The sequence below is a fragment of the Ensifer sp. Root954 genome (assembly GCF_001429005.1).
Lineage (GTDB): Bacteria > Pseudomonadota > Alphaproteobacteria > Rhizobiales > Rhizobiaceae > Ensifer > Ensifer adhaerens.
In genome coordinates this window covers 283,799-329,192 of record NZ_LMJM01000045.1, presented here as the reverse complement: position 1 = coordinate 329,192, position 45,394 = coordinate 283,799, and the positions used below count along the sequence as shown (strand labels likewise).

Genomic DNA, 45,394 nt, shown 5'->3' with positions numbered 1-45,394 from the left:
CGAGAGGCGAGACTGTCGCATCTCTAACTGGCCCAACTGTCGCATTACTAAATAGCCACTACACAGATTTTGTGGCATAACATACATTATGGAACTAACTTGCAAACACCCATTCGGGCCGCTTTAGCGGTTCCGTGCCGTGTCATCGAGGTCGATCCCGGCAAGACGCTGGTCTACACGTTTGCTGATTTCGAGCTGCACTGGACAATCCAGCCGGACGGTGACTGCTGCATTCTTGGGCTGGAGCATCGGGGCTTCGACCTTGAAAACCCGCAACACCGTTTCGCCGAAGAAAACATGCCGACTGTTGGCGCACACTCGTCTTGCCGCGCTTGGCAACTCGAGGCCGCTCACATGACACCTTCGGCTTCTTGATCCGAGGCGCGGCAAACTAAATCTGCTGCGATCAAACTCCGAAGGCCCGGCGCCGATCACGTTGATCGTATTCTGGAAGACTGGCTATCGACCAGGCTGGCGCAAATCGGGCTCCCGCTACTCAGCGCCGGATAGCTCTCGCCGATCTTTAAGGGTGGGCAGGAAGTTCCGCCGGAACCCTTCCCCTGACCTTCCGGCTATCATCCATGCCGGTTCCCACTGCCATCAAACATGTGGAGCGCTTCGGTGCTCGCCCCGACCTTCACCTCGTCACCGATCTCGTTGCGCGCGCGCCCGGAAACGCGAAAGACCAACTCGTCGCCGTTCTGGAGGCGACCGTGTATGAGGCTTTCGGCGCCGACCAACTCGATGCCGTCGATGCGCACCGTCGCTTCGAAGGCTCGCGCTGGAGCATCGGCTGACATCGGCGAAATATCTTCCGGACGGACGCCTAGCGTGTAATCGCCAGTCGGCCTGGTCACATCCGCGGCAAGCGACCAGCCCGCCGACATGTCCTTGCCGTGCAGCAGGTTCATCGAGGGCGAGCCGATAAAGGTGGCGACGAAGGTGGTCGCGGGCTTCTCGTAAAGCTCCAGTGGCGTGCCGACCTGCTCTATGCGGCCGGCGCTGACGACGACAAGCCGGTCGGCAAGCGTCATCGCTTCCATCTGATCATGCGTGACATAGACGCTCGTCGTTGCGAGCGAGCGCTGCAACCGCTTGATTTCGATGCGCATCTGCCCGCGCAGCTTGGCATCGAGGTTCGAGAGCGGTTCGTCGAACAGAAACGCGGCGGGTTGGCGAACGATTGCCCGCCCCATGGCAACGCGCTGGCGCTGGCCGCCCGAAAGCTGCCGTGGTTTGCGGTCGAGATAGGGCTCGATCTCAAGCGTCCTTGCGGCCGTGGCAATGCGCTGGTCGATCTCGGCCGGCGGTGTCTTTCGGTTCTTGAGCCCATAGGCAAGATTCTGGCGCACCGTCATGTGCGGATAAAGCGCGTAGTTCTGGAAGACCATCGCAATGTCGCGCTCCGCCGGCTCGACGTCGTTGACCCGACGCCCGCCAATCAGGATATCTCCGCCGCTGATGTTCTCGAGCCCGGCGATCATGCGCAACAGCGTGGACTTGCCGCAGCCGGACGGCCCGACAAGAACGACAAACTCTCCGTCCTTGATCTCGAGCGAAACGCCCTTGATCGCTTCCACCGTGCCATAGGTCTTGCGGACGTCATTCAGGGTAATTTCAGCCATTACTTTTCTGTCTCCACAAGACCTTTGACAAACCAGCGCTGCATCAGCACGACCACGAGGATCGGCGGGATGATCGCAAGGATCGCCGTCACCATCACATAGTTCCAAGGCGTCGAGGCGTCGGTAAAATCGATCATCCGCCGGAGCCCGATGATGATCGTGTTCATCTTCGCGTCATTGGTGACGAGCAGCGGCCAGAGATACTGGGTCCAGCCATAGATGAAGAGGATAACGAAGAGCGCCGCGATGTTCGTTGCCGAGAGCGGCAGCAGGATATCCTTCATGAAGCGAAACGGACCGGCATTGTCGATGCGCGCGGCCTCCACCAGCTCCCCTGGTATCGTCAGGAAGAACTGGCGAAAGAGGAACGTCGCCGTTGCCGACGCCATCAGCGGCAGCGTCAGCCCCGCATAGGTGTCGATCAAGCCGAGATCGACGATCACCTTGTAGGTCGGCAGGATGCGCACCTCGACCGGCAGCATCAGGGTGATGAAGATCATCCAGAAGAACAGCATCTTCAGCGGAAAGCGGAAGAACACGATCGCAAAGGCCGACAGGAAGGAGATAACGATCTTGCCGACAGCGATCGCGATCGCCACGACCGTCGAATTGAACAACAGCCGCTCGAGGCTGACGCCGACGACACGCTCGACGCCGCCGCCGATCGCCTCCCGATAGTTCTCGACGAGGTGGTCTCCGACCACCAGCGACATGGGCGGCCGCACGATTTCGATCGAGCTATGGCTCGAGGCGACGAAGGTATAGTAGATCGGCAGCGCGACGATGATGATCCCGATGACGAGTATCAGGTGGCTGATCGCAGTTGATATGGGACGGTTCTCGATCATCTGCGCCTCACGAATAGTGGACCCGCTTCTCGACGAAGCGGAACTGGAACGCCGTCAGCGCAATGACGATGATCATCAGGATCACCGACTGGGCTGCCGAACTGCCGAGGTCGAGATTGACGAAGCCGTCGTTATAGACCTTGTAAACGAGCGTCTCCGTGGCCTTGGCGGGGCCTCCGCCTGTGACCGCGTGAATGATGCCGAAGGTGTCGAAGAAGGCGTAGACGGTGTTGACGACGAGCAGGAAGAACGTCGTCGGCGCAAGCAACGGGAAGACGATGGTCCAGAACCGTTTGGTGCCACGGGCACCATCGATGGCTGCCGCTTCGATCAGCGACTTCGGGATCGCCTGCAGGCCGGCGACGAAGAAGAGGAAGTTGTAGCTGATCTGCTTCCAGGCTGCCGCCACGATCACCAGAAACATCGCCTGGTTGCCGTTGAGCAGCGGATCCCAAGCGAAGCCATTGCGGCGCAGAATGTAAGAGAAGGTGCCCATTGCAGGGTTGAACATGAACAGCCACAGCATGCCGGCAACAGCCGGGGCAACCGCATAGGGCCAGATTAGCAGCGTGCGATAGACGTTGCGCCCGCGCACCACCCGGTCGGCCGCCGTGGCGAGCAGCAGCGCGAGCGCCATCGACAGCAGCGCGGTCGCAAGGCTGAAGGCCACGGTGACCTTTAGCGAATGCAGATAGTCCGGGTTGGCAAGGATTGCCCGGAAGTTGGCGAGACCGACGAAGCCGGATTTAAGGCCGAACGGATCCTCGCGCAGCACCGATTGGTAGAGCGCCTGGCTGGCGGGCCAAAAAAAGAAGATGACCGTCAAGACGATCTGAGGTGCCAGCAGAAGATACGGCAGCACCTTGTTTGGAAACACGACGGACTGCATGGACTCCCCTCCCCATCAAAGACCGGTCCGCACCGCCTTTCGGCGATGCGGACATTTCGTTTTGGAGGTCAGTTTCCGACTGCAGTCTTGATCGCTGCGTTTGCTTTCACGACACCTTCGCTGAGCGCGGTCTTGGCATCCTTCTGGCCGGCAAGCATCGCTTCGAACTCTTCGTTGAGGATGTCGCGAACCTGCGGAAGGTTGACGAGGCGAACGCCCTTGGAGTTTTCGGTCGGCGCCTTGCCCATCATCTGCTTGATCGGCGTCTCGCGGCCCGGGTTCTTTTCATAGAAGCCGGACTTCTTGGTTTCCTCATAGGCTGCAAGTGTGACCGGCAGGTAGCCCGAAACCTGGTGAAGCTGGGCCTGAGTTTCCGTTTTCGAGAGGAAATGGAAGAACTCGGCCACGCCCTTGTATTCGCCATCGCTCTTGCCGGCGAAGACCCAGAGGCTTGCGCCACCCGGGATGGTGTTCTGCGGGCCATGGCCCTCATAGTAGGGAAGCTCGCCGACACCATAGTTGATGCCCGACTTGACGATGTCGCCGAGGCCACCGGAGGATTCCGTCAGGATCGCGCACTCGCCCGACATGAACAGCTGCTTGGCTTCCGAGGTGCGACCGCCGTAACGGAAAGTGCCGTCCTTGGCGAGGTCGGCGATCGACTGGAAGTGGTCGACGAAGAGCGGCGCGTCGATCTTCAGTTCCACTTCGAGCCCGGCAAGCCCGTTTTCGTTCGTGCCGTAGGGCACATTGTTCCAGGCCGAGAAGTTTTCGGTCTGGATCCAGGTCAGCCAGGTCGAGGTGAAGCCGCAATTTGCCGCGCCGCTCGCCTTGATCTTCTTTGCCGCTTCGAAGACCTCGGGCCAGGTGGCCGGCGGCTTGGCCGTATCGATACCAGCCTTCGTAAAGGCGTCCTTGTTGAAATAGAGAATCGGGGACGACGAGTTGAAGGGGAAGGACAACATAGTCCCGTCAGCCTTGGAATAGTAGGCGACGATGCCCGGCAGATACTGGTCCTTATTGAACTCGTAGCCGCCCTTCTTAAGCACCTCCGCCACGGGGACCACGGCACCTTCCGCGCCCAGCATCACGCCACTGCCGGCGTCGAACACCTGCAGGATGGCGGGAGCCTGCTTGGAGCGGAACGCGGCGATACCCGCGTTCAGGGTCTCGCCATAGGTGCCCTTGAACACGGGGACAATCTTGTACTCCGACTGGCTTTCATTGAATTCCTTGGCAAGCCTTTCAACGGTTTCGTTGTTGGCGCCCGTCATCGCGTGCCACCAGGCAAGCTCCGTTGCCGCGAAGGCGTTCGAGGCGGCGAAGATCGAGATTGCAGATGTGGCCGCAAGCGTCCATTTCAAAACTCTCATGGCGGTTCCTCCCAATATTGAGACGACAAGTCTCGGTGCTCAGTCGCGTTGATCCTCCTCAATCAGTCGCGCCTGACTTTCGCAGCGAAAGTGCGCTGATTAAAAACGAACGATAACGAACCTGCAAGAGAAAATAGAATGCAGAATTCGCAAATTTCCGCCTTCGGAATATTCGTTCTGTTTCATATATGAACGCTGGATGTACAATTGTCCCGGGCGAGATACAAATCGCCAACCACCCACAGCGTGCGCGACCGACTTGCGGCCGATGGACTTGCCCGCCTCCTCGCCTTGATGCCTGTCGCCCTCCTGCTCTGCTAGGGGCGGCCGCCGGGGTTCTGACACTGCAGCCTATCGACGCGCCTTGGGACGTGTCGCGAGCACGTTGCGGATCGCAAAGCTCGAATGGATCCGGGAGACCCCCGGTAAAGCCGAGAGAATCTCCTTGTGGATGCGTTCGAACTCGCCGGCATTGGCGACTTCGACGCGCAGGAGATAGTCCGATCCACCGGTCATCAAAAAACACTCCCGCAACTCGGGATGTCTTCGTACAGCCGCCTCGAACCGGTCGAGATAGTCCTCCGTCTGGCGGTCCAGCGTGATGTTGATGATAACGGCAATGCTGGCCTCGACGTTCGAGGTGTCCACTAGGGCGGTATAGCCGCGGATGACGCCGGACTGTTCCATCAATTTTATCCGCCTTAGACAAGCGGATGGCGAGAGCCCGACCTCGGTCGCGAGGCTGGCATTGCTCCGGCGCGCGTCCAGGCGCAGCAGCCGAAGGATATTGCGGTCTATGGTGTCGAGCGCGGGCATTGCAGATTATTCCAATTCTTCGCTGTTTCATTCAAAGATCACGAATCCGCGCAACGATCAATCGACAATTCGTCGACAATTCTGCGATCGTTTCACTACCCTCCGGACAAGTTGGGAGGCTCGGCCATGGACGGCGCAGTCAGGGAAAATACGCAGCAGAAAGCGATCAAGGGCGGCGCCTCAGGCTACCTCACGATCGATCTTGTGGCGCTGGTTCGCAACTACGACCGGCTTGTGTCTGAAATTGCGCCGGCGCGGGCCGCAGCAGTCGTCAAGGCGGATGCCTATGGGCTTGGCGCGGACCGGGTCGCAGCGCGCCTCTATGACCATGGCTGCCGGCACTTCTTCGTGGCCCATTTCGTGGAAGCTCGGCGCCTGCGACCTCAGCTTGCCCGCGATGCGATGATCTTCGTTCTGAATGGCCTGCAGCCGGGCAATGAGCTCGCCTGCGCCGACGATGGCATCGTTCCAGTCATCAATTCCCTCGAACAATTGCGGCAATGGGCCGGTGCGGCTGTAAACCTCAACCGTCGCCTTCCCGCGGCGCTGCAGTTCGACACAGGCATGTCGCGGCTCGGTGTCCCGCCGCAGGAACGACCGGCGATCGCATCGATGCTGCGGACCTGCGGCATGATCGACATCCAGTTTGTCATGAGCCACCTGGCCTCTGCCGACGATGTCTTGAGCGAGCAGAACGGCAACCAGCTTGCCGAACTCCGACGCATCGCCACGGAGTTTCCGGAATACGAACTGTGCTTCGCCAACTCGGGCGGCATTTTCCTCGGCGAAGCCTATCACGGCGTGCTCGTTCGGCCAGGGATTGCACTCTATGGCGGTGCTCCGACGGATGGTCATCCAAACCCGATGGAGCCGGTCATCAAGCTCGATGTTGCGGTCGTACAGACGCGTGAAGTGCCGACCGGAGCGCGCGTCGGTTATGGCGGCAGCCATGTCGCCGCAAGCCCGACCCGGCTTGCCACCATTGCTGCCGGCTATGCCGACGGCCTGCCGCGCAGCCTGAGCGATCGGGGTGCGGTCTATTGCGACGGTGTTCGCTTGCCGATCGTCGGCCGGGTGTCGATGGACAGCATCACCATCGACATCTCCGCCTTGCCGGAGGGGCGCCTGCAACTCGGCAGCCTGGTGGAGGTCCTCGGCCCCAACCAGACACTCGAAGACATCGCACGCGATGCCGGCACCATCTCCTACGAAATCCTGACCGGTCTCGGGCATCGCTACGAACGGCAGTATCGCTGAGCTTCCTTTCCTTTTGAGGACATCATGAAAGTTATCGTTCTCGGCGCCGGCATCGTCGGCGTCACCTCGGCCTACCAGCTTGCCAAGAGCGGACATGAGGTCACCGTCATCGATCGCCAGCCCGGACCGGCGCTGGAGACGAGCTTTGCCAATGCCGGCGAGGTTTCCTTCGGCTACTGTTCGCCCTGGGCAGCACCCGGGATTCCGATGAAGGCGATGAAATGGCTGTTCATGGAGCACGCGCCGCTCATCCTTCGACCCAAGGTCGATGCCGCCATGATCTCCTGGATGATCAAGATGCTCTCGAACTGCACGTCCGGGCGCTACGCGATCAACAAGAGCCGCATGCTCAGGCTTGCCGACTACAGCCGCATCTCGCTCGGCGCGCTGCGCGCTGAAACCGGCATCGCCTATGACGAGCGCATGCAGGGAACGCTGCAGCTCTTCCGCACCCAAGCCCAGCTCGACGCCTCCGGCAAAGACGTCAAGGCGCTCGCCGCCGACGGTATTCCCTACGAAGTTCTGGACCGCGACGGCTGCATTCGCGTCGAGCCGGCGCTAAAACATGTGCGCGAAAAGATCGTCGGCGGCCTGCTGACGCCGAAGGACGAGACCGGCGACTGCTTCAAGTTCAGCAACGAACTTGCGAAAAAAGCGGAAGCGCTCGGCGTGCGCTTCAACTACGGCAGCATCATCCGCAGCCTCGACGTGGAAGGCGGCCGGATCAAGGGCGTCGTCACGGCGCATGGCACGCTCAAGGCCGACGCCGTCGTCGTGGCGCTCGGCAGCTTCTCCCCTCTCCTCGTCAGGCCGCATGACATCCGTCTGCCGGTCTATCCGGTCAAGGGCTACTCATTGACGATCCCGATCACCGACGCTTCGCGCGCGCCGGAATCGACCGTTATGGACGAAACCTTCAAGATCGCCATCACCAGGCTTGGCGATCGCATCCGCGTCGGCGGCATGGCGGAAATCTCCGGTTATACCAACGATCTCGGCGAGCCTCGCCGCCTGACGCTCCAGCACTCCGTCACCGATCTCTTCCCGGGTGGCGACGTGTCGAAGGCAAGCTTCTGGTCGGGGCTTCGCCCAATGACGCCGGATGGCACGCCTGTGATCGGCCCGACGAAGGTCGCCGGCCTCTATCTCAACACCGGCCACGGTACGCTCGGCTGGACGATGAGTTCCGGTTCGGCCCGCGTCATCGCTGATCTCGTCAGCGGACGCCAGCCGGAAATCGACGCCACCGATCTCGCGATCGCCCGCTACGCATAAGCGTGTTCCAATCAACCACGAATCTCGGAGACGGATCATGATCCAGGAAATCCACACCACCGACGCGCCGGGTGCCGTCGGTCCCTTCTCACAGGCAATCAAGGTCGGCAACCTCCTGTTCGTTTCCGGTCAGCTTCCGATCGATCCGGCCACCGGAGAGTTCAACTCGGACGACGCGATCGCGCAGGCCGAGCAGTGCCTCAAGAACCTTGGGGCTATTGCGACCGCAGCGGGCACGACCCTTTCCAACACCGTCAAGACCACGGTTCTGCTCACCGACCTCGGACAGTTCGCGGAGATCAACAAGGTTTATGCGGGCTTCTTCACCAAGCCGTTCCCGGCACGCGCCTGCTACGAGGTCAGCGCTCTGCCGAAGGGCGCGAAGGTGGAGATCGAAGCGGTCATCGCCATCCCGTAAAGTTTGCTGGCGCCGACGCTATTTCGGGAACTGCGGGCGAAGCCGGCCGGCGGTCGACAGCCTCGCCGGCCAGGTTTCCGCGTCCGAGTTCGGATTCGTCATTTGGACGACGAGGAAGACCTGATCATCCCGCTCATCTATTACCCAGCCCGGTTCCGCGCTTGCCTAGGTCTGTCGCTTGGCCTTGCCTCCTCCCCTCGCCCACGCAAACAATGAGTTGACCGTTTTAAGCGCCGAGGCGACACTTGCGAGGTGCAGCAAGGCAGGAGGTAAATGATGGCTGAGGCGGACCACTGGCGTCATATGGCAAGCGCGCCGAAAAACGGGAGCCGGATCCTCGTCACGATCCGCCCGTCCGAACAAGGCGCCGCGGAAGTCGATCTCGCCTATTGGTCGAAGGGTGATCAGTTTGGGTCCGAAGGCTGGCGCGCCTCCGATTCCTCGCCCGGTCGCATCATCGAGTATGCCGAGCCTGAGCTGAAGTGTTGGATGCCGATGCCCATGGCAAATCTCGATCGCGCCGCGATGCCCCTGCCCTGGGAAGGCGAGGACGAACAGGAACTGGACGGCTCCGGGATCTAGGAGCCCAGGCGCCAGCTCGTCAGGTAGACCTTCGCTGTCCGTTGGCTTAGGCCGTCGCGTTGTCGAACTTTCTTCGCCACGGCGACACAATCGGCAGGTCGAGCCGATGCTCTTCATATCGCAGGGCACGGCCGCGGTGGTGCTCACCGCGGCCGCACAATCTGGCTATCGCATCATCGCCGCGACATTGCCGCCGTCGACGGTGATGACCGCGCCTGTGCTCGTGCGTGCCTTGGCGAGGTGCACGAAGGCTTCGGCCACATCCTTGGCTGCGACTTCGCGATGAACGAGATTGCCGCGCATGTAGGCTTCCGGTGTGATGCCGCGGGCGCGGCTGCGCTCCTCGACCATCTGGTCGGTCATGAGACCGGTGCGGATGCGATCGGCGTTGACGGCGTTCGAAGTGATGCCGTCCGCGCCATGCTCGACGGCGTATTGCCGCATCAGCGCCATCAGCGCCGCCTTCGAGGTGCCATAGGGACCGAAGTTGGGGCCGGGATTGACCGCCTGCTTGGAGACATTGAACACCAGCGCGCCGCCGGTGCGTTGCGCCTTCATGATCCTGGTCGCAGTCCGGGCAATGTAGTGATGCCCCCAGAAATTGAGCGCGAAGGCTTTCTCGAAGAGTTCGTCGGAGACCTCGATCATGGCGCCCTGGAAGGCAGCGCCGGCGTTCGAAATGACGATGTCGACACCGCCGAAATGTTCGGTAACGCCGGCGAGAGCGGCTTCAACGGCCTTGGGGTTGGTCACGTCGCAGGCGACGCCAAGGCCGCCAAGCCGGGCGGCCTCCTTCTTGACCGCCGCTTCGGCAAGATCGACGAGGGCGATTTCGGCGCCTTCCGCACGCAGCGCCTCGGCAATCGCAAGGCCAAGGCCGCCGGCGCCACCGGTCACCACCGCGACCTGTCGGCTGAGCGGCTTTTCCACCTGCTTCGCCAGTTTCACCTGCTCAAGCGACCAGTATTCGATGTCGAAGAGATCCTGTTCCGACAGCGCCTCGAAGCTCTCGATGCCCTCGGCGTTGCGGATGACGTTGATCGTGGCTTCCGCGACATCGGCGCCGACGCGTGCCGCCTTCTTGCTGGGACCTGCTGCGAAGAGGCCGACGCCGGCGACGTAGAAGACGCGGGGCATCGGGTCGAGCATCTTCTTGTTGCCGCCAACACGCGCGTTGTTGCGCTCGAAGTAGGCGCGGTATTCGGCGATGTAATCCGCCACCGCCGTGCGCACCGTCTCTGCCCAGGTGGCCATTTCTCCGGTAACCGGCGCCGGCAGGGCCAGTCCGAAGCGCTTGATGTGGATGACATGTTCCGGCGTCGCATTGCCGCGGCGCGCGAGATCGGCAGCGTTTTCTGCGTTGCAGAACGCGAGCACGGTCTCGCTCGCGCGGTGTTCGAGCACGAAGCGCTTCGGAGAGCCTTCGACACCGGTGTCGATGGCGACGGCGCCCCGCAGGATCGGGGCGATTTCGGCGGCCGACGCAATCGCTGCCGGTTGCTTTGCCTGAACGAACGGGCGCGGATTGCCTTTGGCAATGCGGCGCTCGGCCATGTCGATCGCCGCGATCATCTTTTCATAGGCTTCGCGCGGATCCTCCGACCAGGTGAAGATGCCGTGCTTCAGCAGGATCATGCCGTCGGCGGTCGGATCGGCGCGGAAGGCCTCGTCGCAGGCTTTTGCGAGATCGAAGCCGGGCATGACATAGGGAACGATGATCGCCTTGGGGAAGAGTTCGCGAACGATATCTTCCCCGTGCGGCTGGTTGGTCAGCGACACGATCGCGTTGGCATGGGTGTGGTCGATGTGCTTGAACGGCAGGTTGGCGTGCAGGATCGCTTCGACAGAAGGATTGGGCGCCGCTGGATCGAGCAGCAACCGGCGCTGCAGCATGACCATGTCGTCGTCGCTAAGCGTCTGGAAACCGACCATCGCCTGCAGCGGCTGCAGGCGGACGGCCGGCAGTCCTGCCGGTTCGATCGTGCCCATGTCCCAGCCGCTTCCCTTGACGCAAAGAACCGGAATTTCCGAACCGTCGAGATCGGTAAAGGTGGTCTTCACCGACGTGTTTCCGCCGCCGTGCAGCACCAGTTCCGGATCGGATCCGAGCAGGCGCGTGGTGTAGGTGCGGATCGCCAGGTCGCGGTTGACGCCGTTGCGGACGTAGGCGTCGACGACACTGGCATATTCGGTTTCAGACCATCTCGATTTCATGCAAAGGCTCCTCAGCTTCCGGCAGACATCACCTGCGACGGCTCCGGACAAAAATGACATGGCGGGACCATGCCCACCGAGCCACAGGAGGCTGACGGGAAAGGCCGCTTGGGAAATTTGGGATCGGCGTCTGGCGCGGGCCGCGTCGAAGAGGCGCGGGTCCGATCCTGTCTGCCGCGGTCTCGCCTGCCCATGCGGCCACATCCGCGGCCGCGTGCTCAAGCGCGATTCCGTTCTCGATCGTCCGTCACAACGGAACATAAACAAATGACAGCATAGTGTGTCAAATGTCAATTGAGCGTTCGAATTTGTTTGACGGCAGCCGCTTTTCCGGTTTGAGGTGGCGCAAACGGTATCAAGCGGAGTGACGGATGACGGAGAGCGCGCGGGCGAGTTGGATGATCGGCGAAGGCAAGTCGTTGCCGCCCGAGTTCGATGACGGGGTCGTTTGGGCCGCCTGGCTCTACTACGTCGATCAACTGACCCAGAGCGACATCGCCAAGATCCTCGGCATGTCGCGCGCGACCATCGTCAACTACCTTCAGGAGGCCCGCGAGCGCGGCCTCGTCACCATCCGCGTCAACACCGATGTCGGCGGACGCGTCGCCGTGGCTCGCAAGCTCAAGGGGAAGTTCGGGCTCGAAGGAGCGCTGGTCATTCCCGCGGGAGAGCCTGCGTCGCTGGTGACGCGGCTCGGTGAGGCGGGCGCCCGCCTGCTTGCCGACATGATCAAGCAAGGCGACACGATCGGTGTGGCCTGGGGACGGACCGTACTTGCAGTCGCCGATCAGATCTCGCTGGCCGAAGCACTCGATGGGCTGACTGTCGTCCAGGTCTCGGGTAGTTCCATCGCCAATCCCGAATTCTCGCCGGAGTTCTGTACCTCGCTGATGTCCCAGCGCATTCACGCGCGCTGCGTCAACCTTTTGGCGCCGGCGCTGCTGTCGACGCCGGAACTGAAACGCTGGCTTCTCTCCGAACCGGTGCTCGTCAAGCAGTTCGAGCTTATCCATTCGACCAACATCCTGGTCTTCGGCGTCGGCGATATCGGTCCTGACACGCTGATCCGGTCGGCCAATGTCGCAAGCCAGGAGGACTTCGACTCCTACCAGGCGCACGGCGCAGTCGCGGTGCTGATCTGCCGGTTCATCGACGAGGCGGGCCGACAGGTGAGCGGCGAACTCGACGATCGCATGGTGGGCATCGAGCTCGACGAACTCGTGCGCATCCCGAGCCGCGTCTGTGTCGCCGGCGGCGCGAACAAGGTAACGGCAATCCGCGCGACGATGAATGGCGGCTACGCCACTCACCTTGTCACCGACATCGAAACCGCCGAGATGCTGCTGGCCGAAGGGGTCTGAGGCGCTCCGTCAGGAGCGCCCTGCCAGCCCGTCAGTTTGCCTTGACGCGCGCGGTGCGCATGAATGCCTGCGTCCCCTCGAAGGAGGTGATGCCGGCATCAGAACCGAGACCGGTCGCCACCAGCGCGGCCGAGGCCTGCGCGAACTTCAGTGATGTCTCCGTGTCCATTTTGTGGTGCAGGCCGGTGATGAAACCGGCATTGAAGGCGTCGCCGCAGCCGGTCGTATCGACGACGTCGATCTCGAAGGCCGGCAGTTTCACGGTCTTTCGGTCCGGATCCATGAAATAGACGCCGTCGCCGCCGAGTGTGAAAACGCAATGCTTCACACCGAGATCGCAGAAGAAGAGCGACGCATCCTCGGCGGTTTTCCGCCCGGAAATCAGCATGGCCTCCTCCACCGACGGCATGAAGTAGTCGATATAGGGGAAGAGCGGGCGGATGAGGGAAAGCGTCTTCTCACTGGCGCCGAGCAGATCGAAGGTGACGATCCGGCCCTTGGCCTTCGCCGCTTCGAGAAGCACGCGGCTCGGCTCACCGTCGAGGCGGTCGAGCAGGCCCGTGCCGCCAAGGTGGACAATCGGCGCCGCCGTCACGCGATCGAGCGCTTCGGCTGCGATCTCGAAATGACCGGACGCGCCGCGGACGTGAAGAGCAGGCCTTTCGCCGTTGCGGCGGATGTTGAGGATCGTGGCAGACGTCGGAACGCCGGGGATCCGCTGCATCTCGGCCGTGTCGACGCCGAAGCGCTGCAAGGTCGAAAGTACGAAATCGGCCTTCTCGTCGTCACCGACGGCGCCAACCGCGAGGCAGTTGAGACCGAGCTTTGCAAGGTCGACGACGGTGCCTCCGGCGGTACCGGCAACCGTCAAGCGGATCTCGTCGATAAACTCGACATTGCCGCCCTCGGGAATGCGATCGACCGGGCGACCGAGGATGTCCAGAATATAAAGTCCGATGACCGAAACATCGTGCGCCATGCACTCAAACCTTTCTCAAGGAAACAGGGTTGTCGAACGACGCCGGCCCTGACCGCGCTTGGCGGCCTCTGCCGCGGATCGAGAAGATCGCGCCGGCGAGAATGATGAAGATGCCGACAATGACCAGCTGCCAGGTGCTCGGAATGCCGACGAGAATGAGGACGTTACTGACGAGCGTGATCAGCACGACGCCCAGAAGCGTGCCGATGACGCTGCCGGAGCCGCCGGTGATACGCGCGCCGCCGAGGACCACCGCGGCGATGATTTCGAGCTCGGCGCCGGCGAGATCGAACGGGTTCGCCAGCCGGTTGCTGGAGACGTGAATGATCCCGGCGACGCCGGCGAGAAGCCCCGCATAGGCAAAGACAAAGATACGGACCGTGCGCAGGTTGTAGCCGAGCCGCTCGGCCACACCGGCGTTTCCGCCGACGGCGTAGACTGCACGGCCGATGAGGGTTCGCTCAAGGATCCACCAGGTGACGACAGCGGCGACGGCGAGGATGAGCACGAAGGCCGGCAACGTCGAGGTCGAACCGTTGGCGCTGTGATGGGTTAAGAGCGCAAGCTTTCCGAACGCGTCCATTGCCGCAGGAATGTTCATGAACAGCGCCGTGCCGACAAAGGTGAGCAGGAAGCTGCGGATGACATATTGCGTGCCGATCGTCACGATCAGCGATGGCGCTTTCAGGGCATGAACCAGAACGCCGTTGAGCGCGCCGAAACAGGCGCCGCCGATGGCGCCGAGCGCGAGGATCGCGACGATCGGCATGTCGGGCACGATATTCACGACCAGCATGGTGACGGCGTACATGACGAATGCGGCAATCGCCGTGAACGAGACGTCGATGCCACCGGAGGCAAGGACGACGAGCACGCCGAGCGCGAAGAGGCCGCGGACGACGGACGCACGCAGGATGTCGAAAAGGTTCGACACCTGCCAGAAGTCCGTGTTGATCGCACCGACGACGAGCGAAACCGCGACGATCAGGATCAGCGTGAAGGCCGGTGGGTGGCGCATGAGCCACGTCCAGATGCCGGCAACAGCGCCCGCGCTTTCAGACCGGGGTTCTGCCGGGGAGAAGGTGGTTTCGCTCATTGAAGCCTCGCAATGGTATCGTCGGTCAGCGCGCGGGAGAGAACGTCTTCCGCCAGCCCCTCGGCGGCAAAGGTTTTGACGACACGACCCTTGCGCATGACCATGATGCGGTCGCAGTTCTGCAGCAGTTCGGGCAGGTCGTCGCTGATGATGATGACGCCCATGCCGTCGCCGGCGAGCCGCTGGATGATCCGATAGATCGTGTCCTTGGAGCCGACGTCGACGCCGACGGTCGGGCCGTGCAGGATGAGCAGTTTTGGTTCGATCGTCAGCCAGCGCCCGATGAGCACGCGCTGCTGGTTGCCGCCGGACAACGACTGCACCGGCTTGTCGACGCCGGCCGAGACGACCTGAAGGTCGTCGACCGTGCGCTCGGCGAGCGCTCGGCTGCGGCGCCCGTCGACGATGCCGAAGGCATTGCGCAGCCGGTCGAGGACCGGAACCACGATATTGTCCTTGATCGATTGCGAAAGGAACAATCCCTCCGAGAGCCGGTCCTCGGGAACGTAGCCAATCCCGGAAGCGATCGCATCGGCGGGTTTGCCAAGGCGGATCTCGTTGCCTTCGAGAAATACACCGCCGCCGTCGGCCGGCGAAACGCCGGCGAGCGCAAGCGCCAGTTCGTTGCGCCCGGAATCGAGCAGGCCGGTAATGCCGATGATCTCGCCCTTGCGCAGCGACAAGGACACGTCTGCAAAAAATCCGGTTCGTGAGAGCTTTTCGACATTGAGCAGCTTCTCGCCGAGCGTGACGGCGGACCGCTGGCGGGTGTCGTCCAGCACTTTGCCTGTCATCCAGAAGGCTAGATCGGCCTTCGAATGGCCCTCGACGTCGCATTCGGCGACTTTCTGGCCATCGCGCATGATGATCGCGCGCCCGCCGAGCGACTTGCACTCGTCGAGCTTGTGGGTGACGAACAGCACGGCCACGCCCTTGGCGCGCAGGCGGTCGACGACGCCGATGAGATTGTCGACCTCGTGTTTGGTCAGCGCGGTCGTTGGCTCGTCCATGATGACGAGGCGGGCGTCGGAGGCGATTGCGCGGGCAATGGCGATCAGCTGCCGCGTCGCCATCGGCAACTCGTCCGTCCGCGTTGAAAGAAAGGCCCTGCTCGCCGGCAGGCCGACGGCCGCAAGGGCGCGCTCGGCCGTCGCCCGCATCTTCGGTATGTCGAGCCGCCGCGCAAGCTTGCCCGACGAGGACACCAACTGCTGAGTCAGCCCGATGTTCTCGGCGACGGAGAGATTGGGGAGCAGCGAGAAATCCTGATAGACCGTTTCGATGCCGGCAGCGAGGGCTGCGACCGGTGTCAGTCCGGTGACCGTCTTGCCGTCGATCAATAGTTCGCCTGCATCAGCCCCTTGAGCCCCGGAAATGATCTTGATGAGCGTGCTCTTACCGCAGCCATTCTCACCCATCAGGTGATAGATGTTGCCGGCCTCGATCGAAAGGCTCACGCCCTTGAGCGCGCGCACGCCACCGAAGTGCTTCTCGATGTTGCGCACCTCCAGAAAAGGGGTCGCGGGCTTGAGATGCGGTTCACCGCCAGTGGGCTGGGGCTGCATGGCTTTGTCCTGATGGTGCATGAGGGCGTTCGAGGGACACGCCGCCGCGCCGGTTTATGGCGCGACGGCATTAATCGGCAGAACCGATCAGAACGGGTATTTGCCGTAGTTCGACTTGTCGACGTCGACCCAGGCTTCGCCGACGACGATGATACCGTCACCGGCACCCTTCTTGACCGTCACCTTTTCGTAGCCGGGCACGCCGAGATCCATGCCGTCCTTGATCTCTTCGCCCTTGATGACCATGTCGGCCACCTTGTTCATGACGTAGCCGGCATCCTTCGGATCCCAGAAGCTGATGCCATCGACGGCGCCGGATTCAAGATAGGATCCGGTATCCTTCGGCAGGCCGATGCCGAAGACGCAGGTCTTGTCCTGCAGGCCGGCCTCTTCGACGGCGCGGCCGATGCCGATGACGTCGATGGCGGAGCCGCCCTGGAAGCCCTTGATGTCGGGGTACTTGCGCAGGATCTCGCGGGCCTTCTCATAGGCGCGGTTGGCGTCGTTGAAGGATTCGTTCTTCTCCGAGACCAGCTCCATTTCTGGGTACTTCTTGGCGTTCTCAGCGCCGCCGTCAGCCCACTGGACATGCGTCAGGCTGCCGAGCGAACCGACGAAGGACGTCCATTTTCCTGATTTGCCCATGCACTCGGCGATCTTCTCGTTGAAGCGGGCGCCGAAGGCCTTGTTCTCGAAGGCTTCGATGTCGACGAGCGTGTTCTTCATGCTGTCGGCCTCGTGGGTCACCACCTTGATGCCGCGCTGGGCGGCGCGCTTCAGCACGCCTTCGAGCGACGCCGCATCCATCGGCACGACGGCAATCGCGCTGACCTTCTTGGCGACAAGGTCCTCAATCAGGCGTGCCTGCTGGGCGGCATCCGCCTTGCCCGGGCCGATCTGGCTCGTGGCAACCGTATCGTTGTCGTTGCCATAGGCGGCGACGCCCTCGGCCATGCGGGTGAACCAATTCTCGCCGGTGACCTTGACGACGGTCACGATGCTCGGCTTCTCCTCGGCCATGGCAGCCGCGGCACCCCAGATGGTGCTGAGAGCCACGGTGCAGGCGGCAATTTTACGAAAATCAGGCATAGTTCCTCCCATTGCGCCTTCGAAAGGAAAGAGCTGTGGCGCGCGAAGGCTCGCGCCCGGCCCTGGCGGAAACGGGGTTAGCTGCGGGCCGCCCTGAACCAGGCTTTGAAGTCGAAGCCGGAGGTGGCGATGAAAACGAGCAGAAGAACGCCCCAGGCGAGGTCTCGGAAGAAGTTCGAGATGTTCATGAAGTTGAAGAGGCTGGAGAGCATCTGCAGCGACGTTGCCGAAAGCACGACGCAGATGACTCGCCCATAGCCGCCCTCGGGGCGAACCCCGGCCATGACGGCGATCAGGATAGCGATGAGGACATAGGAGGTGCCGTAGTCCCACTTCACGCTCGAGGTGCGCGCGGCAATGACGATGCCGGCAACCGACGCCAATAGCCCGCAAACCGTATAGGTCAGGAACAGGATGCGCTTTTCCGGGATGCCCGCGTAGCGCGCGGCCTTGGCATTGTTGCCGAGCAGAAGCAGACGTTGGCCGAAGGGCGTGAAACGCAGGATGGCGCCGATCGCGAGCGCGACGACCAGGAACAGAGCGAAGCATTGGGGCACGCTCAGGATCGTGGCATTACCGAAATCGTCGAGCGGCTCGACATAGCCGATGCTGAGCGCCGAACCATTGGTGAGAACGATCGCCAGGCCGGTAAAGAGCAATTGCGTGCCGAGCGTGGCGATGATCGGCGTCAATCCAACCTTCGCGATCAGGAAACCGTTCAGCATGCCGCCGACAAGGCCGATGCCAAGCGCTACGCCGATCAGGCTCCAGGTGAAGAGAAGCGGAGCCTCGTCGGCGGAAATCACGTCGCGCAGAAAGAAGTAGGCGGCAACGCCCGAGAGATTGGCAAGCGCGATGCCGGAAAGGTCGATGCCGCCGTTGCCGGACATCATGGCCAGCATGACGCCAAGGGCGAGGAACCCCAGTTCGGGGACCTGCGACGCCATGGACTGGAAGTTATAGAGCTCGACGAAACTCGCGCCGACGAGTATCGCACCGGCGACAATGGCGGCAACGTTCACAGTGGCGAGAAAGCCGAGCTGCCGATCCATCTGAAAAGCCACGATGTCCCCTCCCATGCTGGCATCTGTGCAGACGGAAATGCTTCCCGGTTCTTCGGCTCCAGGCTCCTGTCTCCCCTGAAACCAACCGACAACCGGCGTCCTCTGTACATTTCTGACATTTGCCAGTCATCGGTGTGTTTTGTCAACAACGTTCTTCTAGCTGTTCTGTAACCGAAGTGGAGGGTGAGCGGAAATGCCGGCTTGCTATCCTTCTCCTCCGTGGAAAGTCCTGCTTGGCGAGACTGCCAAAGCGTCCTCAGCCCAAGCGTGACATCCGCCGGATTTGGAACGGCAAGGGCAGCAAACGGCAAGAATTGGGTGACAACGGGAGGCGAACGGTGGAGTTTGGCTCGGGCGCGTTACGCTTCGGCCTTCTGTTGAGCGAGCCATTCCCGAATGATGGTGGCGAGGCGTTGCGGCGCTTCCATCGGGACCATATGGCCAGTGTCGGCGACGACTTCGAAGCTTGAGCCGACGAGCCCAATGTGAAGCTCCAGCGCTTCGGCGCGCGACCTCAACCGATCCTCTTCGCCGGCAATGACCAGGCTTGGGCATTGGATCGACGCCAGAGCGTCCCGTTCGTCCCTCCGCTCGATGAGAGATTGTCGACGAAAGGTGTCGCCTCCCATTCGATAGCCTGCCGCCTGGATGCGATCGAGGATATCGGTCCGCCCCGCATTGTCGGGGTGCAGGGACGAGAGGATAGCCGATCGGCTGAGCCCCTTGAATGCCGTGCCGGCGGCCTGCCCGGCGACGACAGCCTTTCGCTGGCGCTCGACGTCGCTGTCGCCGCGCGCGGACGTGGCAATGAGGATCAGCGCGGTCACCCGGTCGGGCGCCTGCCGGACGATTTCCCGGGCGACGTAGCCTCCCATGGAGAAACCGGTGAGTATGAAGCGATCCGGGGCATCCATCAGCGTGCGACGGGCCATGGCTTCGATCGAGCCGTCTTGCGACAGGTCGGCATAGGTCGCGGGACCGTACTCGCCGAGTGCGGGAACCACATCGCGCCAGAGATCGGCGTCGAGCATGAAGCCCGGAACAAAGAGCATTGCCACAGTCGCCACCTCCCCGCACACCTGCTCGTAGATTGACCCTATCGGAAGAAATGGCGGCGGTCGTCAAGCGAGATGCCGCCTTCGGGCGGAAAGCCTCTTGCGCCCTGGCAGTCATGCGGCGCGAACCGTGCAGTGCGCCTGCCCCTTAGTCGACTTCCAAAGATCGGCTCAGCGCCGATTTCCAGCCGGCGATGAAATCCGCCGAGATGCGCGCCTGCGGTACCATCGTGTCGAAGCCGTGATAGGCGCCGGGAACCACGGACATTTCGACCGGCACGCCGGCCACGACGAAACGGGATGCGAAATGTATCGATTCCTGTGCGAACAGGTCGAGTGTGCCAACGCCGATCCAGGCGGATGGCAGGCCGGCAAGATCGACGGCACGTGCCGGAACCGCCTCCGCCGGTGGTTCCGCCATCAGCGGCTTGCGACCGAGCAGGGAAGTCCAGCCAAAAGCATTCGACTGCGCGTTCCAGATGAAGGTTCCGACGTGAGCCGGTGGCAAGCGCAACACAGTGCGGTCGTCGAGCATTGGATAACGCAACAACTGGAAGCGGATCGGCCACTCGCCGCGGTCACGTACCCTCAGCGAGACGGCAGCGGCAAGCCCGGCGCCGGCACTCTCGCCCATCACGGCGATCCGCTTCCTATCAACGCCAAGCTCGACCGCAGCCTGATGCAACCAGCCGAGCGCCGCGTATGCGTCGTCGAGCCCAGCCGGGAACGGATGCTCGGGTGCAAGGCGGTAGTCGACCGAAACGATAAGCGCGCCCAGTTCCGCGGACAATTGCTGCAGTTCGGGAACGGCGACTTCGGGCTTGCCAACGACCAGTCCACCACCGTGAAGATGCTGGATTGCCGGCTTGTTCGGGCGCTCCGGCGCCGGATCCAGGACGACGACCCGCAGCTTCGGATTTCCCTCGCCGCCCGCGATGAAGCGTTCCTGTGGCTGCACGGCCGGCGGCGATAGCGCCGGCGGGAATTGGGCGTTGCGGATCATCTGGAGATTGTCCATGCCGAGGTCGACGGAATGTTCCCGAGGGTCGGCAATCTCGAGGATGCGTCCCTGATCGCCCGCAAGATCGGACGCACCGAAGCGTCTATCTTTGCAGCACCGGCGCTGTTCGCGGCACAGGGCATGTCACTGCTGCCTTCCGACCTAACAACCTATCAGTTGATCGACGAGCAGATCGCACCGGGCGAAAGCCAGACCTGGACACTCCACCATGCGGCGCAAGACCCGGTGAAGGTTGAGTTCAAGCCGCGCATGTGTGCCAATAGCGTCCGCGGCATCTCGGAGGCTATCGAGGCCGGGATCGGCATCGGCCGCCTGCCAACCGTCATCGGCCGCAGGATGGTCGCCGAGGGAACCGCCATACAGATATTGCCTGGCTGGGCCGGCCCCGGACTGGATATTTCGCTGATACATCCTGCGAGCCGCGGCATGCTGCCCGGTGTCTGCCTGCTGATCGACACGCTGAGCCGCGAGGCTGGCGCGTTTTTGTAAGTGATTTCGAAGTCAAACGGTGGTGCCGCCGCAATCACGCCAAGGGCCCGTACCCGAGAGAACAAATTCGCCTGTCATAACTGACATGGTCGCGATGAGCGTGCCACTGAACAGTATTCCGACTGGTTAGTCAGATTTACCAGTATGGATCGAAATCGGCGTCTTATCGTTCCAATCTTCCCCGCCTACCTTTTGCGTCGACACAGCAACGCAAGACGGAGGAGGAACTGGACAGGGCCCGCTGACTTTCGACGCTCCGAATGACAGCGCCTCCCCCAAATTCAGCTGACGCGGATAGGACGCGCGCTTGTCGCGCCCTCCCCGGCATCGAACAGCCGGAGGATGGCGACGTTCGCGATCGGCTGACGTCCCAACAGACAATCTATCGAGGAGAGAAACGTGCTTGATCGCATTCAATCGCAATTCGCAGCAGCAGGTGCGGCGGTTTTCCTGGGCCTTTCGCCGGAGGTCGCCTTCGCCCAATCCCTGGAGGAGCGTCGCGAACGCGGCGCCGCCGTCATCCGGACCCTCAACAATGGCGTGACGCAGCCCAATCTGGAACGGATGCGGCAGGAGTTTCCCTTCCTTGCCGATGCGACCGAGGCCTATGCCCTTGGCGACGTCTGGGCTCGCCCGGGTCTCGACAACCGGACGCGGCAACTGGCAGCGGTCGCCGCCTTCGCTGCGATGGGCCTGACGGAGCTGATGAATGTCCATGCCGGATACGCGCTCAACATCGGTGTTTCCGAGGATGAGCTCAAGGAAATCATCTACATGGTAACCGTTCCGGCCGGATTTCCCCGCGCCATTGCTGCCTCGCAATCCTTGTCGCAGCTCTTTGCCGAACGGGCCGAAGCGGGCAAGGACAAGTCTGCGGGAGAGCAGCCATGAACAATCTCCCCAAGCTTGCCGCCGCCACCCTTGTTGCCGGTCTGGCATCTGCCGACGCGCCGATCTCCCGTCAAGCCGTCGCGGAGGACGTCATGAGCAGCGAGGCTCAAAGCAAGCAAGCAGATCATCCCTATGTCGGCATGTGGGTGACCGAGGACGGGCGGATCCGCCAGGAACTGTTGCCGAACGGCCGTTATGACGAGGCGCGCGGAAACCGAAAGAGCGCCTATCAGGGGCGCTACAAAGTGACCGGCAACCAGATCGACTACTGGGATGACACCGGCTTCACGGCCGATGGCGAGTTCATCGATGACGTGCTGCACCATGGCGGCATGGTGTTTTACCGCGAAAGGTGATTGCGGAAGGGGAGCACGTGAAGACCGTCGTTACCGGGATCGCCCCGATCCTTTGGTGCCAATGATGGTTGCCGCGTGTCTCCCGCCCCGCCTCTGCGGCCGCATGTCCATTGCGCCGTTTCTCGCGCGGGAGGTGGGGAAGAAGTGAAGGCTCTGCCGGGCTCTTGCGATCGCGGCAAGCCTTCTGGAGGCGATCACAGGCGCGGTAGAACTCGCGGTGACATTCTTTGATGCCTTGAAGGTTGTCGATCGGCGGGCCAAGATTGCATCACCACTCTGCCCAATCACACCGACACTGGTAAGTTGAGCCGTCCAATGGCCGTCGATCTTAATGCCATCTCCGTCTTCATGGCCGTCGCCGAGGCGCGGAGTTTTCGCGCGGCTGCCGAGCATCTGGGCGTTACCCGATCGGCCGTAAGCCAGTCTCTGCGGCGGCTGGAAGATCGGCTCGGCGTTGCACTCGTGCAGCGGACGACACGCAGCGTCAGCCTCACGGAGGCTGGCGCGCAACTTTACCTGCGTGTTGCCCCGGCCCTCGCGGAGGTCGGCCTGGCCCTGGACGCCACAGCCGACCGGGACATGGCCCCAACCGGGCTGTTGCGGCTGGCGGTGTCCTCGATCGCCGAAAGGTTCATATCAGGGGCGCTGCTCGCAAGCTTTGCCGAGGCCTACCCCACGATCCAGATCGATGTGACCGTCACGGACGAGGAGTTCGACATCGTGGCCCAAGGCTATGATGCCGGGGTGCGGCTCGGCGAAGTCATCGAGCAGGACATGATCGCAGTCCCGGTATCGGCCGAGCAACGCCAGACCGCTGTCGCGGCGCCATCCTATATCGAACGCTTCGGCAAGCCCATGCAACCGTCGGACCTCGCCCAGCACCGATGCATCGGCTGGCGTCCGGCGCCTCAAACTGCACCTTATCGCTGGGAGTTCGGCAAGGATGGGCGCGAGTTCGACGTGGCGGTGAACCCGCAGATCACCACCAACGACATGTCGCTGATGATCCGGACCGCCTGCGCCGGAGGCGGCATCACCTTCGGCATGGAGGAAACCTTCAGACCCTATGTTTCTGCGGGACAGCTGGTGCCGCTTCTCGAGGACTATTTCCCGCCGTTCGCGGGCTTTTATCTCTACTTTCCCAATCGACGGAACCTTGCGCCGAAGCTGCGCGCGCTCATCGAGCATGTGCGGTGGCGGCCCAACGCGGGATAGAGCGATCCGAAGCGGCTAAGCGACGATCTCGCGTACGAAGTCGAGAAAGGCGCGGAGTTTTGCAGGCATCAGGTCCGAGCGGCGATAATAGGCATGGAGCGGAAAGGTTTCTTCTGACCAGTCCGGCAGGATCTGGATCAGATCGCCGTCCGACAATTCGTCCCTGACATAGATCTCGAGCAATTGCGCGATCCCCGCGCCGCTGCGGCAGGCGGCAATCAGCGAGCCCGTGTCATTGACCATGACCCGGCCGGTCGCCGCGAACGGTATGGCTTCGCCACGGCTCTGAAACTCCCAGGCGAAGGGGCGCCCGGTCGCCGGGTCGCGGATGAGGACGCATTGGTGCCCGTGCGAAAGATCGGCTGGCACTTGCGGCCTGCCATATTTCTTTAGGTATTGCGCCGACGCGCAGGTGAACACACGCGTTTCCAGCAGCAGCTCCGTATGCATCGAATGGGCGCCAGGCTCGCCGAAGCGTACGGCAACGTCCGTCCCCTCGCCGACAAAATCGCCGATCGAGTCACGCACGAAGATCTCGACCGACAGTTCCGGATAGCGTTCGAGAAAGTCATTGATCCTCGGGGCGAGCACGAAGTGCCCGAAGGTCCCATCGACATTGATCCGCAGCTTGCCACGCACGTGCGTTTTGGTGCCGCCGGCCATGATCGCGGCCTCCTCGATTGCCGAAAGAAGTGGCGCGACGAGTTCATAAAAGCGCCGCCCCTCGTCCGTCAGCGAGATTGCCCGGGCGCTTCGATTGAAAATACGTATGCCGACGCGCTCCTCCAATCGGGCCACTGCGCGGCTGACCGCAGGCTAAGTCAACCCCATTGCTTCACCGGCCCGGGCAAAGCTGCCGGCCTCGACGACTGCTGAAAGCACTCCGATCCCGCTGAGCAAGCGCGCATCAAACGTCATGACAACTCATACTTTCAGTAATTTATCTCCTGCAAATTATGCATTTTTTCTTCTCTCATGCCAGGCGTATCCTCCTCGCGATCAATAGACGGAACACCTGAAAGGCTTGGCACATGAGCAACAGCAACAAGGTCGCGCTGGTTACCGGAGCGTCGCGGGGCATTGGGGCGGAAATCGCCAGGCGCCTCGCCGGTGACGGCTTCAAGATTGTCGTGAACTATGCGGGACGCACTGAGGCGGCCAAGGCGGTCGCGGACGAAATCATCGGCGGCGGTGGCGACGCACGCGTCATTCAAGCGGATGTCAGCGACGCCGGCGCGGTTGCCGCGATGTTCGACACGGCCACGCAAGCCTTCGGCGGGGTGGACGTCGTCGTCAACAGCGCCGGCATCATGAAGCTTGCACCGATTGCCGACGTCACCGACGATACCATCGCGATAAACCTGAAGGGCGCGTTCAACGTCTGCCGCGAGGCGGCGAAACGACTGCGCAACGACGGCCGGATCATCAACGTCTCGTCGAGCGTGATTGGAATGCGCCTGCCGACCTATGGCATCTACATTGCCACCAAGGCGGCGGTCGAAGGACTGACCCAGGTGCTGGCGCAAGAGATGCGTGGCCGCGGAATTCGCGTGAACGCGATCGCCCCTGGGCCTGTTGCGACGGAGCTGTTCCTGAGCGGAAAGAGCCCTGAACTGCTGTTCCGCATGGCAAAGATGAACCCCCTCGAACGGCTCGCTGAACCCGAGGATATCGCCCGTGTCGTCTCGTTCCTCGCCGGACCGGAAGGCGCGTGGATCAATGGCCAGGTCATCCGGGCAAACGGCGGCATGTGCTGAGCCGCACGCATCTCCTCACAACGAATGCTCATTCATGGAAGGAACTTCCCGTGACACAGGCTACCACGCATGCGAATGCCATGGTTCTGCCGGATCTGGGAGCAGCACCGGACTTTATCTGATCTTCAACCTCACCGCGGCCTTTGTCGCATTACTTGATGCTGAGGATCACAACGGGTGAAGTCGTGAGCTGGTTCGGCTGGGAAAAGCTCTTCAACGGCGACATGCCCCGTGACATCGAACTTTTCCAGAGTCGGGGCCTCGATCCGGCCGCTCGCCTATCTGACTATCGCCTTGGAGCTTTTCGGCGGTATCGCAATTGCGCTCGGGCTTCTGACGCGCGCCCTCGCCTTCATGCTCTTCATCCAGATGATCGTCATTCTGGTTGTGGTGATGATCCCGCGCGGCACGGGCTTTCAGCTTTCGACGGTATGGATCGGCGTCTTTGCCTATCTCAGCGCCCATGGGATCGGACGCTGGGCGCTGGACCGGCCGATTGACCGGCAGGTCTGAGCGTTCCACCGCAGATCATGTGAGGCCAGGGTCTGCCTTGACCACGAGCGCCTGAATGGGCCGGTCGCGCGATAGCGCGGCTGGCCACCCAGCGGTTCGTTTCGGATACCGATCGGGAAGAACTGTTGTGTTCCCTAAACCTCTTTGCTAGAGGTTCCTTGTCGTATTCAGCTTAGGCGAGCATTCATTCGCATCGCCATGACCCGAACCATCGGGGTCCGCAGCGCCGACACTCTCCCCCCCCAAAAAAAACGCTTCGATCCTTCCGGCGCCACGAACGGGCTAGACGTCTTCGCGCGCCGGTTCTCTCCTGCTTCTCAAGCTCAAGGACGATAATCCGTGCCCTCACGCTTCATTTTGCCCACCCTCGCGCTCGCCGTTTTCTTTGTCGGCGCGACCGAGTTCATGCTGTCGGCGATGCTTTCGCCCCTGGCCGTGGCCTTCGAGACGACGCCGGCGCACGCCGCATGGCTCGTCAGCAGCTACGCGCTTTCCTATGCCGTGGCCGCGCCGATCTTCGGCTACCTTTCCGATCGCATAGACCGTCGCCGACTTCTGCTCGTGTCGCTGGTTCTGTTCTCGATTGACGGCCTCGCGCTGACGATCGCGCCGAGCTTCGGGGCAGCGATCGTCCTGCGGGTCTTCGGCGGCCTGGCGTCGGCGGCTCTGATTCCGACGGTCTTTGCCCTGGTGGCAGACATCATCCCCGCGCACCGACAATCCGCCGCGATGGGAGCGGTGATGATCGGCATGACATCAGGCATCGTCTCGGGGCCGGTCATCGCCGGCGTCCTGACGGAGGCATTCGATTGGCGTGCGCCTTTCCTGGTGACTGCCGCCGGCTGCCTCACGACAGTTGCCATAGCCCGGAGTGCGATTCCCGCCCGGGCGGGAAATCCCCCAGTGCCGAAGATGAGGCGTCCTGTCTGGCTCGGCCGTGGCAATTTGATCCGCCCCCTGGCCGCGAAAGGCCTTTGGAACGGAACGGCTGTCGCCGGTTTCCTTCTTGCCGGCGAGGTCCTGCGGCTTCGTTATGACCTCGGCGTTGCGGCCACCGGCGTCTCCATCTCGGCTTTCGGTCTGGGACTCTTGCTTGGCAACCTCGGCGTCGGCCGAGCCGCACGGCTGTTTCGCGGTGACGATCGCACGCTGATCGTTGCGCTGTTCCTCCTGAGTGCGGCGGTCGGCGGCTTCATGCTCACCCCCCTGTCGTTCACGGGGGACCTCGTTTTCCTGACGGCATGGGGCTTTGCCTTGGGGCTCGCCGCACCGACGAGCACCGCCATTCTTGCGAGCCTGGCCGGAGAGGAAAAAGGTCAGGTGCTTTCGCTTTCGGAAAGCCTCAACAACCTGATGATCCTGGCCGTGCTGCCGCTTGCTGCGATGCAGCTCGACGCGACTGGTGCAACTGGAGCGGCGCTGGTCCTTGCCGTATTCCTCGCGATCGGTGTTTTCCTCGCGATCGCGGACCTTGCCACCCGAAAGCCGACAGCGCCGTGAGACCTGTCTCGCGGGGGAAGGCCTGAGTCGGGGCGAACGAGGCGGCGGGGCAAGAACCGCGCCTTGCCGGCAAGCTCCGGGGCGTCCTCAGAGGAAGGCTGGCCAAGAAAGTGCCCGTGCGAGCCTAACCTCCCGCCCCGACAGCTCATTTTTTCGCGCGCAGCGTCATCCGGTGGTTGCCCGCCTATCGGAGGATGCATAAGCTCCCCGCCGCGCGGCATCGCCGCAGGCCGTTTCACGGCATCCTGGAGTCAAGAAATCAACCATGACAGTCGCCATCCCTGCCGTGACACGCCCGAAGACGCATCTGGCCGTCCTGGTCGTTCTCGGGGTCACCCATCTCCTCAACGACCTCATGCAGTCGCTGATCCCGGCCGCCTATCCGATCCTGAAGGACGCCTATGCGCTCGACTTCGTGCAGATCGGCATGATCACCATGACCTTCCAGATTGCCGGGTCTCTGCTGCAGCCGGCGATCGGCATGGTCACGGACAAACACCCCGCCCCCTATTCGCCAGTCGTCGGGATGATGTTCACGCTCTCGGGCCTGGTCAGCCTCGCCCTTGCCGATAGCTATGCCATGATCCTTGTCTCTGTCGCGCTGATCGGCATCGGGTCGTCCATTTTCCACCCGGAAGCCACGCGCATGGCGCGCTATGCCGCCGGCGGCCGGCAGGGATTGGCGCAGGGACTGTTTCAGGTCGGCGGCCAGGCAGGCGGCGCACTCGGTCCGGTTTTTGCCGCGGTTATCATCGTTCCCTGGGGGCAGCCGAGCCTCGCCTGGTTCGCCGCCCTGGCGTTGCTGGCAATGGTGCTTCTCGCGTGGATCGGCGGCAAGCAGCGGGAGATCAGCGCCGCATTCATGGCGCTGCGGGCGGACAGCAAGAAGGCGGGCAGCATCCGCCACGCGCCGGCGACGATTGGCGCCGCTCTGGTGGTCCTGACGCTGCTGATGTTCACCAAGAACGCCTATGGCGAAAGTTTCCGCTCGTTCTACACCTTCTACCTCATGGAGAAGTTCGGCCTCTCCATCCCTTCCGCACAGATGATGTTGTTCATCTTCCTGCTTGCCTCGGCCGCAGGCGCCCTGATCGGAGGGATTGTCGGCGATCGCATCGGACGCTACCGGATCATCTGGATCTCGGTTCTAGGCCCGCTTCCGCTGACGCTGATCCTGCCACATGCCGATCTGTTCTGGACCGGCGTGCTGACGGTGATGATCAACCTCATCATGGCAAGCGCCTTCGCATCGATCCTGATCTACGCCATCGAGCTGTTGCCGAACCGCATCGGGCTTATCGGCGGGCTGTTCTACGGCTTGAACTTCGGTCTCGGCGGCATTGCGGCAGCGCTTCTCGGGATACTGGCCGATAGCTACGGCGTCGAAACGGTCTATTATATCTGCTCGTTCCTTCCGCTTGCGGGGCTTCTCGCGTGGTTCCTCCCGAAGATCGAGGAAGGTCATTCTTGACGAACGTCTCCCGCTTTCTCGACGGAGAGAGCGGGAGAGGACATGCCCGATTGTGGGATGACGCAACGCGTTTCATACTCGCCCTGCGTCGGCGGCGGCAGCGTTCTAAAGAGAGGATAATGACATGCATGAACTTGCAATTCTTGCCTCCATCCTGGGCGTCTTCCTGCTTGGAGCCATGAGCCCCGGGCCGAGCTTCATCGTGGTGTCGCGGATCGCGATCGCACGGTCCCGCGCCGATGGATTGATGGCAGCGGTCGGCATGGGCATTGGCGGCTTTTTCTTCGCCTGTATTGCGGTCGCCGGCCTGACGGCGATCCTTCTTCAGGTTGAATGGCTCAACATCCTCCTGAGGCTCGTCGGTGGCGCCTATCTCGTCTGGATCGGCATAAGCATCTGGCGGGCCGCACCGCAGAAGATAATGATTGCCGAGACACCCGCCGACCAGCCGAGCACGCTCTGGAAATCCCTGTTGCGGGGGCTCTTCGTTCAGATCTCCAACCCGAAGACGGCGATCTTCTACGCCTCGATGTTCGCCGCGCTGTTGCCGTCGCCGGCGCCTACCTGGATGCTTCTCGCCCTGCCCCCGCTGCTCTTCATCAACGAGTTCGCGTGGTACGCAATCGTCGCCCTCGGCTTTTCCTCCCACGGCCCGCGGGTCGTCTACCTTCGCTCCAAGACCTGGATCGACCGCGCCGCCGGCGCCGTGGTGGGCGCACTGGGGCTGAAGCTGATGACGGATAGCGCACGAACAATCGCCTGACGGCGCTTGTTCGCAGCGTTGCCTTATCCGAACGACCGGCGCGGCCGCCGGCACCTAAATCCGATCACCGGGCGGGCGGCCGCAACAGAGCGAGCGTATTCAGCGCGGTGATGACGGCGAGCGGGAACTGGGCGATCCCCGTCAATTCAAAAAGCAAACTATCCGGCAACCGGTACACGGGCTCGGGAAACAGGGACCGTGCTGCATCTGTTCCGAAGCCGAAATAGGCGACGTTCTTGACCACATGGTTCCAGCCGCCCTCGTAGATGCCGATCATTGCGACCGGAAAGGCGAGCACGACAAGGGCGGCCAGCCAGGTCGCGACACGTCCAGCCGTGGTCCCGCTCCTCGACCGGCCAACGAACAGCGCGGCCGCAATGACTATTGCCGCCGGCACGGCCAACTGGACGATATGGAGACGCCACGGTGTTTCATAGATGTAGGCGCCATAGGCGTGATGCAGGCTCGTCAGGGTGAGCAGGAGAAGCGCGCAGGCACCCGCTTTTCGAAATGGGGAAGAGAGAGGGGACTTTGCAGAAAGCTCAACCATGGCTGTTCCTCGATGTTGACTAGACGACATTCGGCTAGCACGATCCGGAACACGGTGTTCGGAAGTTGCGAAACAGAAGGGTGCCTCGTGTACCGAATGGGACTGCAACGCGCGCTCGTCCGGAAAAAGGAGAACAAATTTGCCGATCGATCGACGCGTGGCCCGAACGCGCACGGCGCTCTATGAAGCTCTTCTCGCCTTGATACGCCGCAAGCACTACGAACTGATCACCGTCGAAGACATCCTGACCGAGGCGAATATCGGGCGGTCGACGTTCTATGCGCACTTCACGTCGAAAGACGACCTTCTGAAACGCAGTCTGGAGCGTCTGCGCGATCTGCTGGTGACCGCAAAGGACAAGACGATCTCATCGCCACGCGAGCGGGTGCGAGAAGAGGCGTGGGATCCCAGCCGCGCCTTGTTCGAGCATGTCGCCGAACACGCGGACATCCAGGTCGCACTTGCCGGCGGACGCGGAGGCGGCATCGTTCGCGATGCGGTTGACGAGGTGCTTGCGGAGGTCCTTCGCCAGTCGCTCCCCGCCACGATGCATGCCGCTCTTCCGCGTGACCTCGTGATCCGTCACATGGTCTCCACGTTCAACGCCGTTCTGCGCTGGTGGCTGGAGGAGCGACCGGAAATGCCTCCCCGGGAAGTCGACGCTGCGTTCCGAAAACTTGTACTTGATGGTCTGCCGCCGGAGACATGCCGGCCCTTCATCATGACGTCGTGACCGACAGCCTGCGCGGCAACCGAGCTTTGCTCCGCCGCGAACACGAAGGATTCGCTGCGAGAAGATCGTGCGCCTAGTTGGCGCACAGCATTCGGGCGTCGAAAGCGCTTTGCTCTTTGTTGAAGCGCACTGCGATGGCCTTCTTCAAACCATCCGGGTGCACTTGAAGCACGCCGTCGGCCTGGCCGGTTTCGGCAGGGGTCTCGATCTGCCGATAGCTCACGAGGCCGGGCACGAGATCCACCTGCTCGACATAGCCCGGCACTTCGAAGCTATAGACGATGTCCGTCGAGACGAGTTCGAGGTTCACCACCGCGCCGGCGGGAAGCGTGAACCGAGCGCCAACGGCGCATTGGACGGAGGGATCATCTTCGAGACGTTGGCCTGGCTTGCGGTATTCGAGCGTGAGCGCGCCCTTATCCGCCCTCAATAGGATCGTCAGATCATCGTCTGGCGACGCGGCCTCCTCTGCCGTTGCCATACCCGACGATACGAAGGCCATGGTAAGAAAGAAGATGATCCTTGACGCCCAAGTCATTGTTCGGTCTCTCCTTTAGATCGGCAGTCGATAGACCACCGATGGTCCAATTCGACCCAAAGGTGATAGCTTTGCCAGGCTCAACCGGCAAGGCGGTTCGCTGTCACTTGCGCGACTTAGCCGGTCGACTGCCCGCCCGACGCCTGAACGACGGTGACGGCGATCATGTGGAAGACGTCGTCGGCGTTGCAGCCGCGCGAGAGATCGTTGGCAGGCTTCGCAAGCCCCTGCAGGATCGGGCCGATGGCGGTGGCGCCGCCGATGCGCTGGGCGATCTTGTAGCCGATGTTTGCCGCGTCGAGGTTGGGGAAGACAAAGACATTGGCCTCGCCATGCAGCGCCGATTGCGGCGCCTTTGCCGCGCTGACGGCCTCGACAAAAGCGGTGTCGAATTGCAATTCCCCGTCGATCACCAATCCCGGCGCTGAGGCATGGGCCAGGCGCGTCGCCTCCACCACCTTCGAAACGCGCTCATGCGCGGCACTGCCGGCCGTCGAGAACGAGAGCATCGCCACCTTCGCCGGTTTGCCGGAGAGCGCCTCGTAGGAGCGTGCCGAGGTCACGGCGATATCGGCAAGGCCGGTGGCGTCAGGATCCACAACCAACCCGCAATCGGCGAAAACGAAGGCGCCCTTCTTTTCGTGGTGCGGCGCGCAGAGCATCATCAGGAAGAAGCTCGACACCAGTCCGACATCCGGTGCCCGGCCGATGGTCTGGAGGGCGGCGCGCACGGTATCGGCGGTGGTGGCGACAGCGCCCCCGACCGTTCCGTCTGCCTGATCCTCGCGGACCATCATGGCCGCAAAGACAAGAGGCGAGCGTACGGCTGCTGCCGCGGCCGCTTCGTCGACACCCTTGCTACGACGGAGATCGTGGTAGGCAACGGCAAGGTGCTCAGTCAGCGCAGACGAAGTCGGATCCTCGATGCGGATTTCGTCTGGTGCGCCGCCGGCGGCGTGCAACTCCTCCGCGACGATTTTCCTGTCGCCGACGAGCGTGATCTTGGCGATACCGGCGCGCACGGCGCGCAAGGCGCCTTCGACGATGCGTGGGTCTTCGCCCTCGGCGAGCACGATATGGCGCGGGGCGGCTTTAGCGGCCTCGATAATGCGATCGAGCGGTTTCATCAGGCGTGCCCCAGATAGTGAATGCCGACGAGGATGAAGAGAGCGATGAAGACGGTTTCGGCGACGATCAGCGCGACGGCGTCGCCACCGACATCGAGCACGCGGCGAAGCGACGTGCGCATGCCGACGGCGACGATGCCGGCAAGCAGCGCCCAGCGCGACGTTTCCATGCCGGCCTTGGCCACCAGTTCCGGCACGAAACCGAAGGAATTCAGCGCTGCAAAGATCAGGAAGGCGACGACGAAGCCGGGCAAGAGCGGCGGGCGCTTACCGGTCTCGCCCTCAGGCTGCGGTACTTTGCGCAGTGACAGCGAAAAGATGAGCACGACCGGCGCCAGCATGGTGACGCGGATCAGCTTGACGAGCGTCGCCGTTTCGCCCGCCTCCGGCGAGACCGAGAAGCCTGCGCCGACGACCTGCGCGACGTCATGGATGGTGCCACCGAAGAAGATGCCCGTGGCGCGCGCGTCGAGCCCCATGGTCTGGGCGAGGATCGGATAGGCAATCATCGCAAGTGTCGAGAGCACGGTGACGGAAAGCACGGTGAAGATCAGGTTGCGCTCGGAGAACTCGTTCTTGGGAAGAACGGCTGCGATCGCCATCGCTGCAGACGCTCCGCAGATTGCGACCGAACCGCTGGTGATAAGCGCCAGCCGCCAGCCACGCCCGAGAAGCTTTGCGGCAAGCAGGCCGAAGCCGATGGTCGCGGCGATGGCTGAGATGAGGAGCAGGATCGTGCTTGCGCCAAGCCCGATGAGGAGGTCGACGCTGATGCGCATGCCGAGCAGCGCCACACCGATGCGCAGCACCTTCTTGGCACAGAAATCGATGCCGGCGACGCAACGCCCTTCCTCGGACAGAAAGTGAAAGGCGATGCCGAGCAGGAGCGCCATGAGCATGGCCGGCGCGCCGTAGTGGTCGGAAAGGAATTGGGCAGCGACGGCCACCGCCGCGGTAACGGCAAAGCCAGGCCAGTAGGCCGCAAAGCCGGAGGGCACGCTTCGGAAGCGTTCGTGGACGGAGGCGACGAAGGTCATGGTTCTGTTCCGGTCATCTGCGGGAGGCTTCGCCCCGCCCGGGTACCGGGCGGGGCTTGACGTAATCGAGGATCAGGCCCGCTTCTGGGGACGCATGTCGGCGCGATCGATACCGGCAACGGGCACCGGCTTCTTCATCGCGTCTCGGCGGAAGGGTTCGCCGAGCTCCTGGTTGAGGATGACTTCGATGAAGGTTGTCACGCCCTTCTTCTGGTCGGCGATCGCAGTGGACAGGGCTTCGGTGAGAGCTGCGGTCGTGTTGACCGCCACGCCCTTCAGGCCGCAGCCTTCCGCCACCTTGGCGTAGGAGAGGTTGGGGTTGAGCTCCGTGCCGACGAAGTTGTTGGCGTACCAGAGCGTCGTGTTGCGCTTTTCGGCACCCCATTGGTAGTTGCGGAAGATCACCATCGTTATCGCCGGCCATCCCTCGCGGCCGATCGAGCCCATCTCGTTCATCGAGATGCCGAAGGCACCGTCACCGGCAAAACCGACCACTGGCACATCAGGGCAACCGATCTTGGCGCCGACGATCGACGGGAAACCGTAGCCGCAGGGGCCGAACATGCCCGGCGCCAGATATTTGCGGCCCGCTTCGAAGGTCGGATAGGCATTGCCGATCGCGCAGTTGTTGCCGATGTCGGTGGAGATGATCGCTTCCTTCGGCAGGGCCGCCTGGATCGCACGCCAGGCCTGGCGCGGTGACATGCGGTTCGGCTCGCGCGAGCGTGCGCTTTCGTTCCATTCCGTGCCCGGATCGTCGTCCTCGTGATCCATCGAGGAGAGTTGCTGCTGCCAGGCCGAGCGGGTCTGGTGGATCGCGGCCTTGCGCTCCTCGCGGCCGGCATCGCCGGCAGACGGTGAGAGCAGCTCCAGGATCTGGCGGGCGACCTGCTTGGCATCGCCGCAGATGCCGACCGACACCTTCTTGGTAAGCCCGATCCGGTCGGCGTTGATGTCGACCTGGATGATCGAGGCGTTCTTCGGCCAGTAGTCGATGCCGTAGCCCGGAAGCGTCGAGAACGGATTGAGCCTCGTGCCGAGCGCCAAGACAACATCGGCCTTGGAGATCAGCTCCATCGCAGCCTTCGAGCCGTTGTAGCCGAGCGGGCCGACCGACAGGCGATGGCTCCCCGGGAAGGCGTCATTGTGCTGGTAGCCGCAGCAGACTGGCGCGTCGAGACGCTCGGCGAGCTTCATGGAATCGGAGATGGCATTGCCGATGACGACGCCGGCGCCGTTGAGAATGACCGGGAATTTTGCCTCGGACAAAAGCTTGGCCGCTTCGGCAATCGCCTGCGGGCCACCAGCCGGGCGCTCGAAGCGAACGATCGCCGGCAAGTCGACGTCAATCACCTGCGTCCAGTAGTCGCGCGGAATGTTGATCTGCGCCGGCGCACAGCCGCGCCAGGCCTTTTCGATCACCCGGTTGAGGACTTCAGGGATACGCGAGGGATCGCGTACTTCTTCCTGGTAGCAGACCATCTCCTCGAACATCGCCATCTGGTCGACTTCCTGGAAACCGCCCTGCCCGATCGTCTTGTTGGCCGCCTGCGGCGTGACCATCAGAAGCGGCGTGTGGTTCCAGTAGGCGGTCTTGATCGCGGTGATGAAGCCGGTGACGCCGGGGCCGTTCTGGCCGATCGCAACCGACATCGTGCCCGTGGCGCGGCTGAAGCCGTCGGCCATCATGCCGGCATTGGTCTCATGGGCGCAGTCCCAGAATTTGATGCCGGCCTTCGGGAACAGGTCCGACACCGGCATCATGGCCGAGCCGATGATGCCGAAGGCATGTTCGAGGCCATGCATCTGAAGAACTTTGACGAAGGCTTCCTCGGTGGTCATTTTCATGGGGTGGTTCCTTTCCTGGTATTATTTCAGAGAGTTAGAGGATCTCGTCACGGAGGTAGTACCAGCGGTACATTCCCCATTGGCCGAGCCGTCGGAACGGCGTCAGAAGCCCGTGGCCCGGCAGAGGCGAAGTGAAGATGGGAAGGTCGAGGCCGCCGCCTTTGCCGGCGACCATCTGGGCCATGCGACGGCCGGCCTGGGCGGAATACATCACGCCGTTGCCGCCATAGCCCATGGCGTAGAACAGCCTCTGGCTCCGGTCCGGCTGGAAGATGCGCGGCATCATGTCGTGGCTGACATCCACCCACCCCCACCAGGAGTAGTCGATGTCGATGCCGCGGAGTGCCGGGAACTTGCGGTAGAGACCGGCAAGCAGAAGCTCGAGATGCTTCGGATTGCTCGCGTCGCGTCCGGTGATGGCGCTGCGGCTGCCGATCTGCACCCGGCCATCCGGCAGCATGCGATAGTAGTGACGCAGCGTCCGCGTATCAGTGAGCGGGATGCGCGCCTTGAAGTTCAGCGCCTTCTGCTCGCTTTCCGTCAGCGGCCGAGTGACGATCGAGTTCGACAGGATAGGCATCAGTCGGTGGCGGGTGAGCGCGTTCATGCCGGGTGACGTGTAGCCGGCCGTCGCAATGCAGACGGCACGCGCCCGCACCGTTCCGCCAGGCGTCGTCAGGTAATGCATGCCGCCCTTGGCGGTGCAATCAAGCACCGGGCTCGACGTATGCACCTTTGCCCCCAGCTTGCGGGCAAGCCTGAGGTAGCCGAAGGCGAGCTTGGCGGCATGGATGCCCATGCCATCGGGCTCATACATCGCCCCGCGGGCTTCCTCGTCGCGAACGAAATCGCGGTGGATCTCGTCGCGCGAGACCATGCGGGCGCGATAGCCGAAGGTATCGTTGAGAACGCGAACCTCGCTTTGCAGCGCTGGCAGCATCTTGTCGCGGTGGGCGATATAGAGATGGCCGCCATCCTGCGGATCGCAGTCGATTTCGGGCTCGCGGACGAGAGAGCGAAAGAGGTCGAATCCCTCGGAAATCTCCGCATGCATCTTGCGGGCAACGTCCACGCCCCAGCGGGCGATCCATTGCGAGCGCTTCAGGCGGCCGGCAGAAATCTGTGCCTGCCCGCCGTTGCGGGTGCTGCAGCCCCAGGCGACGCCATTGGCCTCCAGCACCGTTGCTTTGATGCCGTGCTCGCGCGCCAGATGAATGGCGCAGGAGAGACCGGTATAGCCGGACCCGATGATCGCAACATCGACATCGATATCGCCCGTGATCGGACCGTCGTCCTCCGGTTCGGGACCGGCGGTGCCGATCCAGTAGGTCGGCGCATAGTCCTTGCCCGTGCCGGGGCTGCGGGCATGGTTGGGGTCATAGGCCGGGTCAAACGGCTCTCTTTCAGGCTTCAAGGGTGTGGCGCGCAGTTGCATGGCTCTAGCTCCAGGCCATCAGTAGCGGGGTTGCAGGACCGGGCGGTTCTTGCGGAACGCCTGCTTGCGCACGATCTTGCCGTTGCGGAAGGTGAAGAGGTCGCAGCCTTCTGCCTCGATGCGGCTGCCGTCGGCAGCCGTGCCGGAGAAGGTCCACTCGGACACGCCGCGATCGCCTTCGACGAAGTGGCTGTGGTTGCCCCATTCGGCGTCCGGCATCGATTTCCAGACGCCGCTGAAGGCATCTGCGATCGGACCGGTACCGACGAAACGGTTGCCGTAGACCTCCGGGCCGCCGACGGCGTTGAATACGCAATCTTCGGCGAAGAAGTGCATGACCCCGTCGATGTCATGCCGGTTGAAGGCATCGAACAAGGTTTTGAGATCGGTTGCCGTCAGTGTCATGGTCCAGTCCTTTGGCTTGGTCGTAAGGCATGGCTTCGCCGGAGACGGGAAAGGCCGTCTTCAAAAGGCCGCCAGGCCGTATTCAGTTGAAGTGTCGGAGGTGGTCGCCGGTTAGAGGCGGCCCTTCCAGGGGATCAGCGCCTTTTCGAGGTAGCGGATCAGAAGATCGAAGGCGAAGGCGAAGATGCCGATGATGAAGATGCCCATGATCACCGTGTCGCTTTCGAGGTTTTCGGCGGCATTCAAAACCATGAAGCCGAGGCCTCGGTTGGCCGCCACCATTTCGGCGGCAACCAGGGTGGTCCAGCCGACGCCGATGCCGATGCGCATGCCGGTGAAGATCTCCGGCAAGGCGGCCTTCATGATCACCTGACTGATGACCTGCCCGCGGGTGGCGCCCATCGCATAGGCAGCGTGGATCTGTTCCGTCGAGACCGAACGCACCCCTGCCCTTGCGGCAATTGCCATCGGCGCAAAGATCGCCAGATAGATCAGGAACACCTTCGGGAACTCACCGATGCCGAGCCAGATGATGACGAGCGGCAGGTAGGCGAGCGGCGGCAACGGCCGGTAGAATTCGATGATCGGATCGAACAGGCCGCGCACGAAGCGATTGACGCCCATGAGCACGCCAATCGGCACGGCGGTCAGCAGCGCCAGCAGGAAGGCGCCGAACACGCGGCCGATACTGGCAAGCGTGTGCTGCATCAGCGTCGAGTTCGAAACACCGTCGGTCATCGCCAGCATGAACTTGTCCCAGACCGCCAGCGGCGACGGCAGGAACAGCGGCTTGACCCAGCCGCCTTCGGTCACGAGGAACCAGAGAGCGACGATGACGACCGTCGTCGAAAAGCTGATGAGGCCGCTGCTGCCTTCACCGGGCGCGCCGAAGATCTTGCCGGCCTTTACGGGCTTGGCGCGTGTCACTCTGTCAAGCATGGGCCACCTCCGGGTTGCCGGACGCACGTTCGTCGCCATAAATGATGCCGAGCACTTCTTCGCGCATGCGGATGAATTCCGGGCTGGATTTGATTGCGCGCGCATTGCCCTCAGCGAGGAACCGCTTGTTGAAGTTGAGCTCGTAGGTGTGGGTGATGCGGCCCGGGCGCGGCGACATGACGATCAGCCGCGAGCCGAGGAACAACGCTTCTTCCACACTGTGGGTGATGAAGAAGAACATCTTGTTGGTGAGTTGCCAGACCTTGAGCAACAGTTCCTGGATGGTCTCGCGTGTCAGCGCGTCGAGTGCTGCCATCGGTTCGTCCATCAGCAGCATCGCGGGATCGCAGGTCAGCGCCCTTGCGATGCCAACACGTTGCTGCATGCCGCCTGAGAGGTGATAGATCATGTGGCGGTGGAAATCCTGAAGGCCGACCAGAGCTAGGTTCTTGGTGGCAAGATCCCGCCGGGTCGCCTTGTCGACGCCGCGCAGCTTGAGGCCGAACTCGGTATTCTCGATGACGTTCAGCCACGGCAGAAGCGCGTGCTTCTGGAAGACGACGCCGCGCTCGGCGCCAGGTCCGTTGACCTGGTGGTTGCCAAGGGTGATGTCGCCTTCCGACGGGGCCATGAAGCCCGCCATCAGGTTGAGCAGCGTCGTCTTTCCGCAGCCCGATGCGCCCAGCGCAACGACGAAGTCTCCGCTGTTGATGGTAAGGTTGACGCCTTTTAAGGCGATGATTGCCTGGTCCGAATAGAGGCCCGGGTAGGTCAAACTGATGTTTCTGACGCTCAATGTTTCCATGAGAAATGCCTCCCTGCACCTCGGTCACGGTCTATGGTGGTGCGCCGGCCGCTCCTCAACGGCCGGGGCAATCGACAGATTAGCCTATTGTGCGGCCGCCTTGGCAAAGTCGGCGTTCACATAAGGCGCGTAGTCGTCGAGCGACTGGCTGATCTGCTTCTGCTCGACGAGGAACTTGGCGCTTTCGGTCAGTGCACGCGTGGCGCCGCCGCCGAGCCAGACCTCGGAGGCCTGCTCATCCGCATTCGGGAACGAAAGCAGGCGCAAGGCTTCGACGGTGCTCGGGCCATCGCCGCCGATCAGCTTGACGATGCCTTCCACTTGCGGCGACTCCTCCGTCCACGCCGCCTTGTTGGCGTTGTAGTCGGCATAAGCGTCCGCCAGAACCTTGGTGAAGGCTTCCATCAGCTTCGGGTTCTCCGAGGCCCAGGCCTTGTCGACCACCAGCCCGTCGAAGGTCGGCACGCTAGCCGCGCCAATCACCTCGGAATCCGAGATCGTCTTGCCGGTCTTCTGGATTTCTGAGAGCGCCGGCGGCCAGACATAGGCCGCGTCTATATCGCCACGCTGCCAGGCGGCAACGATCTGCGGCGGCTTCAGGTTGAGGATTTCCACCTCGCGCGGATCGACGTTCCAGACCTTGTTCATACCGACCAGCAAGTGAAAATGCGACGTCGAGACGAAAGGCACGGCGACCTTCTTGCCCTTGAGATCGGCCGGCGTCTCGATGCCCGAGCCCTCGCGGGCGACCAGCGCTTCCGACTGACCGATATTGTCGAGGATCCAGAAGAGCTGCAGTTCGACGCCGCGCGTCGCGGCAGCCGCAGTACCTGTCGAACCGAGAACGCCGATCGGCACGTCACCGGAGGCAAGCGCCGTAGTGATGTCGCCGGCCGAGCTGAATTGGCGCCAGTCGATCGAATAGCCGGCCTCCTTGGCGGCTGCATCGAAGCGGCCATCGGCGATCGCAGCCACGAACGGGCCAACGATCTGCTGATAGCCGACGACGAGTTTCGTTTCGGCATAAGCGACGCCGGATGCGGCCAGGCTCGCGACAATGCTGGCGGCTGCGGCCAGTCGTCTGAAATGTCCATGTAGCATTTGTCTTCCTCCTCTTTGTTTATTCGCTGACCGTTTCTCCGGTCTTGCTGATGACGATAAGGCCGAGATCCGGCTTGCGTTATATCCAGTCTGGAAGTTGAATAGATCCAGTTTAGCGCCGTCGGGGGAGCAGGCGTCGTGCAGATGAACGTTTCCGAAACCATTTTTTTCATCGATCGCGACAGTGGGATCGGCCTGCAGGCGCAGTTGCGCGAGACGGTCGTTTCGGCCGTGCTCGCCGGAAGGGTGCAGCCGCGCGCGCATCTGCCATCCAGCCGCAAGCTCGCCGACTATCTGCGAATATCGCGCATCACGGTGACACTCGCCTATCAGGAACTGATCAACCAGGGCTATGTCGAGGCGGTCAACCGCAGCTCCTATCGCATCTCCGGCAATCCGCCGGGCATGGATGTGGAAGGGGAGCGCCCATCCGCCGGCTCCAATCCGATCGACTGGAGCCGCAAGATCAAGATGAGCTTTGGCGTCGTGCGCCAGGTCGCCAAGCCGCTGGACTGGCGGCGCTATCCATTCCCCTTCCTCTATGGCCAGATGGACCCGACACTGTTCGATCTCAATGCCTGGCGCGACTGTGCCCGCCGGGCTCTGGCGCGAGAGGATTTCGTGCTGATGGCGAGCGACTTTGCCGCGGCCGACGATGTGCGGCTGGTCAACTACATCTGCTCGCGCACGCTGCCGCGCCGGGGCATCCACGCCACGCCGGACGAAATCCTCGTCACCGTCGGCGCGCAGAATGCGCTCTGGATCGTGACCCGTCTGATCCTGGAGAAGGGCTCCGCCGCCGTCTGCGAAAACCCCTGCCATCCCGATATCAGCGCCTCGCTGCTGTTGAGCGGCGCCGACGTCACCACCGTCGATGTCGATGTCGAGGGCCTGTCACCGGATGCCTTGCCGGAAAACGTCGATGCCGTCTTCGTGACCCCGAGCCACCACTCGCCGACCGGCGCGACTATGCCAGTGGATCGGCGTACGCAACTGCTGCAGGCTGCGGAAGAACGGGATTTCGTCATCGTCGAGGACGATTACGAGTTCGAGATCAGCTACCTCGCTCCGCCTTCCCCGGCGCTGAAGGCGCTCGATCCGTCAGGCCGGGTGCTCTACATCGGCAGCTTCTCGAAATCGCTTTTTCCCGGGCTTCGGCTCGGCTACCTCGTGGCGCCAGCCCCCTTCATTCGCGAGGCGCGTGCGCTTCGCTCGCTGATGTTGCGCCACCCGCCCGGACACCTTCAGCGCACCGCAGCCTATTTCCTGGCGCTCGGCCATTATGACGCCGTGCTCCACCGGATGCGGACCGAATATCACAAGCGCCACGTAATCATGGCCGAGTCACTGCGTAGGGCGAACCTGAAAGTCGCAGGCTCCTCGACCTTCGGCGGCACGTCCTTCTGGATGGAGGGACCGGAAGGGCTCGATGCCGACCGGCTGGTCAGCGAATTGCGGCAGGACGGCGTGCTGGTCGAATCCGGCTCGCCCTTCTTCCCCAGAAGCGACCAGCCCTGCCGCTACTTCCGGATGGGATATTCGTCCATTCCAAGCACAAGCATTGCCGAGGGCGTCGCCCGGGTTCGCGCCCGCATCGACAGTCTTTGCGGCGGCAGCGAGCAGGCCTCCGTGGCGAAGTGACAGGTTGACCGCTTGTGGCTTTCCCTATCGAGCTGGCCGTAGCGTACCTTGGGCTAAGGCGTCCTCTCCATTGCCCACAATGTTGCTCGCGCCTGTGCAGATCAATCGGTCATTTGGATTGTCGCCATAATCGTATTCAAGATTGTCGACAAAGACGTTGACAAATACTTTTGGCGTGCGATGGTGCCGCTTAGCAGCAACGAGCTAGGGAGGAGCAGGTTGATGCAAGGGCTCCAGAAGACCGCGTACTCGCACGACTTTTCGCAATGCCGCACGTACGAGCCCGCACCGCCGGGCCGGCTCGCCTGACATCTCCTCATTCGATCGCCATTGCGGCGTCCAACCACCGACCTCGGGTTTCTGAACCGCCTCCATGAAGCGGCGCAGAGATATGCCCCTGTTCGAGTTGATGCTTGGCGTTGGCCATCGAATGACCGCCGATCGACAACGGGACTTGGTGCTTCAAGCATCGCCAGGAGGCTTTCGCTTGGGTGCATCGCCGTCCAGGAACGCCAGTTGATCAAGATTCCCGCATAGGCCGCCGAAGGTCTTTGCGGTGATCGACACGACCGAGAAGGTCATGCCGCGCAACAGCAGATCACGCCACTGGCCGCCCCTGTCGGGCGGCGAGATGGACGGCCTGTGAGCCGTCCTTGCCTCTTAAATAGAAGCTCCCCGTTCAAGGGGGCCGGTGACCTCAACAAAGGAGAACAGCAGAATGCTCAAGAAACTGATCCTCGCAGCCGCCATGTCGACGGCGCTTTCCGCGGCTGCTCACGCGGAGACGCTCAAATGGGGCTCTTCGCGCGATATCTACTCGCTCGACCCTTATTCCTATGGCGACAGCTACACGCTGTCTTTCCTCAATCACGTCTATGAAGGGCTCGTCCGCTTTGACGCCGACCTGAAGATCGAGCCGGCACTGGCGACCTCCTGGGAAACGGTATCGGACACGGTCTGGCGGTTCCATCTGCGCGAGGACGTCAAGTTCCACAATGGCGCTGATTTCACGGCCGATGACGTGATCGCCTCGCTGACGCGGGTCAGCGATCCGGCATCTCCGCTGCGGGGCAACCTACCGGCATACAAGTCGGCGAAGAAGGTCGACGACCGCACTGTCGATATCGAACTGACCGGCCCCTATCCGCTGCTCTTGAACGACCTGACGAACATCCACATTTTCGACGCCACGTGGCTCGCCGACAACAATTCGCTGAAGCCGACGGATGTCGGCAAGAAGATAGAAGGCTACGCTACCTACCACACCAACGGCACGGGTCCGTTCAAGCTCGAGAGCCGCACGCCCGACAGTAAGACCGTTCTGGTCAAGAACGGCGAGTGGTGGGACCCGGCGAAGTCCAACATCGATCGCATCGAGTTTACGCCGATTGTCTCAGCCGCGACACGCGTGGCGGCACTGTTGTCAGGCGAGATCGACTTCACTGAGAATGCGCCGGCGCAGGATCTTCCGCGCCTTGTCGCGCAGCCGGACCTGAAGGTGATGGAGCGCACCGACCTTCGCACCATCATGATGGGCTTCAACCGCAAACCGAAACTGGCCGACGGCGTCGACAACAAGTTCAACGACCTGCGTGTCCGCCAGGCCGTCGCCCATGCGCTCGACACAGAACTCATCCAGAAGCGGGTCATGCGCGGCAAGTCGAGGACAGCGGGTGCGATCGTTGCGCCGGAAATCCCGGGATATGTCGAAGCACTGGACAAGGTCGTGCCGTACGATCCCGAACTGTCGAAAAAGCTGCTCGCCGAGGCCGGCGCAAGCGATCTCCCCTTCACGCTCGTCTGCACGAACGAGGCCTATGTCAACGAAGAGGAGCTTTGCCAGAGCATCGTCAACATGCTGAGCCGCGCCGGCTTCAAGCCGCAACTCGACATCGGCCCGACGGCGGCACAGGCGCCCAAACGCACGGGCGGTCTGTCGGATGTCTACATCATCGGCTGGGCAAACGAGCCGATGCTCGACAGCTACTCGATCCTGCTTCAGATGATCGAGACGAGGAGCGACAAGGCGGGCGTCTTCAACTGGGGCGGCTGGAGCTATCCTGATATCGACAAGCTGATCATCCAGGCATCGACCGAAATGGATCGGACCAAGCGGCTCGATCTGCAGACCAAGGCACTGCAGATGGTCAAGGACGAGATCATCATGCTGCCGCTGCACCAACAGCCAATGGCTTGGGTGATGAGCAACAAGATCGATAAGGTCGCTCAGCTCGCCGACAACAAGCCGCGCCATTGGCTCACGCATATCGCGGACTAGCCCTGTTGCGGAGCTGGAACGGCGAACGTTCGGGCTCCGACAGGCCGGGACCGGCAGCCCGGACGCTGCCGGCCCCCTTCGTGCTTCTCCGCCTAGATCAGCCAGTCGGCGTCCAACGCATAGGCCTCGATGGAATCGATCTTCATTTGCGACCCGTCGTCAAAATCGCCATCGGGTGTGCCGGCCATTCCGCCGACCGCGAGATTGACGAGCATGTACATCGGCTCGTGCATGTCCGCGGGGGTATCGGCGCGGGCGATCTCGGTATCGTCGAAGTACCAGACGATCTCGTCTTCCGTCCAAAGCACGCCGTAATCGTGGAACCCGTCGGTATCGGCGACTTGCGCGCCGTCTCTGACGATCGTGTGCTCGCCGCTTTCGTTGGAATGGGCGGTGGTGATGACAGTGTTGGTGTCCTGCCCGCGCATTTCGACGACGTCGAGCTCCGGCGGCCAGGAGCCGTCGGCGGGCAGCAGCCAGAAAGCGGGCCAGGCACCTTGATCGTCCGGCATGTCGGCCCGCATCTCGAAGTAGCCGTAGGTCTGCGCAAAGGACGAATAGGTCGTCAACATCCCGGACGTGTAGTCATAGCCGCCGATCTCGGACTGGATTGCGTCCGGTGCACGCTCTGCGGTGATCGTCAGTACACCATCCTCGACCGAAAACGGGTTAGCCGATGCGGTCGGCCCGTAACTCGGATTGACGTACCATTGCAGCTCACCGTTTTCCGAGAGCGTCGCCCCCTCTTCCGGCGCCCACCAGTATTTGGCATCCCAGATGCCGCCCGTGCCGTCGGTGAGCTGAAGCGTGTCGAAATCGTCCGAGAAGGTCTGCGTCAGGGCGGATCGGTCCAGGCTCAACTGGAACTGGCCCTCCTGCAGTTGGTCGGCTGTCGTATTGGCCAGGACCAGGCTTTCGCCATCGCCGAGATGGAGGCGGAGATCGTCTCCCTGCTGGCCTGCATTCGCCAGCACCTCTTCGAACGAGGTAATGCCGTATCCGTCGAGGCGAATGGTATCGTTGGAGCTGAAGTCGGAGACAAGGTCGCTGCCGTTGCCGTGCTCGAACACGAAGGTATCAGCGCCTCCGGAACCGACCAGCACGTCATTGCCTGCGCGTCCGTCGATGGTCTGGCTGCCGGAGCCACCGGTGATGATGTTGTCGGCGCTGTTGCCGAAGGCGTGTCGACCGTCACCGGTGACGGTCAGGTTTTCGAAGTTCTCCGGTAAGCTGTAGCTCATCCAGGTATCGATCGTGTCTATCCCTTCGCCGGGTGCCTCTTCGGCCCGGTTCGTCGATGAATAGAGATAGTAGACGTCGTCGCCCGTGCCGCCGAACATAGTCACATCGACGGAACCGTCGCCCCAGATCGAATCGTTGCCGGGAGTTCCGTAGAGCGTGGACCCGGATCCGGTTGCGGAAAACCATGCGGTCGAACTTCCGCTGTAATGGAGCGGTTGTCCGAGGGCGTTCAT

At 62.4% G+C, this 45,394-nt stretch carries 43 protein-coding genes and 1 pseudogene (1 of these 44 only partly in view); 18 read left to right on the top strand and 26 right to left on the bottom strand.

The features are described from left to right. The first annotated feature begins 99 nt into the window (after nucleotides 1-99). On the top strand, nucleotides 100-375 hold the full coding sequence (locus ASE71_RS36025; RefSeq protein WP_127890105.1) for a hypothetical protein: 276 nt from the start codon (nucleotides 100-102) through the stop codon (nucleotides 373-375). A gap of 200 nt (nucleotides 376-575) precedes the next feature. Here the strand turns inward: ASE71_RS36025 and ASE71_RS26620 are convergent, their stop codons facing one another. The 5 genes from ASE71_RS26620 to ASE71_RS26600 form a co-directional block, all read right to left on the bottom strand. After that, nucleotides 576-1,625 carry a sn-glycerol-3-phosphate import ATP-binding protein UgpC gene (locus tag ASE71_RS26620; RefSeq protein WP_034790367.1) on the bottom strand — a complete coding sequence of 350 codons (1,050 nt, stop codon included), beginning with the start codon at nucleotides 1,623-1,625 and terminating at the stop codon, nucleotides 576-578. After that, the gene (ugpE, locus tag ASE71_RS26615) at nucleotides 1,625-2,473 is read right to left on the bottom strand and encodes a sn-glycerol-3-phosphate ABC transporter permease UgpE (RefSeq protein ID WP_060521181.1); all 849 of its coding nucleotides are present in this window, start codon (nucleotides 2,471-2,473) and stop codon (nucleotides 1,625-1,627) included. Before ugpE ends, ASE71_RS26620 begins: the two co-directional genes overlap by 1 nt. A gap of 7 nt (nucleotides 2,474-2,480) precedes the next feature. Continuing rightward, complete coding sequence (gene ugpA / locus ASE71_RS26610; protein WP_034790369.1) at nucleotides 2,481-3,362, bottom strand: sn-glycerol-3-phosphate ABC transporter permease UgpA; 882 nt, start codon at nucleotides 3,360-3,362, stop codon at nucleotides 2,481-2,483. Between the two features lie 68 nt (nucleotides 3,363-3,430). After that, the gene (gene ugpB / locus ASE71_RS26605) at nucleotides 3,431-4,735 is read right to left on the bottom strand and encodes a sn-glycerol-3-phosphate ABC transporter substrate-binding protein UgpB (protein WP_060521180.1); all 1,305 of its coding nucleotides are present in this window, start codon (nucleotides 4,733-4,735) and stop codon (nucleotides 3,431-3,433) included. A gap of 351 nt (nucleotides 4,736-5,086) precedes the next feature. Then, nucleotides 5,087-5,551: an Lrp/AsnC family transcriptional regulator gene (locus ASE71_RS26600; RefSeq protein WP_034790372.1), complete on the bottom strand. Its 465-nt coding sequence runs from the start codon at nucleotides 5,549-5,551 to the stop codon at nucleotides 5,087-5,089. A gap of 126 nt (nucleotides 5,552-5,677) precedes the next feature. On the opposite strand from ASE71_RS26600, the gene alr reads away from it, so the two are divergent. From alr to ASE71_RS26580, 4 genes are all read left to right on the top strand, one after another. Beyond that, the gene (gene alr, locus ASE71_RS26595; RefSeq protein ID WP_060521179.1) at nucleotides 5,678-6,808 is read left to right on the top strand and encodes an alanine racemase; all 1,131 of its coding nucleotides are present in this window, start codon (nucleotides 5,678-5,680) and stop codon (nucleotides 6,806-6,808) included. A gap of 24 nt (nucleotides 6,809-6,832) precedes the next feature. Next, nucleotides 6,833-8,083, top strand: a complete 1,251-nt coding sequence (locus tag ASE71_RS26590) for a D-amino acid dehydrogenase (RefSeq protein WP_060521178.1) — start codon at nucleotides 6,833-6,835, stop codon at nucleotides 8,081-8,083. A gap of 37 nt (nucleotides 8,084-8,120) precedes the next feature. After that, nucleotides 8,121-8,501: a RidA family protein gene (locus tag ASE71_RS26585; RefSeq protein WP_034790381.1), complete on the top strand. Its 381-nt coding sequence runs from the start codon at nucleotides 8,121-8,123 to the stop codon at nucleotides 8,499-8,501. 276 nt (nucleotides 8,502-8,777) lie between these two features. Next, nucleotides 8,778-9,083, top strand: a complete 306-nt coding sequence (locus ASE71_RS26580; RefSeq protein WP_034790383.1) for a hypothetical protein — start codon at nucleotides 8,778-8,780, stop codon at nucleotides 9,081-9,083. A 165-nt stretch (nucleotides 9,084-9,248) separates the two neighbouring features. Here the strand turns inward: ASE71_RS26580 and ASE71_RS26575 are convergent, their stop codons facing one another. Further along, the gene (locus ASE71_RS26575; RefSeq protein ID WP_060521177.1) at nucleotides 9,249-11,297 is read right to left on the bottom strand and encodes a bifunctional aldolase/short-chain dehydrogenase; all 2,049 of its coding nucleotides are present in this window, start codon (nucleotides 11,295-11,297) and stop codon (nucleotides 9,249-9,251) included. A gap of 371 nt (nucleotides 11,298-11,668) precedes the next feature. On the opposite strand from ASE71_RS26575, the gene ASE71_RS26570 reads away from it, so the two are divergent. Then, a complete protein-coding gene (locus ASE71_RS26570; protein ID WP_244496942.1) occupies nucleotides 11,669-12,658 on the top strand; it encodes a sugar-binding transcriptional regulator in 990 nt (329 codons plus the stop codon). 31 nt (nucleotides 12,659-12,689) lie between these two features. Here the strand turns inward: ASE71_RS26570 and ASE71_RS26565 are convergent, their stop codons facing one another. The 7 genes from ASE71_RS26565 to ASE71_RS26535 all read right to left on the bottom strand — a co-directional run bounded on the left by ASE71_RS26565 (nucleotide 12,690) and on the right by ASE71_RS26535 (nucleotide 20,509). Then, a complete protein-coding gene (locus ASE71_RS26565) occupies nucleotides 12,690-13,637 on the bottom strand; it encodes a carbohydrate kinase family protein (protein ID WP_060521175.1) in 948 nt (315 codons plus the stop codon). A 4-nt stretch (nucleotides 13,638-13,641) separates the two neighbouring features. Continuing rightward, a complete protein-coding gene (locus ASE71_RS26560) occupies nucleotides 13,642-14,655 on the bottom strand; it encodes an ABC transporter permease (RefSeq protein ID WP_413814653.1) in 1,014 nt (337 codons plus the stop codon). A 74-nt stretch (nucleotides 14,656-14,729) separates the two neighbouring features. Beyond that, on the bottom strand, nucleotides 14,730-16,298 hold the full coding sequence (locus ASE71_RS26555; protein WP_060521173.1) for a sugar ABC transporter ATP-binding protein: 1,569 nt from the start codon (nucleotides 16,296-16,298) through the stop codon (nucleotides 14,730-14,732). Nucleotides 16,299-16,385: 87 nt separating this feature from the next. Then, complete coding sequence (locus ASE71_RS26550) at nucleotides 16,386-17,387, bottom strand: substrate-binding domain-containing protein (protein WP_060521172.1); 1,002 nt, start codon at nucleotides 17,385-17,387, stop codon at nucleotides 16,386-16,388. Between the two features lie 77 nt (nucleotides 17,388-17,464). After that, nucleotides 17,465-18,439 carry an ABC transporter permease gene (locus ASE71_RS26545; RefSeq protein ID WP_060521329.1) on the bottom strand — a complete coding sequence of 325 codons (975 nt, stop codon included), beginning with the start codon at nucleotides 18,437-18,439 and terminating at the stop codon, nucleotides 17,465-17,467. Between the two features lie 371 nt (nucleotides 18,440-18,810). Next, the gene (locus ASE71_RS26540; RefSeq protein ID WP_210338322.1) at nucleotides 18,811-19,503 is read right to left on the bottom strand and encodes an alpha/beta fold hydrolase; all 693 of its coding nucleotides are present in this window, start codon (nucleotides 19,501-19,503) and stop codon (nucleotides 18,811-18,813) included. Nucleotides 19,504-19,654: 151 nt separating this feature from the next. Continuing rightward, entirely contained in the window at nucleotides 19,655-20,509 is an 855-nt protein-coding gene (locus tag ASE71_RS26535; RefSeq protein ID WP_162251906.1) for an alpha/beta hydrolase, read from the bottom strand. Between ASE71_RS26535 and ASE71_RS26530 the strand changes: the two genes are divergently transcribed. From ASE71_RS26530 to ASE71_RS26515, 4 genes are all read left to right on the top strand, one after another. Next, on the top strand, nucleotides 20,492-21,016 hold the full coding sequence (locus tag ASE71_RS26530) for a LysR substrate-binding domain-containing protein (RefSeq protein ID WP_156400758.1): 525 nt from the start codon (nucleotides 20,492-20,494) through the stop codon (nucleotides 21,014-21,016). The genes ASE71_RS26535 and ASE71_RS26530 overlap by 18 nt on opposite strands. A 399-nt stretch (nucleotides 21,017-21,415) precedes the next feature. Further along, nucleotides 21,416-21,907, top strand: a complete 492-nt coding sequence (locus ASE71_RS26525; protein ID WP_089044874.1) for a carboxymuconolactone decarboxylase family protein — start codon at nucleotides 21,416-21,418, stop codon at nucleotides 21,905-21,907. Further along, on the top strand, nucleotides 21,904-22,263 hold the full coding sequence (locus tag ASE71_RS26520; protein WP_060521168.1) for an Atu4866 domain-containing protein: 360 nt from the start codon (nucleotides 21,904-21,906) through the stop codon (nucleotides 22,261-22,263). Before ASE71_RS26525 ends, ASE71_RS26520 begins: the two co-directional genes overlap by 4 nt. A 315-nt stretch (nucleotides 22,264-22,578) precedes the next feature. Further along, on the top strand, nucleotides 22,579-23,478 hold the full coding sequence (locus tag ASE71_RS26515; protein WP_034790409.1) for a LysR family transcriptional regulator: 900 nt from the start codon (nucleotides 22,579-22,581) through the stop codon (nucleotides 23,476-23,478). Between the two features lie 15 nt (nucleotides 23,479-23,493). Here the strand turns inward: ASE71_RS26515 and ASE71_RS26510 are convergent, their stop codons facing one another. Next, entirely contained in the window at nucleotides 23,494-24,141 is a 648-nt protein-coding gene (locus ASE71_RS26510; protein WP_320410641.1) for a substrate binding domain-containing protein, read from the bottom strand. A 66-nt stretch (nucleotides 24,142-24,207) separates the two neighbouring features. Further along, nucleotides 24,208-24,282, bottom strand: a pseudogene (locus ASE71_RS37520) (hypothetical protein); the annotation flags it as partial. Between the two features lie 227 nt (nucleotides 24,283-24,509). Between ASE71_RS37520 and ASE71_RS26505 the strand changes: the two are divergent. The 5 genes from ASE71_RS26505 (at nucleotide 24,510) to ASE71_RS26485 (ending at nucleotide 29,482) form a co-directional block, all read left to right on the top strand. After that, nucleotides 24,510-25,235 carry an SDR family oxidoreductase gene (locus tag ASE71_RS26505; RefSeq protein ID WP_060521167.1) on the top strand — a complete coding sequence of 242 codons (726 nt, stop codon included), beginning with the start codon at nucleotides 24,510-24,512 and terminating at the stop codon, nucleotides 25,233-25,235. Nucleotides 25,236-25,466: 231 nt separating this feature from the next. Then, nucleotides 25,467-25,748: a DoxX family protein gene (locus ASE71_RS26500; protein ID WP_051659195.1), complete on the top strand. Its 282-nt coding sequence runs from the start codon at nucleotides 25,467-25,469 to the stop codon at nucleotides 25,746-25,748. Nucleotides 25,749-26,087: 339 nt separating this feature from the next. Then, nucleotides 26,088-27,248, top strand: a complete 1,161-nt coding sequence (locus ASE71_RS26495) for an MFS transporter (protein WP_060521166.1) — start codon at nucleotides 26,088-26,090, stop codon at nucleotides 27,246-27,248. A 265-nt stretch (nucleotides 27,249-27,513) separates the two neighbouring features. Next, on the top strand, nucleotides 27,514-28,719 hold the full coding sequence (locus ASE71_RS26490) for an MFS transporter (protein ID WP_090297361.1): 1,206 nt from the start codon (nucleotides 27,514-27,516) through the stop codon (nucleotides 28,717-28,719). A 124-nt stretch (nucleotides 28,720-28,843) separates the two neighbouring features. Next, entirely contained in the window at nucleotides 28,844-29,482 is a 639-nt protein-coding gene (locus ASE71_RS26485) for a LysE family translocator (protein WP_060521165.1), read from the top strand. Between the two features lie 64 nt (nucleotides 29,483-29,546). Here ASE71_RS26485 and ASE71_RS26480 read toward each other — a convergent pair whose 3' ends face one another. Beyond that, on the bottom strand, nucleotides 29,547-30,032 hold the full coding sequence (locus ASE71_RS26480) for a hypothetical protein (protein ID WP_060521164.1): 486 nt from the start codon (nucleotides 30,030-30,032) through the stop codon (nucleotides 29,547-29,549). 139 nt (nucleotides 30,033-30,171) lie between these two features. On the opposite strand from ASE71_RS26480, the gene ASE71_RS26475 reads away from it, so the two are divergent. After that, nucleotides 30,172-30,765 carry a TetR/AcrR family transcriptional regulator gene (locus ASE71_RS26475; RefSeq protein ID WP_060521163.1) on the top strand — a complete coding sequence of 198 codons (594 nt, stop codon included), beginning with the start codon at nucleotides 30,172-30,174 and terminating at the stop codon, nucleotides 30,763-30,765. A gap of 73 nt (nucleotides 30,766-30,838) precedes the next feature. Here the strand turns inward: ASE71_RS26475 and ASE71_RS26470 are convergent, their stop codons facing one another. The 9 genes from ASE71_RS26470 to tauA form a co-directional block, all read right to left on the bottom strand. Continuing rightward, nucleotides 30,839-31,303, bottom strand: coding sequence for a hypothetical protein (locus tag ASE71_RS26470; protein ID WP_060521162.1), 465 nt, complete (start codon nucleotides 31,301-31,303; stop codon nucleotides 30,839-30,841). Nucleotides 31,304-31,419: 116 nt separating this feature from the next. Next, complete coding sequence (pta, locus tag ASE71_RS26465) at nucleotides 31,420-32,430, bottom strand: phosphate acetyltransferase (RefSeq protein WP_034790423.1); 1,011 nt, start codon at nucleotides 32,428-32,430, stop codon at nucleotides 31,420-31,422. Then, a complete protein-coding gene (locus ASE71_RS26460; RefSeq protein WP_034790424.1) occupies nucleotides 32,430-33,467 on the bottom strand; it encodes a YeiH family protein in 1,038 nt (345 codons plus the stop codon). The genes pta and ASE71_RS26460 overlap by 1 nt, the downstream gene beginning before the upstream one ends. Before the next feature lie 72 nt (nucleotides 33,468-33,539). Continuing rightward, nucleotides 33,540-35,315: a sulfoacetaldehyde acetyltransferase gene (gene xsc / locus ASE71_RS26455; protein WP_034790425.1), complete on the bottom strand. Its 1,776-nt coding sequence runs from the start codon at nucleotides 35,313-35,315 to the stop codon at nucleotides 33,540-33,542. Nucleotides 35,316-35,349: 34 nt separating this feature from the next. Continuing rightward, a complete protein-coding gene (locus ASE71_RS26450; RefSeq protein ID WP_060521161.1) occupies nucleotides 35,350-36,750 on the bottom strand; it encodes an NAD(P)/FAD-dependent oxidoreductase in 1,401 nt (466 codons plus the stop codon). A gap of 18 nt (nucleotides 36,751-36,768) precedes the next feature. Continuing rightward, a complete protein-coding gene (locus tag ASE71_RS26445; RefSeq protein ID WP_090297417.1) occupies nucleotides 36,769-37,149 on the bottom strand; it encodes a nuclear transport factor 2 family protein in 381 nt (126 codons plus the stop codon). A gap of 117 nt (nucleotides 37,150-37,266) precedes the next feature. Then, nucleotides 37,267-38,094, bottom strand: coding sequence for an ABC transporter permease subunit (locus ASE71_RS26440; RefSeq protein WP_034790428.1), 828 nt, complete (start codon nucleotides 38,092-38,094; stop codon nucleotides 37,267-37,269). Next, nucleotides 38,087-38,899 carry a taurine ABC transporter ATP-binding protein gene (locus tag ASE71_RS26435; RefSeq protein WP_034790429.1) on the bottom strand — a complete coding sequence of 271 codons (813 nt, stop codon included), beginning with the start codon at nucleotides 38,897-38,899 and terminating at the stop codon, nucleotides 38,087-38,089. Before ASE71_RS26435 ends, ASE71_RS26440 begins: the two co-directional genes overlap by 8 nt. A gap of 84 nt (nucleotides 38,900-38,983) precedes the next feature. Beyond that, nucleotides 38,984-40,000, bottom strand: coding sequence for a taurine ABC transporter substrate-binding protein (tauA, locus tag ASE71_RS26430; RefSeq protein WP_034790430.1), 1,017 nt, complete (start codon nucleotides 39,998-40,000; stop codon nucleotides 38,984-38,986). A 144-nt stretch (nucleotides 40,001-40,144) separates the two neighbouring features. On the opposite strand from tauA, the gene ASE71_RS26425 reads away from it, so the two are divergent. Together ASE71_RS26425 and ASE71_RS26420 are read left to right on the top strand one after the other, a co-directional pair. Next, nucleotides 40,145-41,641, top strand: coding sequence for a PLP-dependent aminotransferase family protein (locus tag ASE71_RS26425; RefSeq protein WP_060521160.1), 1,497 nt, complete (start codon nucleotides 40,145-40,147; stop codon nucleotides 41,639-41,641). A gap of 718 nt (nucleotides 41,642-42,359) precedes the next feature. Beyond that, a complete protein-coding gene (locus ASE71_RS26420) occupies nucleotides 42,360-43,919 on the top strand; it encodes an ABC transporter substrate-binding protein (RefSeq protein ID WP_034790432.1) in 1,560 nt (519 codons plus the stop codon). A gap of 92 nt (nucleotides 43,920-44,011) precedes the next feature. Here ASE71_RS26420 and ASE71_RS26415 read toward each other — a convergent pair whose 3' ends face one another. Beyond that, nucleotides 44,012-45,394, bottom strand: the 3' portion of a protein-coding gene (locus tag ASE71_RS26415) for a family 16 glycosylhydrolase (RefSeq protein ID WP_034790436.1). It continues 15 nt past the right edge of the window; 1,383 of the gene's 1,398 nt are visible here — the last part of the coding sequence; the start codon falls outside the window, past its right edge — the gene reads right to left on this strand; it ends in the stop codon at nucleotides 44,012-44,014.

Excerpts from the sequence above, each read along its gene's own strand:
- ASE71_RS26480 (WP_060521164.1), bottom strand. The coding sequence starts at position 30,032 with ATGGTTGAGCTTTCTGCAAAGTCCCCTCTCTCTTCCCCATTTCGAAAA.
- ASE71_RS26600 (WP_034790372.1), bottom strand. The coding sequence starts at position 5,551 with ATGCCCGCGCTCGACACCATAGACCGCAATATCCTTCGGCTGCTGCGC.
- ASE71_RS26420 (WP_034790432.1), top strand. The coding sequence starts at position 42,360 with ATGCTCAAGAAACTGATCCTCGCAGCCGCCATGTCGACGGCGCTTTCC.
- ASE71_RS26485 (WP_060521165.1), top strand. The coding sequence starts at position 28,844 with ATGCATGAACTTGCAATTCTTGCCTCCATCCTGGGCGTCTTCCTGCTT.
- ASE71_RS26590 (WP_060521178.1), top strand. The coding sequence starts at position 6,833 with ATGAAAGTTATCGTTCTCGGCGCCGGCATCGTCGGCGTCACCTCGGCC.
- ASE71_RS26580 (WP_034790383.1), top strand. The coding sequence starts at position 8,778 with ATGGCTGAGGCGGACCACTGGCGTCATATGGCAAGCGCGCCGAAAAAC.
- ASE71_RS26535 (WP_162251906.1), bottom strand. The coding sequence starts at position 20,509 with ATGATCCGCAACGCCCAATTCCCGCCGGCGCTATCGCCGCCGGCCGTG.
- ASE71_RS26425 (WP_060521160.1), top strand. The coding sequence starts at position 40,145 with ATGAACGTTTCCGAAACCATTTTTTTCATCGATCGCGACAGTGGGATC.
- ASE71_RS26460 (WP_034790424.1), bottom strand. The coding sequence starts at position 33,467 with ATGACCTTCGTCGCCTCCGTCCACGAACGCTTCCGAAGCGTGCCCTCC.
- ASE71_RS26620 (WP_034790367.1), bottom strand. The coding sequence starts at position 1,625 with ATGGCTGAAATTACCCTGAATGACGTCCGCAAGACCTATGGCACGGTG.
- ASE71_RS26440 (WP_034790428.1), bottom strand. The coding sequence starts at position 38,094 with ATGCTTGACAGAGTGACACGCGCCAAGCCCGTAAAGGCCGGCAAGATC.
- ASE71_RS26550 (WP_060521172.1), bottom strand. The coding sequence starts at position 17,387 with ATGCCTGATTTTCGTAAAATTGCCGCCTGCACCGTGGCTCTCAGCACC.
- tauA (WP_034790430.1), bottom strand. The coding sequence starts at position 40,000 with ATGCTACATGGACATTTCAGACGACTGGCCGCAGCCGCCAGCATTGTC.
- ASE71_RS26570 (WP_244496942.1), top strand. The coding sequence starts at position 11,669 with ATGACGGAGAGCGCGCGGGCGAGTTGGATGATCGGCGAAGGCAAGTCG.
- ASE71_RS26435 (WP_034790429.1), bottom strand. The coding sequence starts at position 38,899 with ATGGAAACATTGAGCGTCAGAAACATCAGTTTGACCTACCCGGGCCTC.
- pta (WP_034790423.1), bottom strand. The coding sequence starts at position 32,430 with ATGAAACCGCTCGATCGCATTATCGAGGCCGCTAAAGCCGCCCCGCGC.
- ugpB (WP_060521180.1), bottom strand. The coding sequence starts at position 4,735 with ATGAGAGTTTTGAAATGGACGCTTGCGGCCACATCTGCAATCTCGATC.
- ASE71_RS26510 (WP_320410641.1), bottom strand. The coding sequence starts at position 24,141 with ATGGCCGGCGGCACCAAAACGCACGTGCGTGGCAAGCTGCGGATCAAT.
- ASE71_RS26565 (WP_060521175.1), bottom strand. The coding sequence starts at position 13,637 with ATGGCGCACGATGTTTCGGTCATCGGACTTTATATTCTGGACATCCTC.
- ASE71_RS26490 (WP_090297361.1), top strand. The coding sequence starts at position 27,514 with ATGACAGTCGCCATCCCTGCCGTGACACGCCCGAAGACGCATCTGGCC.
- ASE71_RS26585 (WP_034790381.1), top strand. The coding sequence starts at position 8,121 with ATGATCCAGGAAATCCACACCACCGACGCGCCGGGTGCCGTCGGTCCC.
- ASE71_RS26555 (WP_060521173.1), bottom strand. The coding sequence starts at position 16,298 with ATGCAGCCCCAGCCCACTGGCGGTGAACCGCATCTCAAGCCCGCGACC.
- ugpE (WP_060521181.1), bottom strand. The coding sequence starts at position 2,473 with ATGATCGAGAACCGTCCCATATCAACTGCGATCAGCCACCTGATACTC.
- ASE71_RS26575 (WP_060521177.1), bottom strand. The coding sequence starts at position 11,297 with ATGAAATCGAGATGGTCTGAAACCGAATATGCCAGTGTCGTCGACGCC.
- ASE71_RS26545 (WP_060521329.1), bottom strand. The coding sequence starts at position 18,439 with ATGGATCGGCAGCTCGGCTTTCTCGCCACTGTGAACGTTGCCGCCATT.
- ASE71_RS26470 (WP_060521162.1), bottom strand. The coding sequence starts at position 31,303 with ATGACTTGGGCGTCAAGGATCATCTTCTTTCTTACCATGGCCTTCGTA.
- ASE71_RS26560 (WP_413814653.1), bottom strand. The coding sequence starts at position 14,655 with ATGCGCCACCCACCGGCCTTCACGCTGATCCTGATCGTCGCGGTTTCG.
- ASE71_RS26450 (WP_060521161.1), bottom strand. The coding sequence starts at position 36,750 with ATGCAACTGCGCGCCACACCCTTGAAGCCTGAAAGAGAGCCGTTTGAC.
- xsc (WP_034790425.1), bottom strand. The coding sequence starts at position 35,315 with ATGAAAATGACCACCGAGGAAGCCTTCGTCAAAGTTCTTCAGATGCAT.
- alr (WP_060521179.1), top strand. The coding sequence starts at position 5,678 with ATGGACGGCGCAGTCAGGGAAAATACGCAGCAGAAAGCGATCAAGGGC.
- ugpA (WP_034790369.1), bottom strand. The coding sequence starts at position 3,362 with ATGCAGTCCGTCGTGTTTCCAAACAAGGTGCTGCCGTATCTTCTGCTG.
- ASE71_RS26540 (WP_210338322.1), bottom strand. The coding sequence starts at position 19,503 with ATGCTCTTTGTTCCGGGCTTCATGCTCGACGCCGATCTCTGGCGCGAT.
- ASE71_RS26515 (WP_034790409.1), top strand. The coding sequence starts at position 22,579 with ATGGCCGTCGATCTTAATGCCATCTCCGTCTTCATGGCCGTCGCCGAG.
- ASE71_RS26505 (WP_060521167.1), top strand. The coding sequence starts at position 24,510 with ATGAGCAACAGCAACAAGGTCGCGCTGGTTACCGGAGCGTCGCGGGGC.
- ASE71_RS26520 (WP_060521168.1), top strand. The coding sequence starts at position 21,904 with ATGAACAATCTCCCCAAGCTTGCCGCCGCCACCCTTGTTGCCGGTCTG.